The sequence below is a fragment of the Streptomyces sp. NPDC001415 genome, from assembly GCF_053597395.1.
Map to the genome: position 1 here is coordinate 336,598 of NZ_JBSFIE010000004.1, position 55,015 is coordinate 391,612.

The following is a 55,015-nucleotide window of genomic DNA, read 5'->3' on the forward strand; positions in this document are numbered from 1 at the left end:
GACGACCGACGCGATCACCATCGAGCCGAACCCGGCCGGGTTCACGGCGTACAGATAAGCCCTCTTGAACTCGATGTACTTCGGGCTCCAGCCCACCCGTTTGTTGATGACGAGGTCCGCGGCGACGGCCGTGATCCAGGCGATGCCCACGTTCGAGTAGAAGCCGAGCAGCTTGTTGAGGGCCGCGAACATGTTCATCTCCATCAGCGTGAGCGCGATGGCGAGGTTGAGGAAGATGTACCAGACCCGGCCCGGGTGGCGGTGGGTGAGCCGGGAGAAGAAGTTCGACCAGGACAGTGAACCGCTGTACGCGTTGGTCACGTTGATCTTCACCTGCGAGACGATCACGAACAGCGCGGCGGCCGGCAGCGCGAACGATCCGAGCCAGGGGCGCAGTGCCTCGATCTGCGGGGCGATCGGCTCCAGGGCGTGGGTCTTGCCGACCGCCTCCAGGGCCACGAAGGCGAGGAAGGCGCCGCCGAGCTGCTTGGCGGCCCCGATGATCACCCAGCCGGGTCCGGCGGCAAGCACGGCGAGATTCCAACGGCGCCTGTTCGTCTCGGTCTTGGCGGGCATGAACCGCAGGTAGTCGGCCTGTTCTCCGATCTGCGCGATGAGCGAGAGCGCCACGCCCGTGCCGAGCCCGAAGCCGATCCAGGAGAAGCCGGAGCCCGCCCCCTCGGTGCCGCCGAACGAGCCGAACGCGCCCCAGGCGTCCGGGGCTTCGAAGGCCAGCACCAGGAACGGCAGGACCATGCCGATGATCCAGAGCGGCTGGGTCCAGGCCTGCACCTTGGCCAGCGCCCCCATTCCGCGGAACACGATCGGGATCACGATCAGGGTCGTCACCAAGTATCCGACCTGGACCGGGAGTCCAATGGCCTGGTGCATGGCCTGAGCCATGATCGAGCCTTCGAGGGCGAAGAAGATGAAGGTGAACGAGGCGTAGATGAGGCTGGTGAGGGTGGACCCGAAGTACCCGAAGCCGGCCCCGCGCGTGATCAGGTCCATGTCCAGGCCGTACTTGGCGCAGGCTCGCGCGATCGGGATACCGGTCACGAAGATGATGGTGGCGGCGGTCAGGATCGAGGCGAATCCGCTGGTGAAGCCGTAGGTGAAGACGATGGACGCGCCGATCGCGAAGTCGGCGAGGTAGGCGATGCCGCCGAGCGCGGTGGAGGCCACCATCGTGGGTGACCAGCGCCGGAAGGAGTGCGGGGCATAGCGCAGCGAATAGTCCTCGCGGCTCTCGTCGGCGGCCATCCTGGCGTAGCTGCGCCGAGGCCCGTCCTGCGGCGGCGGCTGCGTGCTGGTCCTGGCGGATGGTGCGGCGGCGGTGTCCGTCATCGCGGCTCCCTGTTCGTCGGTCCGTGTGCGGTACGGACCGGAAGGTAGGAGCCGGACATGACGGCACGCCGTCACTCAGGATTTCCTGCGCGTTAAGGGAGCCCGCGGCGAGTTAACTCCGGGTCACGCGGAACGGACCCGGCCCCTGGAACCCCGGCAGCTGATACGGGCGCCGGCACCCGCCGTAGTACCCCGTCGCGGGCCACTGGGCACCGTTCGCGCCGGGCAGCGGGCGGACCTCGATGGCGTCGAAGTCCGGTGTCCAGGCAGCGGAGTTGGAGAACGTCAGCGAGTTCGACGAGCCCCTCGCCAGGGAAACCTCGACCGACACGGTGCCGGGCGCGGTCCACGAGCCGGTCGGCGGGAAGGACACCGTGGTGGCCTGCTGTCCATTGACCTGGAGCACGGCCGTACGGGCGGCGTTGGCGCCGTTGGTGTAGGCGATGTCGACGACGTTGGTGCCCGTGGCGTCGGCCCTGACGTTCAGGAGCGGGGCGCCCGGGATGGCCCACAGGTTCATGTGGCTGCGGTTCTGGGCGGCGGTGAACCCGTCCAGGCCGACCATGAGCATGTCCGGGTCGTTGTAGTAGCCGGTGTGCTGGGCCGAGGGGTGCGCGTTCGTGTCGAAGTTGGCGAGCATGCTGTCCCACGACGGCGAGTTGCCGTGGAAGATGATGTCGGTGTTGGTACGCCACAGGGCGGCCATGCCGGCGCCCCAGTTCCAGGGGTCCTGCTTGCCCCAGTCGCAGACCGACAGGGTCAGCGGGCGGCCTGTGGCGGCCGCCGCTTTCGCGGCCGCGTCGATGATGGCCCGGTAGGTGGACTTGGCGTCGAGGCCCTCCTTGTCGCCGCCGCACCAGTCGACCTTGACGTAGTCGAATCCCCGCTTCGAGAACTGGAGCATGTCCTGCTCATAGTGGCCTTCGCTGACCGCGGTCCACGGCGAGCGCCTCGGGGCGGGCCAGGCTGGCGCCGCCCACCCCCGACGAAGCCCGTGCCGCCGTCCAGCCCGCCTTGGCCGCAGCAAGCTCCAACTCCTCCGGATGGCCTACGAAGTCCGCGGAAGTGGAGGTGCTCGGAGCGGCCGCCAGAAGCTCGATGGCGTGGGACGCCGTTGGGGGCAGCCCCTCAGCGAACGCCCCCGTCAGGTCGTCGCCGGGACGGACCACGAGGACGCCCCGGTTGGTGACCCCTACCGCGGGCCTGACGACGAAGTCCTCGGGATGTCGGGGTGGTCGCGCGTGAAATCCCTCAGCTGGTCTGGCTTGGCCCTCGGATCCAGGACGCTCTGCGGGCCGGCGACACGAGGTGCCGCCAGCCGACTACGTGAGGCATGCCGGTGGCAGCGAACCCCGTAACCGTGTCCTGTATCAGACCAAGATCGTTCACTCGGCATGAAGACCACTAGGCGCGCAGTCGCCGTTCTCGCCCTCGCCGCTCCCATCCTGGCCTTCGCCGGGATCGCACACGCTGCCCCGCAGACCGGGACTGACACGCCACCACCGGCCGCCAGCGGGCCCCGCAGCGGCGTGCCGGTCCCTGGGGACGCGGCCAAAGGTGGCCTGCCGACGTACACCGTTGCCAACGCCGTGCCCGGCGGGCTGCCGGGCGAACTGCTCGGCAGGCTGCTCGGTGGGGCTCCGGAGGTGGACTGAGCGGAGGGCGCAGCCACCCGAAGGAAGATCGCTCCGGTTCTTCCCGAGGGGCGGCAACGGCAGTGCCGCCAGGCCACGTACGCACTGACACTTTCCCGTCGCCCAACAGGGACTACTCCGGGTCGGTGCAGTTCCGGAACACGGCGTGATAGCGGCCCGTGGCTCCGACGCGGTCCTTGCCGCGCTGCGCGTACGCGACGATTTCGGCGGGGTGCCGAAGCGGGGCGCGCTGGGTGAGGGCCGCGGGCGGGCCAGTCCTGCCTTGCCGCGCAGGGTGCCCACCCGGGGACTGTAGCGAGCAGCATGAGAGCCAGAGCCCGCGTCTGAACCGACCGACATCCGTCGGCTACTGGTCTGCCCTGGCGGATGGAAGCTGATGACGCCGTGTTTGGCGAGAGCATGCCTGTGGCCCCCGCCGGGGCGGGGGCCACAAGACACAGTCGAACTACAACAGCCCGTCACCCATTGAGTCGGAGCGGTCCGGCGCGGAGTCACCCATTGCGTCGGGGCGGTTCTGAGCGGAGTCACCCCGTCCGTCGGGGCGGTTCGGCCCGAAGTCGCCCATTGTGTCGGGGCGTTCCTGAGCGGAGTCACCCCGCCCATCGGGGCGGTCCTGGGCGGAGTCGAGCTGACTGACATCGTCAGTCATCCCGTTGGCGGCGTGCTGGCCGGTACCGGTGGCATTGCCGTCGTCGTCGGCGGCTGCGACGCCCGCCCCGCCCAGGATGGTGACAGCGGTCAGGGTGGCGGCGGCTAGGACGGTACGGATACGCATGGGAGCCCTTTCGGCATGGTCTGATCGGACAGGAGAGGAGTGCCCCCCTGCCCTCCGGTGCACAACTTCGTACGTAGCGCTCCCACCCGAATGAGTGAGCGACTCTGTTGGGGATCTCGCAACTTCGAGGTCATTCCTCCTGGCGCCCCCAGAGGGCCGCGCCGGGGTAGTTCACGGGCCTCGAAGATGGCACAAGACAGGAACAGGGGGCCTGGCCTTACCGCATGGCAGCCCTGTCGGATGGGTGCGGATCGGCCCGTAAGGCCATCATCGCGCCGACCGTGCCGACCCGCGAGCGACCTCGGAACCGTCCTGCCGGTCCCGGCGCGGGCCCGGCGCCTCGCGTCCAAGCACTGTGCCTGATGAAGGGATGGCCCCGCTGCTCCGTGCGAAGCAACCGCGTCCGTCCGCCCGGCCGGGGTCGGGCCAGTCGTTCGTACGGCCCTTGAGGCGCGGTACGTCGAAGGGGGCGGATGTCGCGGCCGTGCGTGGCAGCTTAGAGGTACTAGAGGTAGTGGTCCGGGCCGGGACTCAACTGTATGACCGCCGCCGCGGGCAGGCCTTTGCCGGGTACCTGCCAGTCAGCGCCCGGCCGAGCGGTAGAACTTCCACTTCGCGCCCGAGCGGACCTCGAACCGAACCCCTTGTTCTGCACCCACACGTGCCGTCAGCCGGCCACCCAGGTGCTGATGTCCTTGGCGTCGGAGGTGAGCGGCGCGGTGAATCGGGTGCCAGCGCCACCGAGTTGTCCGGCGGGGTGACCTCGCACTCGGCCACCTGGGCTGGGGCGGTAGTCCAACTGCCGCTATTCACAGGGCAGTTGCGGAATAGCCCGCCTGTCGCCGTGTCGATCGTCGTGCCGGCTTGAGCCGCCGAGGACCACGGTGCCGGTCGACGGGGTGGGCAGCTTCTCGGCGATGGGCTGCCAGTTGCGGCCCCGGCCCTGGAGCGGAATACGCCACCGTTGGCGCCTGCCGCGTGGACGTGGCCCTGGTCGCGCGGTCGGCCCGTCGCCCGCTCAACGGCAGGTCGGCGCCCGGCAGCGCGGAGTCCCGGGGGCCGTGTGTGGTGACCGTTCCCCGGGACTCCTGTGCACTTCCACTTCCTTGACCGGCCGGTTCAACGACCGGCCGCGGCCGAGGTCACCCTGACCACCTACACCCAGTCCGCGCCGAGCTCGGCGAGCTGCGAGCCGCTGTTCGTTCAGCTTGTCGCGGCGGCCCTTCTGGGTGAGAGCCGCACCCCTGGCCGCACCTCATGGTTCTGGCCGTCGGTGACGGTCCATTGGGTGTGCCGACGCGGGATGGATCACGATGGCTGTTCCCCGCCGAACGCCAAAGGCTGCACAAGGGCCTGTACTTCTGTGAGCCGGGCTCGGCGGCCGAGGGGTCAGAGCAGCTTCTGCGGGCCCTGATACTGGTTGACGGGTGCGACGTTGCACGCCGCCTTGGGGCCGCCGAGGAGGTGGCCGCCGATACCCTCGCCCTCAGGCATCGGTACGGCGCAGCGAAGGTCGGCGCTGATGAGCGGGGCACCGTAGGTGTTGAGGATGCCGCCCGCACCACCCGCGATGACGGTGTCACCGTTACGGGTACCGAAGTCGCGGGTGTCTGCTGAGGCGGGCACGGCGACGGCCATCGTTGCGGCAATGGCGAGGGCCGTCCCGGCGAGAACCTGCTTGATCACGTTGTGCTCCCATTCGGTGGATCAGAGAGAGTGGCAGGCCTGCCCCGTGGGGAGACTTGCCGCCCCTGGAGGGCCACGGCCGGGGCGCGGCGTGTGACACGACGCCTCGCCGCGTTGCCGCAACGTCCCGATAGCTCCGCTGTCAAGACGCTCCGGCGCCTTGCGGTGCACCGCACCAGACGCCGTACCCCTGGCCGACCCTGAGCCACCGGACACCTCCTCGGCCCGGGAACACGCAGAACACGCCACAAAGTGCGCCCGTTAAGACCAAACCGGACACCTAGGAGGTGAGGGCTGATGTGTCCACATTCCGTCGGTGACCCACGGGGTCACGGGCGCAGCCTCACCCTGAAGCGAACGTTCTTGGCCGCCGTTGCCACCGGCCCGGACGTGCGTTTCCGGCACCCCGGATCGCAGGGCGGGGCTCTTGAACGCACAGGGTCCCGGGGCCGTGTCCGGACCCCGGGACCCTTGTGCACTCTCCAATGCCCCAGGCTCAACGGCTCTCCGCAGCCCCGGTCACCCTGGTTCCCCCACCCAGCCCATTGCGGGTTCCATGGGCTGCGCGGGCCGCTGTCAGTTCAGATTGCGGTGTGGGGTTTCCTGGCTGGGTCCTGGTGGGCCCTGATGGGAGGCTCGTACGCCGAGTGGTGTCAGAGGAGCTTCTGGGGAGCCTGGTACTGGTCGACGGGCGCGATGTTGCACGCGGCCTTGGGGCCGCCGAGGGCGTGTCCGCCGATGCCCTCGCCCTCGGGCAGCGGCACCGCGCAGCGAAGGTCGGCGTTGATGAACGGGGCGCCGTAGGTGTTGCCGATGCCGCCCGCCTCACCCGCGATCGTGGTGTTTCCGTTGCGGGTCGCGAAGTCCGAGGCACCCACGCCGCTCATGGCACCGGTGCTGCTGGCGGTCGGGCCCGCAGCTGCGGCGAGGAGGGTCTGGAGTGCGCTGGTGGGGATCTGGACGGGGGTGGTGTTGGCCTGGGGCTTCGGGGTCTGTGCGGAGGCGGGCGCGGCGACGGCCATCGTTGCGGCGGTGGCGAAGGCTGCCCCGGCGAGGATCTTCTTGATCACGGTGGTGCTCCCGTTCGGTGGGTCAGAGAGGGGTGCCAGGCCCGTCATGGGAGCCTGTCGTCCCTGGAACGAGGGACCTGCGTAAAACGTCACGAATTGTGCCCATTTGGGCCAACGCCCAACTCACTTGCGCAGCAGTCACAGGCCCCGGGCGCTCCTCGACATCCCTGCCGGTCCCACCGGGCCGGGCGGGAGGACGGGCTTTCGGTGGTGGGCCCGCTGTACGTCACGGCCTGTGCCACGACTGTCGGACCGCAGAAGCCATCGCGGTGGCCGTCGGCACCAGCGGCACGGACACACATCCGGTACTCCGCCCGACCAGGGGTACGCCGGGGGACTGATCAGACCCCGGGCCCCTCGGTGCACTCCCCACCGTGATCTTGCCCCGGGTCCAACGAACCCCGCAGCCTGGTCACCCCGCTTCCCCCGCCCGGCTCATACCGAGCCGTGCGAGCCGTGAAGGCACCCCCAACCCGTCACCCTCGTCTGAGCCGGGGACTCGCTTTTCAGCGCGGCCACCTCGCCGAACGCCCCGAAGCTCACGCAGCCTGAACTCCCCCACCATCCACAGGATTTGAATGTCCCTCGGCTTTCACCGCGCCAGGCACACCGAACAGCGGAGGTAGGCATTTCTGCGGTGATCGCCCCCTACCGCCAACCGCTTCGCAGACCAGGGAGACCCGCCGTCCCTCGCCGTCCCGACACGGCTCAAGCGGGCCCGCGGCGATAGCGGCAGCGTCCGGCGTGATGTTCACGGTTGTTCCGCGCGGTGCTGAACGAGCCCTGGGCCGAATCGACTTGGCCGCCGCAGCCGGACGCGGGCCCCGATCCTCGGCCGCGGCACCCGCGGTTCGCCTTCCTCGCGCCCCGGAAAGGCGGCGCCGGACGCGCGCCGCGCGGTAGAGCGGACGCGTGCCACTTCGTATACACGACCATCAGGTCGGCGCCACCGTCGCGCGGGCGGATGCCGGCGTTCTCCAATCCATGAGGGCGGCGCCGCTCCCGGCAGACAACTGCCGTGCTACAGACCGGAGTTGAGCCAGGCGGCTCACGGTGATCAGGATACGGCTGCGTCGGCCGACGGGTCCGGTCGAAGCCGGGGCTCAAGGAAAGTGGCCGGCGGAGCGCCGGCCGCGGAGCGAGGCTCGGTCCAACCCGGACGTGTCGGCTCGGGAGAACTGAAGCAAGGGGTGTCGCTGTCCAGGGGACTGCGTGGGTCTGTGGTCACCCGCCCAGTCTCCCCTATGCACAGACCCCAACCAGCAGGCGGCCGGCTTCGGTGGCCGCCTGCCCGCCCCCGCCCGGGACCAAGCGCCACAATCCGCCCGCACCTGCGGCTCCCCTCGTAGTGCGCGGGCCGCCGCGCGCTCGGACTTCGGTGCGGACTACTGCGACGGGGGATCTCCGGTTACCCGTACGCGTGCAGCTTCTGCAGGGCGGTCAACGCCAAGTGCCGGGAGCGCGCTTGCCCTGGGTACGGCCCTCTGTGAGCTGCCGCAGCACTTCCGTGCCCTTGCCCGACGCGCCAAGCCGAGACAAACAGCAGATCGCGGGGCCTGGAATGGGCTGGGCGGGGGAAGCGGGGTGACAGGTGCCGCGGAGCGTCGTTTAGCCGGGCGGAGATGCACAAGGGTCCCGGGGTCTGAACCATTCCAGCCCCCGGGGCCCCGCACGTTCACGACGTCGTCGACCGGTCCGGGGCAGCTGACATGCGCGTCCTCACCGGTGGCATCGGCGACGAGGACGTTCGCTTCTGAGGACGTTCGCTTTTGCGGATGCGCTGCGGCCCGGGAAGGCGCAGCCTGGTCCCGTCAGAGGTCGGTCGCATCTCCTTGCGACGCCGACGACTGGTTTCACCGAACGGCCACCCACGGCTGGAGCAACAGCCGCCGACGGCAACGGTTTAGACACTGCACTTACGTGCGGATGCCTCCGCATCAGGCTCTGAACCGTCAGGCGGACAGAGGCCGGGGCGGACGGCCAGCCACCATCAGGGCTGCGAGGCGCGCATTGGCCCAAATGGGCATCATTTGTGACGTGTTGTGCAGGTTCCTCGTTTAAGGGGTGCCTGGTGGATCAGGGTTGGACAGGCGCGGAGTCTGGTGCGGTGCATCGCAAAGCGTCGGAGCGCCATCGACGGCGGAGCTGTCGGGGCGGTTCGGCAACGCGGAGAGGTGCGTGCCAGACTCCGCGCCCCCGCCCGTGGTCCACCTCCCCCTCGGGGCGGCAGGTGTCCCCCATGGCGGGCCTGTCAGCCCTAGCTGATTCACCGAATGGGAGCACAACCGTGATCAAGCAGGTTCTCACCGGGGCGGTTTTCGCCACTGCCGCAACGATGGCCGTGGCCGCGCCCGCCTCGGCAGCCACCATGGGGCCCGAGGCCAAGAGCACCCCCACCAACGCTCACGAGGCCATCCGCGCCGCCCGTGTCGCGTCGGGCACGACCGTGAGCGGCACCGGTGCCACGGACTTCGGGACCCGCAACGGTGACACCGCCATCGCGGGCGACGCGGGCGGCATCCTCAACACCTACGGCGCCCCGCTCATCAACATCGACGGCCGCTGCCTGGTGCCGCTGCCCGAGGGCGAGGGCATCGGCGGACACCTGCTCGGCGGCCCCAAGGCCGCCTGCAACATCGCGCCCGTCGACCAGTACCAGGCCCCCCAGAAGCTCCTCTGACCCCTCGACCGTCGACCCCGCATCCACAACACCACAGGCCCTCGCCCAGCCCGTAACGTCCAGCCCGAGCAGCAGACTGCGATCCCGTGCGAGCAGCTCGCAACGGGCTGGGCGGTGGAAGCGGGGACGGGGCCTACGGAGCGTCAATTGCGCCCGGGGCCCGGGGGTCAGGACCGAGAGTGCCCCACGGGTCCCGCGGGCCGGACACGGCCACGGGACCCGGCACACTCAGCACCCCGCCGGCCGGGCCGGGGCCCCGGACATGTGCACATACGCATCCAGGCTCCGGTGGCACCGGCTGCCCAGAACGTTCACTCTCGGGCGCGGCCCTGCTTGAGTGCCCATGATCAGGATGCGCGATCACGGGCACTCGGCAAGAGCCGCGCCCTTCGCGTTCGCGGGTGCGCCCGTAGCCCGGGACAAGCCACCGACGGACAGCGGACGCACCAGCCCCACCCACGCGTTGGTGTACGCGTTGGTCCGAATGAGCGCACTTTGTGACGTCGTCTGCACGTTCCTCGTTCCAAAGGGCGGCAGGTTTCACAAGGCGGGCCTGCCATCCTCACCGATCCACCGAATGGGAGCACAACCGTGATCAAGCAGGTTCTCGCCGGGGCAGCCTTCGCCACCGCCGCAACGATGGCCATCGCCGCGCCCGCCTCGGCCACGGCACACACCACCGGTCCCCAGCCCCACAAGACCGCCGCCAACGCGATTCAGAACCTCCTTGCCACTCCTCTTGGCCAGAGCCCGACCACGAGCGGCACCGGCACCGGCTGCGGCTGCATCGGTGACGCCGTCAGCGGCATCACCGGCACTGGGACTGGCACCGGCACTGGCACCGGGACCGGCACTGGGACTGGGACGGGGACGGGGACCGGTACTGGCACCACCACCGGGGCCGGTGGCAGTGGTGGCGCCAGCGCCGGCACCGGTGCCACGGACTTCTCGACCCGCAATGGTGACACCGTCATCGGTGGCGAAGAGGGAGCGGGCGGCATCCTCAACACCTACGGCGCCTCGCTGATCAACGTCGACGGCCGCTGCCTGGTGCCGCTGCCCGAGGGCGAGGGCATCGGCGGACACGGCCTCGGTGGCCCCAAGGCCGCCTGCAACATCGCGCCCGTCGACCAGTACCAGGCCCCCCAGAAGCTCCTCTGAGCCCTGCCCCACCGTCGCTCGCCCCGTGCTGCTGCCCGCACGCCCTCAGTTGTGGGCAGCAGCACGGGGCGTTGGCGCGTTTTCAGGCTGACAGCACGGCTACGAGTACGGCGAAGGAGAGGCGCCAGGCCCCAGCCGGCAGAGGCGGCGCCTGTGCCACGTCCCCGCAATGGCCCCCGGACCATCACGTCCAGAGGAATCCCCGCCACCCTCGCGCCGCTGTCGCCGTTTGCCGCACTCGGGCCAACCGCGCTGGTGCACACCGGACCACCTCGGTTCAGCCACGGACCACAACGGACCACACAGGACGCGTCGCGAGGCATTGCTGTGGCGGGGGATGGCTCTCCGGTCGGCGGTGTCCATTAGAATTGAAGAGTTCTTCAATTCCTTAGTTGCCGTGGTGATCAAGTCACGGGGGAAGCGGTCGGGTAGTGGGCGGGTTCGCCGAGGCACTGCAAGAGCGCGTGCGCAACGCGCAGGAGGCGCTGAAAGCAGCCCTGGAGGCGGAGGACGCCTACGAGGTGTCGCTGGCCCAGGGCGAACTGGAGGATGCGCTGCGGCTGGCCCGGAAACACGGGATCGACGTCGGGGCGGAGGAAGGGTGATGGGGGTGCCGGTTCCGCTGTATCAGGCGAAGGCGGAGTTCTTCCGGATGCTGGGGCACCCGGTGCGTATTCGGGTGTTGGAGCTACTCCAGGACGGGCCGCTGCCGGTACGTGATCTGCTGGCGGCGATCGAGATCGAGGCGTCGAACCTGTCCCAGCAGCTGGCCGTGCTGCGCCGCTCGGGCATCGTAACGGCGACCCGGGAGGGCTCAACCGTGGTGTACGAGCTGGCCGGCGGCGATGTCGCGGAGCTGCTGGCGGCGGCGCGGCGGATCCTGTCGACGCTGCTGGCCGGGCAGCAAGACCTGCTCGCCCAGCTGCACGAGGCAGAGAAGGCGGTCACCCCGTGACGGGTACGGGCTGGCTGAGGTCCTCGCAGGGGGAAGCCGGGGGCGGCGGTGGAGCACGTCCCGCCCCGGACACTGCGGCATGTCTCGTCGGTACCGGTGGGGCCGCAGGCGGTGGCGCGGGCCCGGGAGGCTGAGGCCGGGCGATTCGCGCAGGCGGGGGTCGCGCCCAGATCCGCGTTCGCCGATGCGGTGCTGCTAGCTGTCAGTGAACTGGTCACCCATGTGGTGCGGCACGCGCCGCGTTCACCCTCCGCCTGTGTGGGGGTGACGGTCGGCTCGGGACAGCTGGTGCTCCGGGGAACTCAGCTGTGAACCGGCCTCAAATGACCGAGGGGAAGATCTTTCTTATGCGGTTCGAGGTCCTCTGGTGAGGCTTGTGATGTTCGTGACGACTGTGGAGGTGACGCGATGAGCGACGAGACCACCGATGCGCGGCCGATGCGCGGCAAGAAGGCCGCGAAGGACGAAGAGAAGCAGAAGGAGAACGGCGTCGCGCTGCGCGCCTTCTTCTACATCTTCGGCACGCACCTGTTCGCCGGGTTCGTGTGGCTGCTCTTCTATGTCGGCGAGCACGCACACAAGTAACGAACGGCACGAACGGACGACCGTCACGATCGCGATCGAGGGCGGTCGCCTCCAGCCGTCCAGAGCTGTCCATCAGACAAGAGGCGACCGCCGGTCCAAGGCCCTCGTTATGAGGGCGCTTTGCGGTCCGGCTGCGCGGCACGCAGGTCGGCCAGCAGCTCGGCCTGTCCGGCCAGGACGCCGGAGAGGATCGAGCGGGCCACTTTGAGGAGGTCGGCCAGTTCCGGGCTGACCAGCGCGTAGGAGACGGTCGAGCCTTCCCGGCGGCTGACCACCAGGTTGGCCCGGCGCAGCACGGCCAGCTGCTGGGAGAGGTGGGCGGCCTCGACGCCGACCTCGGGCAGCATCTCGGACACCGTGTGGTCGCGCTGGCTGAGCAGCTCCAGCACCCGGATCCGCACCGGGTGGCCCAGGGTTTTGAAGAACTCGGCCTTCAGTTGATACAGCGGCGCGCTCACCGTGCCGTCCCCTCTCCGGTGCAGCACTGCGGCCGCTCCAGCCGGTCCTTGGCGCATCGTATCCACCCACACATCACGAACATGCGGCCCATCTTCGCGCGCGAAACCGGCCAGGCCGAACCCGCGCACCGAGGCGGAACCGTGGAATTTACTTGGTGACGACCTCAGGAGTTGCTAATATTAGCAACTCCATAGGTATGGTGAGGGAGGCTTGCGTGAGAATCACCCCGCTGCGTGGCCAGGGCGTCGCCTGGCTCAAGTGCCCCTCCTGCCACCTCAAGTGCCGGCCCACCGCCGTCGGAGCGGACGGACTGTGCCCGCGCTGCGGCAAGGCCCGCATGCTCAAGCTTGCCTTCGGCGGCCGCACCGACCCTCAGCCACCCGCCGCCGATGAGTCGCACGGCCGCTGACCGGCCCCATGCGGGAACACATCTGGTGGGGGGAACAGCCGGGCAAGGGCGTTCGCTTCGAATGGGGCATGCACGGCGCGGTCCGGCTCGCCGACCCGGACGGCTGCCTGGTGGTCGTGGACGTGCTGTCGTTCTGCACCACGGTGAGCGTCGCCGCCCAGCTGGGCACCCGTGTCTACCCCTGCGCACCCGGCGATGAGATCGCCGCGGCCTACGCACGCCGCGAAGGCGCGAAGCTCGGGGTCGCCCGCCACGACGTGACCCCCAAGGCCCCGTGGTCGCTCTCCCCGGCCGGCCTGCGCATCGCGCCTCCCGCCGCGCGACTGGTGCTTCCCTGCCCGGACGGCTCGGCCATCGCCGCCCTGGCCGCCACGACGGGGGCCACCGTCGTGGCGGCCTGCCTGCGCAACGTGGAAGCGGTCGGCAGCTGGCTCATCGCCCAGGGGTACGGAACCTCGGCCCGCCCCGTCACCGTGATCGCCGCAGGCGAGCAGTGGCCAGGTGGCAGCCTGCGTCCCGCGACCGAGGATCTGCTCGGGGCGGGAGCCCTCATCGCCGAACTGGCCGCCCAGGGAGCCGGTCCCCTGTCCATAGAGGCGGCCACCGCCAAGGCCGCCTGCGAGGGCACCGCCGACCTCGGCATGGCCATCGCCGCCTGCGGCACCAGCAGGCGGCTGGCCGCGCTCGGATACGTCGAGGACGTCGTGATCGCCGCGGGCGTGGACTCGTGCAGCGTGGTGCCCGTCCTGGACTACGAGGGAACGTTCGTCTCCGCCCGCTGACCCTCACGCCGACGAGGGCAGCGGCCCGCCCGTCGTCCGCGGCGGGACCTTCTTCCTGCCGCTCGCCTACCGCGGGCTCTGGTTCGCCGCGTTCCGCTCCTCGGGCCAGTCCGCGGTACGCCACTGACGCTGTTCCTCGGAGACCTGGTGTGCGGTGAGCGCGGCGGGCAGGTCGCAGTGGACGAGGATCGGCGGGCACGTACCGTCGGGGACGATGGAACCATCGGCCGGGATCGCCGCCAGTTCCAGGGAACGCCCCTGTACGGCGAGTAGTTGGGCGGCCTGGGCGATGGCGAGCTGACCGCCGGCGGACCAGCCGCGCAGCTCGGTCAGGTCGAGCACGACGGGTCCGGTGCCGCGCGCCGTCACCCAGCCGACCGCGCCGGTGAACCGGTCGACCGCGTCGCCGCCGAGGTGCCCGGCGACGGACAGGATGCCTAGGTTGTCGTGGGTTGTGTAGCGCCACTGGATGGTCATGCTCGCTGCCTCATTCGTGCCGGGACCCGCGGGAGTTGACGATGTTCACAGAGGGAGGGTGATCCAGATGCTTTTGCCCTTGCCGTCCGCGTCACCGCGTACGACGGCGGTGCCGCCCAGGCCGAGGGTGAGTTCCATGACCATGCTCAGCCCGCCGCCACCGGTGCCGCTGAACGCGGCGAACAGGGCGGGCTGGTAGGGGTGGCGGTCGTGGACGGCGAACGCGAAGGCGTCCTCGCCCGCCGCGTAGATCACGGTGAGGGTCGGGGAGAGGTCGGCGGCGTGCCGGATGCTGTTGGTGACCAGCTCGCCGAGGATCAGCAGCGCGGGGTCGACGACGGGGTGACGCCGGGCGATGCCCCATTCGGCCAGGACCTGTTCGGTGGTCTCGCGGGCGATGCGGACGGCGGAGCCCATGGCGGGCAGGGTCAGCACGTGCCGGTGGGGCAGGGTTTCGAGCGGGATGGTCATCGGACGTGCTCCTGGGCGCTGGTGCGGGCCGCGTGGGCGGGAGGGGCGGGCATGACTCCGGCGCCCTCCAGGTAGGTGCGGGCTCCGGCGATGGCTTCGGGGGTGGTGGTGTACTCGCGCCCCTTCAGGCGCAGCAGCTCCAGCGCGCCGACGGAGTCGAGGACCTGGCGCTGGCCGGGCCGTATGCCGGAGGTCATCACCGCGATGCCGCGCCGGTGCAGCTTCTGCACCGCGTCCTTGAGGACCAGGGCGCCGGTGGCGTCCATCGTGGTGATCCGCGACATGCGCAGGATGACGACCCGGACGTCGGCGACCTCGCTCAGTTCGAGGAGGAAGCGGTGCGCGCCTGCGAAGAACAGCGGGCCGTCGAGCCGGTAGGCCACGATGTGCTCGGCGAGCAGCGCGTGCTCCTCCGCGCTGTGCTCGCCGGGCAGGTCGGGGATGAAGTCGACCTGGTCCAGGCGGGCCTGTTCGGCCACCGCCCGCAGGGCGAGGGCCCCGGCCACCACCAGGCCGATGATCACCGCGTACACCAGGTCGAGGGCGAGCGTGGCGGCGGCGGTCAGGGCGAGTATCAGCGCGTCCGAGCGCGTCGCCTTCGCCATCGCCCGCAGCGAGCCGACCTCGACCATCCGGACAGCGGTCGCGATCAGCACCCCGGCCAACGCGGCCAGCGGGATCTTCGAGACCAGGGGTGCGGCGGCAAAGACGATCACGGCGAGGACAGCGGCGTGGGTGAGCGCCGCGAGCCGGGAGGAGGCGCCGGTCCGGACGTTCACCGCGGTCCGCGCGATGGCACCGGTCGCGGGGACGCCGCCGAACAGCGTGGCGGCGATGTTGGCCAGGCCCTGCCCGAACAGTTCCTTGTCCGGATTGTGCTTCTGACCCACCGTCATACCGTCCGCCACCTGCGCGGAGAGCAGTGACTCCAGCGCGGCCAGAGCGGCCACCGCCACGGCCGGGGCCAGCAGCGAGCCCACGGCGGACAGGTCGAGGAAGCCGAGGGAGGGGGCCGGGAGGCCGGACGGCAGATCACCGATCGGCTTCGCGGCATCCAGGTGGAACACCTGGGCGGCCATCGTCGCGGCGATCACCGCGACGATCGAGAACGGGACGGTGGGCCGCAGCCGCGCCCCGACCGTCATCAGCACCGCCACGCCCAGGGCCAGGGCGACGGCGGTCCAGTTCGGCGTCCGGACGAATTCCTCGATGGCCCGCCAGGTCACCACCAGCACCTTGTCGCCCTCGGGCTTGGCCACCCCCAGCGCGTTCGGCACCTGCTGCAGTCCGATCACGCCGGCGATTCCGAGGGTGAAGCCCTCCACCACCGGCGCGGGCAGGTACCGCATGTACTGGCCCGCCTTGAGCACCGCGAGCGCGACCAGCATCAGCCCCGCGATCAGCCCGACCGTGAGGACGCCTGTCGGCCCGTGCTTGGCGACGATCGGGACCAGGACGACGGTCATCGCCCCGGTCGGCCCGGACACCTGGAGGTTGGACCCGCCGAAGACCGCCGCGAGCGCGCCCGCGACCACGGCGGTCGCGAGCCCGGCCTCCGCGCCGAGCCCGGAGGAGACGCCGAAGCCGAGAGCGAGGGGCAGCGCGACGATCGCCACGGTCAGACCGGCCAGCAGGTCACGGCGCGGGCTATGGCCCATCTCGGCGAGTTCGGCGCGGGTGGGCAGCAGGGCGCGCACCGGGTTCCCTACCCGGACCCGCAGCATCCGGGTCAGCGAGGTGTTCACGTCGCGGCGACCTCGGCGTCCCGCAGCTCGGTCAGGAGCTGATGCTGCCCGGCCAGCATCTCGGTCAGGATCCGCCGCGCGGCCCGCATCAGGTCGGCGACGTCCCCACCGGCCAGCTCGTACACCACCGTCGAGCCCTCCCGGACGGAGGTGACGATCCCGGAACGGCGCAGCACGGCCAACTGCTGTGACAGGGCGGACGGTTCGACCTCGATCGCGGCGAGCAGATCCCGTACCGGCATCGGCCCGTCCTGGAGCAGCTCCAACACCCGGATGCGCACCGGGTGCCCGAGCATCCGGAAGAACTCTGCCTTGGCCTGATACAGCGGAACCGACACGAGCACCTCTCCTCACATGCAGCACCGCGTCCCCGGCTGTCCAGGGCGCAGCGCATCACAGCATCTATTGAATTGCATAATTTTGCAATTCATGGATCGTGATGTGACACTTTCGTCGTGACCGAGAACCTGCCCCCCTGCCCCACCTGCTCCAGCGCCTACACCTACGAGATGGGCGCGCTTCTGGTGTGCCCCGAGTGCGGCCACGAGTGGTCGCCCGCGGCCGCCGAGGCCGCCGAGCCCGCAGCCGCCCAGGACGGGGTGATCAGGGATGCGGTCGGCAACGTGCTGGCCGACGGCGACACGGTCACCGTCGTCAAGGCCTTGAAGGTCAAGGGCAGCCCGAGCGGAATCAAGGCCGGCACCAAAGTCCGCAACATCCGTCTCGTGGACGGCGTTGACGGCCACGACATCGACTGCAAGATCGACGGATTCGGCCCCATGCAGCTCAAGTCCAGCGTGGTCAAGAAAGCCTGACCCGGCGCGCCGGCCCCTCGCGGACCGAACCCGGACACAGGTGGTCCCGTCCTCAGCGGAGGACGGGACCACCTATTTGTCGGACCGTTACACGGCGAACGAGGGCCACGGCCAGCGGTGTACCCGGTACGGCAGCCACCAGGCGAGGTTGCCGGCCCGTCCGGCGAGGCTTTCGCCGACCAGGTCGTCGAGCACCTGAGCCGGTACGTCCTCGGCCGGGCAGCCTGCCGACAGTTGCTCCACGGCGTGGAGGTAGGCGAGGTCGTGGAGGGTGAAGCGGAGCAGCGAGCCGCCGGTGCGCCGGTCGCGCACCTGGATGAAGCCGGGGCCTTTGCGGTAGACGCACTTGCAGAGGTAGAACGTCTCCTTCCACTGCTGCCGGATGTCGTCCGCGTCCGGGGTGTCCAGGACGGCGCGTGGCGGATACAGGTGGTTGAGCGAGCGCCAGATCTCGGGGTCCGCGCCGAGCGAGATCTCCCAGTCGACCACCAGGCCCCAGCTCGTCAGCTCGGCGACGAGCAGCATGGTGGTGACGATGGGGCGGGCGCCGGTCCCACCGGACAGGTCGGCGGGCCGGTCGAGCGCGACCCGCCGGGCCCCACTCCGGTAGAGCTCGGCTGCGAGCTCGGCCGGACCCGGGCCCGTGGGACCGGCCGCGATCCGGGTGGCGGATCCCATCCAGGGCAGTTGCAGTACTTCCTCGTCGTGGTCGCGCCAGGTGGTCAGGGAGAGCGGAGTGCTGGTGGTCGTGGGCATGAACGGTGCTCCTTGGGTCCGCTGCGGGCGTCCGGGTCAGGCGGCCGGCACCGGTGCCGTGCCGGTGGTCCCCTCCGGGACCTCCTCGTGTGCCTCGGCGGCTGTTTCATCGGGGTCCTGACCGTCGGAGGTGCCCTTGCGCCGGGTGTCGAAGATGCGCTCGAAGCGCAGCAGCTCCTGGTTGTTGGCGTAGGGCGCGATGTGCACCCACTGCCCGTCGTCGGTGAAGACGACGCCGAGCCGCAGCCACTCCGCCAGGACGGCGTCCACCTTGGCCTCGGTGGCCTCGCCGCCGAGCTTGTGCAGCAGGCCCGGCACGCTGTGCGGCTGGTCGAGCAGTCGGAACACGGCGACCTCGAACGGGTCGTGCAGGGTCAGCGTGGTCCAGTCGAAGTCCTTGCGGCGGCTGATCAGGACGATGCGGTCGTCGAGGTCGATCATGCTGAGCCGGCTCTGCACGTGCTCCTGCTGCCAGCGCGCGCCGCCCGCCTTGAGCGCGTCGCTCGTCTCCTCGTCGATGCCCTGGTGCGGCGCGGTGAACAGATAGCCGAAGTCGAGCATCTCCGACTCGGGCAGGTCGTAGTTGCGCCGGTACTGCGCATCGGGCTTGAGCGGGTGGAAGCCCAGCGCGGGGTTGTTGAAGTTGGGGCTGAACCGCTCGGTGACGATCCTGGCCACGCCCTCCATCGGCGCCAGGTGGTGCAGCGCGGGGAACTGCGCGATGACCGGCAGGTAGTCCTCGGGCTGCTCGCCGGGGAAGCCGTGGAGGTAGTTCCACGACACCGACAGGCCGACCGTCTCGGCGTCGCGCAGCATCCGGATGTTCAGACAGCCGGAGACGCCCTTGTCCATCAGTTTCAGGACCCGGCTGTTGAGGCTCTCGATGCCGGGCTGCACGTTGACGAGCCCCGCCTGGTAGAGGGTTTCGAGCTGCTCGCGGCGGAGGTTCGACTTGATCTCGTACTGCAGCCGCAGGTCGTATCCGGACTCGCGCAGCCTCGGCAGCACCGAGGACAGGTACCGCATGTCGAGGATGTTGTCGACGACGTACATGTCGAGCACCTGGTGCCGTTCGACCTGCCGTACCACCTCGGCGTAGAAGTCGTCGGGGCTCTTGCTGCGGAACTCCATGAACGAGCCGTTCAGGCCGCAGAACGTGCAGTGGTGCTTCTCGCCCCACCAGCAGCCGCGCGAGCCCTCGACCACCAGTTTCGGCTCGACCCAGTCGCGCGCCGAGGACGCTTCGAGGCGGGCGAAGTAGCCGTCGTAGTCCGGCGAGACGATCTCGGCGGGCCTCAGCGGCTTGGTGCTCATGGCGTTGACGACGATGCCGTCCCCACCGCGCCAGCAGAGCCCGGGTATCTCGGCGAGGACCGCCGGATCGGGCCGCTCCTTGTCGAGTTCGCGCAGCAGCGCAGGGAAGGAGTGCTCGCCCTCTCCGCGCACCACGGAGTCCACGAAGGCGAAGTTGCGGTGCATCGCCTCCCCTTGGGGACCGTCGCAGTTGGCTCCGCCGAAGACGATGTGTGTTCCGGGCGCCGCGCGCTTGATCGCGCGGGCGGTGGCCAGGGCGGCGGTGTTCTGCTGGAAGGTGGAGGTGAAACCGACCACGTCGGGTTCGAGGGCGAGGATGCGTGAGGTCAGCTCGGCGATGAACTCCGGTGCCTCCCGGTGCAGTTCGATGCTGAGCTCGCGGTCCGCGTCCTCCAGCGGGATCTCCTCCGTCATCTCGGCGATCCGCCACTCGGGATCGTCGTAGAGCGCCGAGGAGAACACCCAGTCGCCGAGACCGCTGAAATAGCTGTCCAGGGCGAGCAGGTTGAACTGGGCGAGGCTGAACTCCCGGCGTTCGGTGAGCCAGTCGACGTAGTCGAGATTGCCGTGCACGACGGTGACCTGCGCGTCCGGAAGGGCGTTCGCGGCCGTGCGGCGCAGGATGCCGGTCGCGAGGGACGGCACATCGAGGAGGGCCCAGGGCATGTTGACGATGACGATGTTCACGTGGACTCCCGGCCTTTCGAGGCGTACGGGGCTTGCCGTGTTCGGGTTCGATGGCGGACGGAACGGCCGGGACGGCCGGCAAGTGGCTGTCCCGGCGTTCCTCCCCCGGACGTCAGGCGCTGACGATGATGATGATGATCGGACGGTTGGCCCGTGCCTGATTCTTCAGGTCGAGCGGGTCGTTGTGGACGATGGTCTTCCGCATGTCGTTCACCCCCTTCCCCTGGCTGGAACGGTGGGCCGCCGGGCCGTGCCGGGCACAGGTCGGCGGAGTCGGTGGGTGCTCACAGGCCTTCGCGGCGGCTTGTCCCCCTGGGGCGTCAGCCGTTGATCATGACGACGATGATGATGCGCGGCACGTAGGCCCGTTCGTGCGCGGTGGTGCTGCGAGGGTCGTTGTGGACGATGGTCTTCCGCATGTCGTTCACCCCCTTCCCCCGTTGGAACGGTCCGCCGCCGGGCACGGGTCACTCGCGGGTCGGCGGAGTGGGTTGCCGCTCACAGCGCCTCCGCCGCCACCCGGCCGCCGAGAGCGGCGCCGAGGAAGGTCACGACCCTGATCAGGGCGGTCGCCTGCGACTGGACGGCCCGGCTGTCGTGCCCGGTGTCCAGTTCGAGCAGCTCCGGCTCGGCGCCGTGCGCGCGGAGCGCGTCCGCGTAGGCCACGATCTGCTCCGGCGGGCACTTCACGTCGTTCCGACCCGCGATGAGCAGGACCGGGGCGCGCACCCGGCCGGCGTACGTCATGGGCGACGACTCGGCGTAGCGGTGCGGCACTTCGTCGGGCGTGCCGCCGAACAGCCGGGTGTCCAGGGACCGCAGTGCCGAGGTGCCCGCGCGGAACGCGGCGACGCTGTCGGCGACCGGGTGGACCGCCGCCCCGGCCCGCCACAGCTCGGGCTGGGTGCCGAGGGCGAGCAGGGTCAGATAGCCGCCCCACGACCAGCCGGCCAGCGCGGTGCGCTCCGGGTCCGCGAGGCCCGCCCGCACCAGGTCGGCGCGGACCGCGGCCAGGTCGGCGACCTGTGTCAGGCCCACCCCTTCGTCGAACGCGTTGCGCCAGGCGGGCCCGTAGCCCGTGGAGCCGCGGTAGTTGACCCGCGCGACGGCGTACCCGGCGGCGGTCAGCAAAGTGACCGTCGGGTCGTACGCGTCACGGTCCTGCTCGAAGGGGCCGCCGTGCACCAGGAAGACGGTCGGCCACGGCCGCGACCGGTGGGCCGGGGCGGAGAACAGCGTGTGGACCGGGCCGCCGGAGCCGGGCGTCCACCGGTCGGTGACCTCCACCGGGGGGCCCGCCGCCACCGCCTGCTCCCCCGGCGGCCTGCGCCCCGAGGACGTGCGGAGCACCGGAGGCGTCGCGGTGTCCGTCCAGATGTAGTGGAGATCGGCGCCCGGTCCGGTACGTCCCCGGGCAGCGTCGGCGACCGGCTGCATCCGTGCGTCGAGCACCGTTCCCGGCGGTGTCGCCAGCGGGATCCGGCGCCGCCGCGGCAGGTCCACGACGGTCAGCGTGGAGCGGCCGTGCCGGTCCTGGCGCACCAGCACCCGGCCGTCGGGGCACCAGCTCGCCGAGATCTCGGTGTCGCACCGGCACCACCCGGCGATGCGGACACCGCCCGCGAGCGACCAGGTCCCCAACTGGTAGCCGCCGTTCCGCTCCGCCACCAGGAGCAGCCGGGGCGACCCCGGATCCGGGCTGAACCCCAGCGCCCACAGCGGGTGCCGGGTCCCCGACAGCGTGGTGATGGGACGGCCGGAGCGGTCGAGCACGCGTACCGCGGCCGGGCCCGTCGGCTCACCGCAGACCGCGAGCAGGGTGCCGTCGGTGGACAGGTCGGCCAGCTCGCCGTGGCCGGCACCGGCCAGGAGCGTGCGTACCTCTCCCTCGGGCGTCCGCAGGTGGAGCGACAGGCCGTCCGGGCCGAGCAGGCCCACGGCGGCGGTGCCGTCGGCGGCCATCGCGAGCCCGCCGTGCGCACCCGGCGCGACCCCGGGCAGCGCGGGCGTGTCCGCGCCGCCCTCCCACGGCTGCAGCAGCCACCGGCCGCTGCCCGTCGGGCCGTCCTCGAACCACCAGACGGTCCGGCCGCGCGGGTCCACGTCGGCGGTGTCGGTGCCGAGCCCGGGGCGGTCGGTGACCTGCCGTACCGTGCCCTGCGCCAGATCCCAGGCGAAGACCTCGCAGTGGTCGTCCGCCTCGCCGACGAAGCAGCCCCGTTCCGGGGCGAGTTCGGCGATCGTGGGCAACAGGGCAGGGGCGACGCGCAACTGCATCTCCACCTCAGTCTCCTCGGCTCGGGGCGGTCGGCGCGGGTTCGGCGGACGCTTCGGCGGGCGGCCCCGCTTGGTCCAGATGGCGGCGGCCGGTGCGGGTGTAGAGAGCCAGAGCGGAGAGGCAGCCGGCCAGCACCCAACCGACCGCCGCCGGTTCGAGGAGGCCCGTCAACAGGCCCGCGGTCGCCGGCGCTGCGAGCTGCAGCGCATTGGCCGCGCCGGTCATGACAGCCCCGGCGCGGCCCTGGAGTCCGGGCGGGATGATCGCGATCGCACGGGTCTGGAACAGCACGCTGAGGACCGGACCGATGAACAGGGACATCCCGAACAGAGCCCCGTACATCCACAGCGACCCCGTCGTCCCCAGCGGGGCGACCAGCGCCACCATCGCCCAGGAACAGCCCGCGATCAGCGTGCCCGGGGACACCCGGCGCAGTATCCACGGCGTCACCAGCGCGCCGACGAGACCGCAGCCGCTGGCCAGGCTCAGCATCAGACCGACGGACGAGGCCGAGGACCCGTGGAGACGGGACGCGATGAGCACGAAGTAGTAGACGGCGGTGAACACCGCGTTCACCCCGGCCCCCCAGACCAGGGCGAACCGCAGGAACGGCTGACGCCACAGGAAGCGCAGCCCCTCCATGGCCGACTCGCGGAACGACTCCACGGGGCCGGGCCGCACGGGAGCCGACAGTTCGGTCCTGATCGACCGCACGCACAGCGCCGCCCCGACGTAGGACAGCGCGTTGGCGGCGAACGGCGCCCACCGGGCGAGCTGGTAGAGCACCCCGCCGAGGAGCGGGCCGAGCAGCGCCGCCCCCTGGTCCCTTGCCTGCAGCGCCGCGATCGCCCCGCTCGGGTCCTGCAGCGGCAGGATGGCGCGGATCGCCCCGCGCGCGGCGGCGGCGTACGTCGCCGCCGCGCCGCTCTCCAGGACTGTCACGGCGAACAGCAGGGGCAGCGTCACCGAATCGGCGACCACGGCCACGGTGAGCGCGCCGAACGCGACGAACGACACGGCGGCCGAGACCAGCATGATCCGCCCCCGCGACCGGCGGTCCGCGACCACCCCGGCGACCGGGCCGAGCACGGTCTCCACGGCGACCGCGACCGTGCCGAGCAGCCCCGCCACCGCGGGACTCCCGCCGACCGTCAACACCAGGAGCACCAGGACGAGTTCGGCCGCGTGCGAGCCGAGCCGGTCCGTGGCACCCGCCAGCCAGTACAGCCGGAAGTCGTGCCGCCGTATGGCTGCCGCATCCGTTTTCGGCTTGCTCAACGCAGCCCCCGTCCTCGGCGCGGTCGCCGCACACCCCGTGCGGCGAGGGCCCGTCCGGACGACGTCTGCGCCCCGGTGGTGACCCGGCGTACGCCTTCCGGCTCGTGCCGCGCATCACTGTGTCCGGGACGACGAGGGGAAACCTTGGGGAATCCTTGAATCGGCTGTGAGGAGCCTGTACGACGGGAGGGCGGCGGTGTCCGCGGGCTCCGGGGGGAGCGGTCGGGATGACGGTGGAATTCGGTCTGCTGGGCAGCATCGAGGCACGCATCGACGGAAGGCCCGCCCCGCTGGGTCACGCCCGGCAGCGAGGCGTCCTCGCCGCCCTCCTCGTCGACATCAACCAGCCGGTGACCGTGGGCCAGTTGGCCGAGAGGGTGTGGGGGGATCGGCTGCCCCGACAGGCCCGCGCCACCCTGCACGGATACGTCTCGCGGCTCCGCCGGGCCCTGGCCTGCACCAGCGAGGCGGGTATCAGCCGCGGCAGCGGCGGCTACGTCCTCACCGCGGCCGACACGGTCACCGTGGATCTGCACCTCTTCCGCGGGCTGCTCGTCCGGGCCCGTGCCGCCGAGGACGACCGGCGCGTCGTCGCCCTGTACGAACAGGCCCTGCGGCTGTGGCGCGCGGAGGCCTTCGCCACCATCGACACCCCGTGGGTCAACGCTCTGCGCGAGACCCTGGAGCAGGAGCGGTTCGCCGCCCAACTCGACCTGGATGACATCGAGTTGAGGCTCGGAAACCACGCGGCACTGCTGCCCCGGCTGGCGACAAGGGCCGCCGCTCACCCGCTGGACGAACGGCTCGCCGGGCAGGTGATGATCGCCCTGCACCGCTGCGGCCGACCGGCCGACGCGCTGGACCACTACCAGTGCATGCGGCGCCGATTACGCGGGGAGCTGGGCATCGAACCGGCTCCGGCCCTCCGTGAGATCCAGGCCTCCATCCTCCGCCAGGACGCCCCTCCCCGGCCCCCGCCCGCCGTCAGAGTGCACACGCCACCGGCCCAACTCCCGCTCTCGGTGGCCGCGTTCACCGGGCGTGATCTCGAAATCGCCCGCCTCGACCACCTGTTGAGCGACGGCGCCGCACGGGCCCCGGCCCCGTCCTCGGTGGTCATCTCGGCGGTGGAGGGCACTGCCGGAGTCGGCAAGACCGCACTCGCCGTGCACTGGGCCCACCGGGTCCGCGACGCCTTCCCCGACGGGCAGCTCTACGTCAACCTGCGTGGCTTCGACCCAGGGGGCGCGGCGGTCAGCCCGGAGGAGGCCGTGCGCGGGTTCATCAGCGCTCTCGGGGTGCCGCCGGGCCACGTGCCGGCCGGACTCGATGCGCAGACCGGTCTCTTCCGCAGCCTGATGGCGGACCGCCGCGTCCTGGTCCTCCTCGACAACGCCCGCGATGCCGACCAGGTGCGCCCCTTGCTGCCCGGCGCCCCCGGCTGCCTCACCCTCGTCACCAGCCGCAACAGACTCACCAGCCTCGCCGTGGCCGAGGGCGCCCAGCTCCTCACCGTCGACCTGCTCACCCCCGGCCAGGCCCAGCGCCTGCTCACCGGCCGCCTCGGTATGCGCCGGGTCGCGGCCGAACCCGCAGCCGTAGAGGAGATCGTCGCCCGTTGCGCGGGGCTGCCGCTGGCCCTCGCCGTGGTGGCCGCCCGTGCCGCCGCCCAGCCCGGCTTCCCGCTCGCCCTGCTCGCCGAGGAACTGCGCCGGGACGGCAGCCGCCTCGACGCCCTGGACGGCGGCGACCCCGCCTCGCAGGTACGCGCGGTGTTCTCGTGGTCGTATCGCACGCTCGGTCCCGACGCCGCCCGGATGTTCAGGCTGCTCGGCCTGCACCCCGGACCAGACGTGGCAGCACCCGCCGCCGCGGCCGTCGCCCATGTCACCCAGCCGCACGCCCGCGCCCTGCTCGCCGACCTGACCCGGGCCCACCTGCTCACCGAACACATCCCCGGCAGGCACGCCTTCCACGACCTGCTGCGCGCCTACGCCATCGAGCTGGCCCACGCCCACGACCGGGACCGGCGCGAGGCCACCCACAGGATGCTCGACCACTACCTGCACACCGCGCGCACCGCCGACGCCCTGCTCACGCCCCAGCCCAACCCGATCGCGCTGCCGCCCGCCCGGCCGGGCGCCGCACCCCAGGAGCACGCCGACCACCAGCAGTCCCTGGCCTGGTTCACCGCCGAACACCGGGTGCTGATCGCCGCCGTGGAGCAGGCGCGCGACGCCGGATTCGAGCCGCACGCCTGGCGGCTCGCCTCGACGCTCACCACGTTCCTGGACCGGCAGGGGTACTGGCAGACGCTCGCCGCCGTCCAGACCACCGCCCTCGACGCCGCCCGGCGCCAGGGCGACCCGGCGGGGCAGGCCGACGCGCACCGCGGCCTCGGCCTCGCCCATGACCGCCTGGACCGCCCCGAGGACGCCCGCGCCCACTACCTGCTCGCCCTGGACCTGTTCGGCGGGCTCGGCAACCGCACCGGACAGGCCCGCACTCACCAGCACCTTGCCCGGATGTCCGAGTCCCGGGGCCGCCGCCGGCAGGCCCTCGAACACGCCCACCACAGCCTGGGGCACTACCGGGCCGTCGGGGACCTGGCCGGGCAGTCCGCCGCCCTCAACCACATCGGCTGGATCCTCGCCCATCTCGGCGACCACCAACAGGCCCTGGAACACTGCCGCCACGCCCTCGCCCTGGCCCAGCGGGTCGACGACCTCAACGGGCAGGCCCACATCTGGGACAGCCTCGGCTACATCCACCGAAGGCTCGGCCAGTACGACCAGGCGATCGGCCACTACCGGCAGGCCCTCGCCCTGTTCCACCGGACCGGCGACCGCCGCAGCGAGGCCACCGGACTGGCCTGCCTCGGCGAGACCCACCGCGCCGCCGCCCACGCCGACGCCGCCCGCGAGGCTTGGACGCGGGCGCTGGAGATCACCCACGAGCTGGGCCTGCCCGACGCCGACCCGCTGCGCACCCGCATCCTCCACCTCCTCGGCCGGCCGAGGAGCCCGGATCAGGGGCGGTCGTTGTTCAGCCCGTACACCTCCCAGGTCCCGTCGTCGACGTAGGGCAAGAGGACTCGTGCGGCACCACCGCCACCGGACACAGGCTGTGGTGGATCACCGAGTGGGCAACCGGCCCCAGGCGTCCGCCACTTGGGATGCGCCGGCCGATGACCAGCAGGCTCGCCTGGGTGGAGGCCATGAGCAGGTGGTGGGCCGCACGGCCGTGGACCGTCCGTTCCGTCACGTCCGTGTCGGGGAACTTGTTCCGCCAGGGCGTCAGTGCGGCGGCCAGGGCGTGCGTCTTCTCCTCTTCCGGGTCGATGGCCGATCCGGACGGGGCCAGGGGCACCGTCCAGGTGTGCAGGGCGTGCAGGGGTGCCCGGCGTGTCGCCGCGGCGTAGAAGGCGTACTCGATGAGCTCGTCGCACGGGTGGTCCACGTCGATGCCGAGGACGACCGGGCGGTACGGTCCGGCCGCCGAGCCCCCGTGCTCGTCCTCGGCCCGCTCCCCCGCCCTCACCAGGACGACCGGGCGGGTGGCACGGGCGGTGACCGCCAACGCGACCGACCCGACGAGGAATCCGGCGAAACCGGTGAAGCCGCGGGATCCCAGGACCAGGGTCTCGGAGGACTCGGCCGCGGCCAGGAGGGCCTCGACCGGCGGTCCGGGCACCTGGCGGCGGACGATCTCAAGGGTGGGGTGGGCGAAGGCCAGCACCCGAGCCGCCCGGTCCACAGCGTGTGCCACCCGGTCGGCCGGGACGTCGAGTTCGGGCAGCCCGGTGCGGGCTTCGGGCCCGTCGCCGGCGTGGAGGAGCTGGAGGGACAGTCCGCGGCGGAGGGCTTCGCGGGCGGCCCAGTCGGCGGCGTCCAGGCTCTCGACGGAGCCGTCGACACCTGCGGTGATGATGCGCTGCATGACGCACCTCCTTGGTGCGATGGGTTGAGACACAGGCACTTATCCGGTCCAGGTCCAGTCGGCGATCTCGGGCAGGTCGGTGCCGTGTTCGCGGATCCAGGCGTGGTGGCGGGCGCGGGTGTCGGCCATGGTCTGACGGACGCCCGCCGCACGGGTGGCCAGGCCCGGGACGCGGTCGATGACGTCCATGACCAGGCGGTACCGGTCGAGGTCGTTGCGCACGACCATGTCGAAGGGCGTGGTCGTGGTGCCGGATTCCTTGTAGCCGCGTACGTGCAGGTTCGCGTGACCGGCCCGGCGGTAGGCGAGGCGGTGGATCAGCCAGGGGTAGCCGTGGTAGGCGAAGATCACCGGCTTGTCGCGGGTGAACAGCGCGTCGTACTCCAAGTCGCCCATTCCGTGCGGGTGTTCCTCGTGAGGCAGCAGTTTCGCCAGGTCGACGACGTTGATCACCCGCACCGCGAGGTCGGGCAGATGGCGTCGGAGCAGCGCCGCCGCGGCAAGCACTTCCTGGGTCGGCACGTCGCCCGCGCAGGCGAGGACCACATCGGGCTCCCGGGTGCCGTCCTCCGTACCGGCCCATTCCCAGATCCCGGCGCCTCGTGCGCAGTGAACACGGGCCTCGTCCAGACAGAGCCAGTCGAAGCAGGGCTGTTTTCCGGCGACGACCACGTTGACGTAGTCGCGGGAGCGCAGGACGTGGTCGGCCACGGAAAGCAGCGTGTTGGCGTCCGGCGGCAGATAGACGCGTACGACGTCCGGGCTCTTGTTGAGCACGTGGTCGACGAAGCCGGGGTCCTGGTGCGAGAACCCGTTGTGGTCCTGGCGCCAGACGTGCGAGGTCAGCAGGTAGTTCAGGGACGGGATGGGGGCGCGCCAGGGCAGCTGCCGCGAGGTCTTCAGCCACTTGATGTGCTGGTTGACCATGGAGTCGACGATGTGGACGAACGCCTCGTAGCAGGAGAACAGGCCGTGGCGTCCCGTGAGGTTGTAGCCCTCCAGCCAGCCCTGGCAGGTGTGCTCGGAGAGGATCTCCATCACCCGGCCGTCCGAGCTGAGGTGTTCGTCGGTGTCCAGGGTCTCGGCCTGCCACGCCTTGCCGGTGACCTCGAACAGCGCACCCAAGCGGTTGGATTCGGTCTCGTCCGGGCCCACCACCCGGAAGTCCCGGCGTCCGGCCGTGTCGGCCATCACCTGGGCGAGCAGGCCGCCCAGGACGCGGGTCGGCTCGTGCAGGGTCGCGCCCGGCTTGTCGACGGGCACGGCGAAGTGCTCAAGGGGCGGGACGGGTAGGGCGCGGGTGAGCAGGCCGCCGTTGGCGTGCGGGTTCGCGCCGAGGCGCAGATCTCCGTCGGGTACGCAGGCCAGGACCTGCTCGGTGGGACGGCCCTCGGCGTCGAACAGCTCCTCCGGCCGGTACGAACGCAGCCACGCCTCCAACTGCCGCAGGTGGTCCGGGTTCTCGCGCACGTTCGCCAGCGGCACCTGGTGCGAGCGCCAGGTCCCCTCGACCGGCACGCCGTCGACCACCGCCGGCCCCGTCCAGCCCTTGGGGGTGCGCAGCACGATCATCGGCCGGCGCGAGCGGCCGCTCCCCTGCCTGCACTCGGCGATCCGCTCCAGGGCGTGGTCCATCGCGCGCGCCATGCTCAGGTGCACCTGGTCCGGGTCGGACCCGGTCACGTGCAGGGGTTCGTAGCCGTATCCCGTGAGGAGGGAGTCGAGCTCGTCCTCCGGGATGCGGGACAGGACCGTCGGGTTGGCGATCTTGTATCCGTTGAGGTGGAGGATCGGCAGGACCGCGCCGTCATGGACGGGGTCGAGGAACTTGTTGGAGTGCCAGGACGCGGCGAGCGGTCCGGTCTCCGCCTCGCCGTCGCCGATCACGCAGGCGACCAGCAGGCCGGGGTTGTCGAAGGCGGCGCCGTAGGCGTGGGCGAGGGAGTAGCCGAGTTCACCGCCCTCGTGGATCGAGCCCGGCGTCTCGGGCGCCACGTGGCTGGGCACGCCCCCGGGGAAGGAGAACTGGCGGAACAACTTGGCCATGCCCGTCGCGTCCCGGCTCACATCCGGGTACGTCTGCGCATAGGAGCCGTCCAGCCAGGAGTTGGCCAGCACAGCCGGACCTCCGTGACCCGGCCCCCAGACGCAGACCGCGTCCAGCCCACGGTCCTTGATCACCCTGTTGAGGTGGGTGTGGACCAGGTTGAGACCGGGCGAGGTGCCCCAGTGACCGAGCAGCCGCGGCTTGATGTGCTCGGGCCCGAGCGGCTCCGTCAGCAGCGGGTTGCCCATCAGATAGATCTGCCCGGCGGCGAGGTAGTTCGCGGCCCGCCAGTGGGCGTCCAGAGCGGCCAGGTTCACCGGTCGGCCTTTCGTCATGATCTGTCCTCTGCCTCGACGGTCCTTCCGGGTTCGCCCACGTCCGGGGGCGCCACAGGGGACGTTTCCACGGCCGGGCGCTGATGGGGAGGGGCGAACCGGCCCCAGCGGGGGACGTTCGGCCCCTGCCGGTCGGCGCGACTCGATCACCTTGCCGTTGGCCGCCACCGGCCCCACCCGTCCTCGCCCGTAGTGCCCGCCCGAGACACCCAGAAACACGCTGAGCTGATGGGGTTACCCCCACCGCGAAGTGGTGGTCAGCCGGATGGGCAGCGGCGTCCGCGTACGGCGATCGTGTCGTGACAGGGGTTCCGCTCACCGGGCGGCAGCGGCACGGCAGGAAGCCGGCTTCGCTCGATGGTGCTCCGGATGCCCGGGTGAAGGTCCACGAGGGGGAACAGTGAAACATCCTGAGAAGCACGTTCTCGCGCGCCGTACGGTGCTGGCCGGTGCGGCGTTGGCCGGGGCGGGCATGGTGTGGGGTACCGCGGGCAGTGCCGCCGCCGACGGGCCGGCGGAGCACCTGGCGCAGGGATCGGTGGACGCCGAGGTGGCTCGCCTTGAGCGAGGTCTGATCGCGCTACGGCGGAACATTCATCGGCACCCCGAGATGCCGGGCAAGGAGCGGCGCACCGCCGGTGCGGTGGCCCGCGAGCTGCGGGCGGCCGGGCTGACGGTCACCACCGGAGTGGGTGGTCACGGCGTCGTCGGCGTTCTGCGCGGCTCGCGTCCGGGCCGGACCGTCGCGTATCGGGCGGACATGGATGCGGTGCCGCCCCAGGACATCGTCGGGGGTGGCCCGGCAGCGGCCCACCTCTGCGGGCACGACATTCACACCACGGTGGCCGTAGGCGTCGCGCAGGTCCTGGCGCGGCTGCGGCGGCAACTGAGCGGAACGGTGGTGTTCGTCTTCCAGCCTGCCGAGGAGAACCTGACCGGGGCGCACGCGATGCTCGACGCGGGCGTGCTGGAGCGCACTCGCGTCGAGGAGATCCACGCGTTGCACTGCGGACCGTTCCCCGTCGGCCGGTTCGCTGTGGCTCCGGGTTACGGATTGCCGGGCCTGGACAAGGCCGAGGTGACTCTCGCAGGGCAGGACGCGCCCGATGCCGCGCGGCGGTTGGCCGCCGACCTCGGCGCGCTCTCGACGGTGACACCGCCCCGGACGCCCGGGGACATCGAGCAACTCATCACCGACGCTCAGACGCCCGACGGGCCGCTGGCGAGGTTCGTGACCGTCCGGGCCAGGGCGGAGGGGAGCAAGGTGAGCGTGTCCTACCGCTGCTGGCCGCAGGAGCGGTACACGGAGGTGCGCGAGGACATTCGCCGACTGGCCTCGCCCTACGCGGGCGCCGGGGTGAGGTTCCCCGTCGAGCCGTTCCCCGCCATGGTCTGCCCGGAACGCGAGACCCGTCTGCTCGCCCGCCACCTGCACCGCGCACTGGGCCGGGACGCGGTCACCGAACTCCATGCCGCCTTCCCGCCGTTCAGCGGCGAGGACTTCGCCCTCTATCTGAATCGTGTCCCCGGTACGTTCGCCTTCCTCGGCGTCCGTGCCCCCGGCGCCCCCGTCACAGCCTCCTACCCGCACTACCCCGACTTCGCCCCGGACGAGCGTGCCATCGGCATCGGCGTACGCGCGATGACCGGCTGGATCGCGGAGCGAACCGCAGGGCGCGGAGCCTGACGGGAGCGCCTGCCCCGTTCCGGCGCACACCTGCTGTGCGCCGGAACGGGGCAGGCGTAAGGAAACCGGGCGCGAGCGAGAGGTGCTCCTCCAGGAACACGGCCGCGCCCGTGGGAGGGCGTTGCCACCGCTCAGCCGACGTGACCCTCATGCCCGCCGTGACCGGACCCGTGCTCGAACTTCATCGCCTCCTTGGGCATGACGACGAACGGTCGCATCATTCCCATGTCCTCGTGCTCCAGCAGATGGCAGTGGTACATGAACCGTCCGTACGCCCCTTCGAACCGGCCCATCACGCGCAGAGCCTGGCCCCCGGGCACCCGGAAGACATCCTTGTGCCCGTGCTCGTTCGGCGCGAGGGGTATCTGCCGGTTCGGGTCGAACGCCACGGGAGTGCGCGTACCGCCCACCGTCGGGTCGAACCCCGACACGTCGTACGGATCGCGGCCGAGCATCTGGAAATCGGCCAGGTGGATGTGCATCGGGTGGGTCACGGGCGGGTTCACCGCGAGGTTGAGGAAGCTCCACTGCTCGTAGGCGCCTTCGGCGATCGTGAAGCCCAGGCCGTCGTTGAAGGTGCGTGCGATGCGACGGTACGTCTTCGTCGTGCCGTCCGCGCCGCGCACCTGGATGACGCCGTCGACCGGGAACCGCAGGTTCCCGGCGTCCTGGAGCTCGGCCATCTCCCAGATCTCCGGGTGCCCGCCGCCACCCTTCGTGCCGGGCGGGGTCAGTACGACGAGGCGGTGGCCGTGCGAGATGTCGTGCGTGAGCCTGCGGAACGAACCGGACAGGACGCTCGGCAGCTCGAAGCCGTCGCCCTCGCCCGGCTCCCCCGGGTCCTCGCACGTACCGACGCGGAACTCCATGACCTGCGGATAGCGCACGTCGCCCTCGGCGTCGGGGACGCCCGGTGCCGCGTTCGGCCCCTTGTTGACGAAGCGGACGGACCGGCCCGCGAGCGCCCGGAAGTCGATGAGGAGGTCCATCCGCTCCGCGGGGGCGACGGTGAGAGTGGGCAGAGCCTCGTCGAAGTCGACGGCCACGGGGCTCGGCATGAGGCCCCCGTCGCTGCCGATCTGGTGGAGGACGCCCTGCAGCGGCCGGTTGTCCTCGTCGACGAGGACCAGGTCGTAGATGCGGGCGTTGGACGCGTTGACCAGGCGGAAGCGGTACCAGGCGGGGTCCACGTCGGCGTACGGCCAGATGCGGCCGTTGACCGTCGTGTACGGACCCGTGAAGGGAAGCGACACCGGCTTGCCCGTCTCGGCGTTCTTCGGGTCGACGATGACCGTCTTGTGCAGCAGGCGGCCGTTGAGCCGTCCGTCGTCGTCCGTGTCCAGGTTGCGGTCGGCCAGCAGAAGCGGCAACTCCCGCCTTCCGGAGGGGAGTTGGAGTGCGTCCTCCTCGTCGTCCCTGACCAGGTAGGTGCCGTACAGGCCGGTGTGGACGTTCCACCGGGTGATGTTCATGGCGTGGTCGTGGTACCACCACTGCACCGCCCGGTGGTCGTTCGGGTACTCCGAGAGCTGGGCGTCGCCGTACCCCACGGCGTTGTCCGCCCAGCCGTCGTTGCCGCCGCCGGTACGGGCGCCGTGCAGGTGCGTCACCGTCCAGGCCGGCAGCGCCGCGACGTCCTTGCCGGGCTCCGCTCCGCCGCGCCCCGGCTCGGTGGACGGCGAGGGCGTGGCCCGCGGAACCTCCACGGACGTGACGGGATATTCACTGCCCTTCGGGACGCGGTTGGTCCACGCGACGCGCACCCTCTGGCCGCGCCGCACTTCAATGGTGGGTCCCGGTACGAGCCCCGCGTAGCCCCACATCAGGGTGGGCGGCAGCTGGGGGTGCAGCCTCACCCATGTCGGCCGTACGGCGATCTCGGTCTCCTCGCGTACGTCGCCGGAGGCGGGGCGCAGTACCGGCGGGACGGGCAACGGCGCGATGTACGGCGTCAGTTCACCGTCCTTCGGGGTCGGTGAGACCTCGCCGGTCAGCCGGTCCGCGACGCGTTCGATGATGTCGGTCACGATGGAACACCCCCGTGTTCTCGTCTTGTGCACCGCGGCGCAGGTCAACACGTGCGGTGCTCCCCGTCGGGCGGCCCGGTCAACGGCCACCCACACCACCAGACGCCCGATGCACCACGAAAGTTCACTGAATTCCTCATTCCGGACGAAAGTCCCGCGAAGTCGTCCGGTGCCGGCTCCGGGACGCCGCAGTGCATCCGCGCGGCCACCCCAGCCGAAAGGTGACCCAGGTCATAGTCGACCGGTGTCACGGTCTCGGGGTCGGGCGGTGTCCTATGGACGTCCGAATCGACCCGGCACGCGGGGAGTCCGGCCCGGCCGCCTGACCTGGCCGGCACCGCACTGGAATTGTGGAAGCGAAAGGAGCATCGCCATGAAGGCCATGATCGTGTGTGTTTCCGTGTCGCACGGCAACACGAAGAGGATCGCCGACGTCATGGGAAACGTCCTCGACGCCCCTGTCGTCACCCCTGAACAGGTCGATCCCGAAGAACTCTCTGCCTGCGACCTCGTGGGATTCGGCTCGGGGATCTTCTTGATGGCCTTCCATCCGCGACTGCGCGAGTTCATCCTGGCCCTCCCGGAGGAGCAACGGGGCAAGGCATTCGTCTTCTCCACCAGCGGGCTCCCCGAGACCCCGCTCCGGCCCTTCACCCGCCCTCTTCTGCAGCTGCTCGCGGAGAAGGGTTTCGAGGCGGTCGACGCCTTCTCGTGCCGCGCGTTGGACACCTGGTTCCCGTTCAAGCCCATCGGCGGTATCAGGAAGCAGCGCCCCAACGGAGATGACTTGGAGGCGGCGCGGACGTTCGCCGAGGGGCTGCGAGCGCGGTTTCACACCTCGTCCCGGCCGGTCTGACAGGCCCGTCCGCCCGGACCCTCCTGCCGTGGGTCCGGGCGGTCCTGCACGGTGTGGTCAGCCTCGTGCCTGGGCGTCGAGCCAGTCTCGGACCAGTTCGTCGTTGGGCGATTCCAGCAGGGCGAAATGGTCGATCGGCAGCTTGTCCACGGCGTCGTCCGACAGGACGTCCCGCCACTGGCCGATCGCGCGTCCACCCGTCCACGGCCTGTCGCCGTCGGCCGTGACAGTGGTCGGTCCGCGGCGGGCGTAGTCGATCCGGCCACCGGTGTCGCCCTGCAGGATACGCACCCGCAGCCCGTCGGGGGCGCTCAACAGCAGGCCGTCGAGAACCCGCGCGTTGGATTCGTACACCGCCCAGGCATCCTCGATCTCCTGCCGGCCGGCGTCCCGCGCCAGGGTTCCCGCGTCCTTGGCGGCCGCGGTGACCGCGGCCAGGTCGAACCCGCCGTGTTCGTCGACGAACCGCTGGGCGGGGACAGTGATCGACCAGCCGACGCGAACGAAGATGTCGAACGCGTCCTCCACGCGGACGCGGTGGGCGCCGGGGTCCGGCGGGTCGATGAGCAGGGCCCGCACCGCGTCACCGCAGTGGTCGCGCAACCGGCGGGCGACCTCGTAGCCGAACACGCCGCCCAGCGAGAACCCGGACACACAGATGGTGCCGAACCGTTGGATGTCATGGGCGAGCAGGACCTCGGCGAGTCCGTCGGCGAGTGCCGCCATGCCCTTGCCGGACAGCTCGGGAGGGGTCTCCATGGCCCATACCGTGTCGTCGGCGGGCAGCAGTCTGGACAGGGACGCGTACCGGGTGACCGCGCCGGAGAGCGGCGGCAGGAAGACCCACAGCCGGTCCTGTCCCGCCGGACGCATCTGTACGAGGGTGGTGCCGGTGGTGTGGTGCGCGGTCGGTATCCCGTCGCGGCGATCGGTCAACAGGCGGGCCAGGGCGTCGAATTGGGGGGTCCGGTACAGCTCTGCGGCGCGCAGGCTCACGTTCAGCCGGCCGCGCACCTCGGTGATCAGCTCGATCGCCCGGACCGAGTTGCCGCCGGCCGCGAAGAAGCTCGTCGACGCGTCCTGGGGCGGGGCACCGAGGACCTGTCGCCAGGCCAGCCGCAGTTGCGCGGTCACGTCCCCCGGGTCGGCGTCCTCCGCGACGTCCGTGCTCGGCAGGGATTTCGCCCGGTCGAGCAGCGCCGCCCGGTCGACCTTGCCTCGCGACGTCAGCGGGAACTCGTCGAGGACGGTGACGCGCGAGGGCACCATGTAGTCGGGCAGGGCGGCGGCGAGCCGCCGCACGATCGCCGCCTCGGGGTCCGCCGGCCACGCAAGGCTCTTGTCGAGCCGGACGTAGGCGGCGAGGAGTCGGCCGCCGGCGCTCTCGAACGGCACGACCACCGCGTCGACGACGAAGTCGATGGACAGGAGCCGGGAGACGACTTCACCGGGTTCCACCCGGAAGCCGCCGTTCACCTTGACCTGTGCGTCGAAGCGGCCGTGCAGGTCGTAGCCGCCGTCACCCTTCGCGGTGGCCACGTCGCCGGTGCGGTAGGACCACGCTCCGTCGATCAGGCAGAAGGCCGAGGACGACGCCGCCTGTCCGAGATAGCCGCGGCCGACGGCGACGCCCTGGATGACGAGACCGGATGCGTCGCCCTCGTCGCCGAGGGGTTCGAGAAGGAACCGGACGCCCTCGATCGGCGCTCCGATCGCGATGGCGTCGCCGGGCAGCAGGTCCCGGTAGCAGACGACGACGGCCGTCTCGGTCGGGCCGTACCCGTTCACCACGCGGGTGCCTCCCGGCGCGACGGTCGCCCAGGCGGCCACCGCACCCTGGGTCGGCGCCTCGCCGCCGGCCATCACCAGCCGCAGGCCCGGTGCGGTGTGCGCAGCCGACTCGGCCAGCTCGGCGCCGAACCTGTTGAACACGCCCGTCGGCAGGCTGAGCACGGTGATGCCGAGCCGACGGCAGTGGTGCAGGAAGTCCTCGGCTCCGCCGTACACGAACGCCTCGTCCCGGAAGACGAGTTCACAGCCGGCGACCATCGACGTGCAGATCTGTTCGAGCGCGAGGTCGAAGGCGATCGAGGAGAAGAGCAGTCGGGTGTCGTCCGGGGTCAGGCCGTACCAGTCAATGGTGCGCAGGACGTGGTTGTCCAAGGCGGCCTGCTCGACGACGGCGCCCTTGGGGACGCCGGTCGACCCCGAGGTGTAGGCGACGTACGCGGCGGGAGAGGTGCGCCGGACCAGCCGTTCGTCGAGCGGCGGCCCCGGCCGCGGGCCGCGCGTGGGCCCCGCCTCGGTGATCAGCGCGGCCGGACCGCAGTCGTCGATGATCAACTGCTTGCGGCTGTCCGGCAGATCAGGTTCCAGCAGGGTGAACGCCGCGCCGACCCGGCCGACCGCGGCCATCGCGACGACGGTGTCGAAGCCGACCGGCAGGTCGATGACCACGACGTTCTCCGCCCCGACGCCGAGTTCGCGCAGGTGCGCGGCCAAGGTGTCCGCGGCTGCGGCGAGTTCGCGGTAGCTCAGTGTGCTCTCGCCACGGGACAACGCGGTCTTCTGGGGACGCTCGACCGCGTGAGCGGCGATCGCGGCATACAGCGTGCCGCCGGTTTCCGAAGTCATCAGGCGTTGGCCTTTCGCGTACTGGGGAGGGCAGAGGTACTCGTGGTGGCGGCGGTGGGCAGGATCGCCAGGCTTGCGATCACGGCGACGGACGCCACCGCCGCGCCGGTGATCCAGGCGGCGACCAGGCCGGAGCTCACGCTGTCGGCGAACCACGTCGCGGCCTGCCCGGATCCGTGGGCGAGCAGGTCGTAGCCCTCGTTCACCGATCGGGCGGCAGTGGGCAGTTCGGGTGCCGAGCCGATGCGGTTCCCGTAGCCCGTCGAGAACACCAGGCCCATCACCGCGACGCCTCCGGCGCCCCAGATCTGCTGGAACATGGCGTTCACGGAGGAACCGACACCCGCGTCGGCCGGTCGCAGACTGGTGACGATCAGCGTCAGCGCCGGCCCGACGGACAGCCCCATGCCGAGCCCGCAGCACAGCAGCCCCGCGGCGAGCAGCGGATAGCGCAGATCCGCGGCGGCCATCGCGCACAGGGCGCAGCCGAGCGCACCGAGGCCGAGCCCGGTGGCCACCGTGGCCCTGGCCCCGATCCGCTGGGTGACCGCGACGCAGGACAGGGAGGCGACGGTCAGTCCCACCGCGAGCGGAAGCAGGCCCGCGCCGGCCTGCAAGGGGCTCCAGCCCAGGCCGTACTGGGTGAACTGACCGGCCAGGAACACGGTGCCGAACAGGGCGAAGAACAGTCCGGACATGGCCACGACGGCGCCGGTGAACGTACGCGTGCGAAAGTAGCCGAGGTCGAACAGCGGCCGGTCGCTGCGCCGTTCATGGACGGTATACCCGATCAGCGTCAGCAGGCCGACGGCGCCGAGGCCGAACCGCAGCCAGCCGGGGAGCCGGTCGTCGACGGCGAAGATGATCGCCGAGGCGAACACCGCGACACCGATCAGGAGCAGTACCGCCCCGAGGGGGTCGGGGCGCCTTGTGACGGGCTCCGGTTCCCGGTGCCGGACGAGGGTGGCGGTGCCGAACAGGGCGATCACGCCGACCGGCACGTTGATCAGGAAGATCGATCCGTACCAGAACCGGGTGAGCAGCAAGCCGCCGAGTACCGGGCCGATGGCCACGCCGAGACCGACGACGGCCGGCCACAGGGCCAGCACGCGCCGCCTGCCGCTGTCGGTGAGTTCGCCGGCGAACAGCTTGAAGATGCTCGGCACGATGAACGCCGCACCGATGCCCATGCCCGCACGGGACAGCACCAGCATGGATACCGAGGGCACGAACGCCCCGAGGAGCGAGGCGGCCGTGAACACGCTGACGCCCACGGCGTAGGAGCGACGCGCGCCCACTCGGTCGACGACACTGCCCGCGATGATCAGCGACGAGGCGAAGACCAGCATGTACGCGTCGATCGCGAACTGCACGTCCGGCGTGCCCGCCCCCAATGAGGCAGATATTCTCGGCACCGCGGTATTGATGATGGAATTGTCCGCGGACACCATGAAAAGGCTCAGGTACGCGGTGCCGACGACACCCATGGTGCGTGGCATCATCTTCGGTCTGCTTGCGGTCAGGGACACGTGGTTCTCGATCTTCTCTAAGGCCTGCGGCCGGCCGTTGACCAGAAAATCGACGGCGCCCACAAAGTGCACATGCCGGGCAGCAGAATCGAGGATTGTCGCTGTTCTGCGCCACGGCGACGGGGAGGAAGATGCAGGGAGACTTTCCGGCTGATGGCCTGGCATGCCCCCGACGTGCGAGCCATTTTCGGCTCGCCGGTTTCCGACGCTATCAGCCGACCGCCGGGAAGATCAATCACAGGTGACCTGGATCACACCAGCACGCCGACAGGCCGCCCACCAGGGGCAATGGCACCTCTCCCGCACGGTTGAAACCGGCCATTCCGGTAATTCCCAGCCACTCTGCCAGTATTTCAATGATGATTTTGACTCTGCCTCAAATACATGGACGCGACGAAAATACGAGAGTTGACTGCCCTTGTCGCAGCGCCGGACTCGCAATCCGGCAACGCATCGAACGAAAGCGTCCCCTCCGTCACGGTGAGGGAATTCCACAAGGAGCGTTAATGACTGTTGAAGCTGCTATCGGGGCCAACTGGACCATCGCTCCAGAGTTCGTGTTCACGGATGCGGAGCGCGAAGCCCTTGAGTCTTCGCTCGACGCCATCACCGCCAACCCTTACCGCCTTTACGACGCGCACCGCTTCCAGGTGGGCCGGCTCATCGCCGAGGGCGTGGTACCTGAGCGCTTCCGCGCGTACGTCGATTCGCTGGCAACCCGTGACCGTGCCGCCGAGCCCGTCGTGGTCCTCAAGAACGTCCCGTACGACCGCGATGTCCCGGTCTTCGACTTCGACCAGCCGGTACGTTCCAAGTACGAGCTCAAGAAGACGTTCGTCGCCGAGGGGTTCCTCGCGCTGTTCGCCCAGCTCGCGAACACCCCGGCCATCGGGTACGTCAACGTCAACGACGGCGACGTCTTCCAGGACATCTACCCGCAGCGACATCTGCAGGGCAGCCAGTCGCAGAAGGCCCTCAAGCAGATCCACTTCCACAAGGACCTCGCCAACCACTTCGTGCGGCCCGACCAGGTGTACATGGTCGGCATGCGCAGCAACCCGGTGAACGAGGTCTACACCTCCTTCGTCCGGAACATCGACGTCATCGCTTCCTTCACCGAGGAGGAGCTGACGCTGCTGCGCTCCAGCGAGTTCTACACCCCCTTCGACGACCTGAGCACGATGGGCGGCGGCCGGGTTCAGCTCGGTGAAGCGGACCTGCACCCGATCATCGGTGGCCGGGGCCCGGAGGACCTGCGGTTCTTCGAGAACCGGACCGTGGGGGTCACCGAGGCCGCGAAGGCCATCGTCCCCAAGGTCGCCGAAACCCTGCATGCCCTCAAGCGGCGGGTGTTCATCGAGCCCGGCGACTTCGTGATCACGTACAACAACCACACGATCCACGCCAAGGAGGTCGTCAACGTCGGTGACCCCGAGGCGCTGCAGAGCCGCTGGATCATCAAGACGGTGAACGTCGATGACATGGCACCCCACGAGGCCCACCTGGTCCCCGGCACCGACCACCTGATCAACGGCTGACCCACCGTACGGCGAACCCTGAAGGGGGCCCGGCACGGCCCGTTGTGCCCGTCCCTTTCCGGGGCGTGCACAACGGTTGGTCCGCTTCCTCAGAGTGTCTGGGGGAGCATGACCGGCTCCGTGGTGAGCTGCGCCGTGATGAGGGCCGAACCGACCGGCGTCAGAACATGGTTGACCGCCTTGCCGACGCGATGGGTGGCGACCAGGCCGCCGTTGCGCAGGGCGGTGACGTGTACGGAGGCGGTGCCCGCGCTGACGCCGAGCCGGTCGGCCAGTTCGGTGGTACCGCAGCCCGCGCCGATGTTGAGGAGCGCCGCCGCTCGGCCGCGGCCGAGGAGCGCGCCGAGCCGGGTGGGTGCCACCGCCTCGCCGTCCTCCCAGAGCCTGCCGTGTCCGGACGCGGGGTAGGTGATGACCGTCCCCGACTCGCTGGTCAGCAGCACCCGGGTCTGTTGGAAGACCGAGGGCACCAGGATCAGCCCGCGCCCGGCGCATCCGGGCGCGTCCCGCACCTCGCGAACGGTGAGACCGGGCAGGTTGTCGACGACGTGGCGGACTCCGAGTGCCGCCAGGTTGTGGGCGCGCAGCGCTACGTCGGACTCCAGTGCGGTCCTGATGCGGGGCCAGTCGTCGGCGAGGCAGTCCCGGAAGAACTCCCGCGCCGGTTCCTCCAGCGGCCCCAGTGCCGAGAAATCGGCCTCCTGGCGGCCGGTCGCCACCCCTTGGCGGCGGAGCAACTGGCCTGCCGTCAAACGAATCCGGTGCTGAACCTCGGCTCGTCGGAAGGTGAGTGCGTCCCGCCTTCCGAACGTCGGACCGCGCCGGGACCGGCCGCGCAGGGCCGGGTGCTGTCTGCACAGGGCTTCGCCCGCCGCCAGTACTTCGAGGAGCGGCGAGACGAGGAAGCGGCAGTTGGAGAGGTCACTCGCTGAAACGGTCAGCACCACGCGGCCGTTGTGCTCCGGTTGAGCCGGGATCGGCAGGAGGGCTCGCTGTCGGGTCGGCGTCGGCGGAGGCTGAGTAATCGTGGTTGTAGACATCGGGTGTGGTTCCCTCACATCGACCTTCATGACTGTCGGTGGTATCCACGGGGGGGTGCGGGCGGTCACTGAGTCGTGTTCCGCGGCGCCGGGCCGGCGGACTCCCTCTGCGCGCCTCATCCCGAAGGCCCGTCGCAACGGGTCGGGGTATCTCAGGCAAGTGGGGTGGCCCGGCCCCGGCATGTCGGGGCCGGGACCGGGCGGTGTGCTCAGGCCGATCGGCGGGGGCCGGTCAGAACCCGCTCGCACCGAAAGCTGTACGAGCCGTTGCTCATACGCTCCGCTCTTGGATGGAGATGACGTTCACCAGCTTGTCGAGCTGCTGGATGACCTGCTCCAGCGGACGCTCGTCCACATCGACCACGATCGTCATCTGCGAGGTGGCGGATTCGTCCGTGGGACGCACCGACAGCGAGTCGATGTTGAACCCCCGGCGGGAGAAGAGTCCGGCGATCCGCGTGAGCGCGCCGGACTTGTTCTCGACCCGGACGAAGAGTGTGTGCTTGGGCATGGCGTTTCCTACTCCTCGTCGTCACCGAAGTCGGGACGGATGTCACGCGCGGCCATGATCTCGTCGTTGGAGGTGCCGGCGGCGACCATCGGCCAGACCATGGCGTCCTCGTGGACGATGAAGTCGATGACGACGGGGACGTCGTTGATCGCCATCGCCTTCTCGATGGTCACATCGAGCTGGTCGGGGGATTCGCAGCGCAGCGCGTAGCAGCCCATGGCCTCGGCGAGCTTCACGAAGTCCGGGACGCGGGTACCACGGTTGGGCTCGTTGTCCGGCGCCTCGCCGGTGTGCAGCACGGTGTTGGAGTACCGCTGCCCGTAGAAGAGGGTCTGCCACTGGCGGACCATGCCGAGGACCCCGTTGTTGATGATCGCGACCTTGATCGGGATGTTGTTCAGCGCGCAGGTGGCCAGTTCCTGATTGGTCATCTGGAAACAGCCGTCGCCGTCGATCGCCCAGACCGCCGTCTCCGGCCGGCCCGCCTTGGCGCCCATCGCGGCAGGGACGGCATAGCCCATCGTTCCCGCGCCGCCGGAGTTGAGCCAGGTGTGGGGCTTGTCGTACGTGATGAACTGCGAGGCCCACATCTGGTGTTGGCCCACACCCGCCGCGACGATCGCGTTCCCGTCGGTGAGTTGGCCGATGCGCCGGATCACCTGCTGGGGCGAGAGGGAGCCCTCCGGCGCCGGCTCGTGGCCCAGCGGGTAGGTGCTGCGCCACTGGTCGAGCTGCTCCCACCACGCCGAGTAGTCGCAGGTCTTCTCGGGGTTCTCCGCGTCCTTGAGTACGTTCTGGACGGCGGCGGTGAGGTCGGTCAGCACCTCACGGGCGTCTCCGACGATCGGGACGTCCGCGAACCGGTTCTTGCCGATCTCGGCGGGGTCGATGTCGGCGTGCACGATCGCGGCGTGCGGCGCGAAGCCGTCGAGCTTGCCGGTGACCCGGTCGTCGAACCGAGCGCCCAGGGCGACGATCAGGTCGGCCTTCTGGAGCGCCGTCACCGCGGCGACCGTGCCGTGCATGCCGGGCATGCCCAGGTGTTGCGGGTGGCTGTCGGGGAAGGCGCCGATGCCCATGAGTGTCGTGGTGACGGGGATCCGGGCCAGTTCCGCCAGGGCCTTCAGCTCGGCGGTCGCCCGCGCCTTGAGCACACCGCCACCGACGTAGAGCACCGGCCGCTCGGCCTCGCCGATCAGCCGGGCGGCTTCTTGGATCCGTTTGCCGTGCGGTTTGGTGACGGGCCGGTAGCCGGGCAGCCGGAGGTCCGTCGGCCACCGGAACACCGTGGTCTTCTGCAGCGCGTCCTTGGTGATGTCGACCAGGACGGGCCCCGGTCGGCCGGTGGAGGCGATGTGGAAGGCTTCGAAGATCGCGCGGGGAATGTCGTCCGGGTCCGTGACGAGGAAGCTGTGCTTGGTGATGGGCATGGTGATGCCACAGATGTCGGCTTCCTGGAAGGCATCCGTGCCGATCAGTGAACTCGCCACCTGGCCGGTGATGGCCACGATGGGCACGGAGTCCATATAGGCGTCGGCGATCGGGGTGACCAGATTGGTCGCTCCCGGACCGCTCGTCGCCATGCAGACCCCGACTTTTCCGGTGGCCTGGGCGTACCCGGTCGCGGCATGGCCCGCGCCCTGTTCGTGCCGCGCCAGAATGTGACGCACCTTGGTCGAATCCATGAGGGCGTCGTACGCCGGGGTAATCGCTCCGCCGGGGATGCCGAACGCGATGTCGACACCCACTTCTTCAAGGGAACGTACGAGGGACTGAGCCCCCGTCATGGTCTCGGAGGGGTTTGAGGGGACGGGTGTTCCTACGGTCTGGGTCATGGTTCTGTATTTCTGTTCTTGGCGCCGCTCCAGGCAGGGCGAGCTGCCCGAGGAACCCGAATACCGAAGCCGCCCAGCGAATTCGGCAGCGGATACATGCTCAGCGAGTACGACTCCGTACGGCGAAATTCCCGACCATACGGCCAGGTCGGGGGCTTGCCGGCGTTCCGGCATCGTCGTAGGTACGAGCGCTGGTGAAGATCCATCCAAATCCGCTCACGGAGGAGTCGGCCGGGCGCGATGGAGCACGGAAGTCACTACGGGACGGAGATCAGATGGGATGGCGGACGCCGAGGCGTCACACATTGATCACGTGAAGCGGCAGGATGTGCCGACACAGAAACCCGGAACTCGACGCATTGTCTGCGCCCACACCTCGGGCGCGAACGCGGGTCTGCGCTCACACCTCAGGCATGCGGTGTCCGACGGGCCGGGCCCATCGGTTTGTGATGCGTATCCGCTGGTGAGCGGATGTTGATCATAAGCACAGGTGATCGGCGGAGGGAAACGGGTTCTCAAATACTGGGAGCCTGTTGCTCTTTGGCCCTTGGCCGGTGTAACTGGGGGCCGTCATCCCGCGCGGGCGATCTTGAGAGGCTTCATCCCGGAAGACTGGTGCGGCTCCCTATCGGGAGGGCGTTGGCCCCGCGGATCCGTCCCGTCAGACACTACCGCCGCGCATCCGACCACAGGTGGTTTCATTCAACTCACCTATGGCGACGCAGAGTTGGGCTGCTTTCCAGCACCGAAAACCAGGATGAAGGATTGGAACCCCGGAGCCAGGTGAGCGACACGGTTCACCGCGCCGTGAACAATGGCGATGGTCAACTCATCAGCTCCTGACCCGAGTTGCCAGACATGCCACGTCCAGGCAGCGCCGCACTCCGGGCAGAAATGTCGCCGTCGACCGCGGTGGGACAGCGAGGTGATCGCCGAAGGGACAGACCCCGAGGGGATCGGCCGATGACATCCAGCCAGCCACCCTCCGTACATCCTTGGCCTGGATTTTTGAGTGCGGCTGCTCGTCAGCCAGAATGACAGGCGATGACCGCCGCACCTTCTGGGCCGGCTACCGCCGGTTACAGCCCCTTCGCCCACCTCACTGCCCCCAACGCTCCTCTCTACCGACAGGTGATGCGGGCCTTCCTGGCTGCCAAGGAGCGCTTCGCGGTCCATCTGCGTCCCGATGACGTGCTGGCCGCGCTGCCCACGCAGGACAGGTCGGTCGAGTTGGACGCCGTGGTCAAGGCGCTCGACAGCCTGGTGGAGTGGGGCAATCTGCGCGCCGACCCGGACACCGCACGGGTCACCGCCGTCGAGGACTTCTACCGCAAGCGGTTCATCTACCAGCTCACCCAGGCCGGGGAGGCCGCCGAGGAGGCGCTGTCCTCCTATGACGAGGCGCTGGGGCGGCGCGGCGCACTGCAGGCCGTCGCCCTGCACGACATCGTGACCCAGCTGCGCGCCCTGCTGGTCCTGGCCGCCGAGCAGGCGCCTGATCCAGCCAAAACGCATCTCGCGCTCGACGCGCTGGCCAGCCGGTTCGCTGCGCTCGCCGACAACGCACGGGCCTTCATGGGCTCCCTGCAACGCACCATCGACCTCCACGGCGTAGAGGAGGAGGCCTTCCTCGCGTACAAGGACCATCTGATCCAGTACCTGGAACGGTTCATCCAGGACCTGATCACCCTCGGCGGGCGCATCGCCCAGCTGGTCCTCGAACTCGACGACCGCATCCCGCCGTTGCTGCGCACGGCGGCGGCACGCGAGGCCACCGACGCCTCGCCCGAGCAGGCGGCGCACGCCGAACAGGAGGCCTTCGAGCGGTGGGCAGGGCGCTGGGCGGGGCTGGCCGGCTGGTTCGTGAGCCGGGACGGGCGTGAGTCGCAGGCGCGACTGCTGCGCGGCCGCGCACTCGGGGCCGTACCGCAACTCCTGGCCGTGGTCCGGGCTTTGAACGAGAGGCGCGCCGGGCGTTCGGACCGCTCCGCCGATTTCCGCACCCTGGCCCGCTGGTTCGCGGAGGCCCCCGACGACGCCGCGCGGCACCGGCTGTGGCGCACGGCCTTCGGCCTCTACCCCGCCCGCCACCTCAGCGTCGACGCCGAAACGCTCGCCGAGCGCATCGCCCGCCCCGTACCTGCCGCCACCCCGTGGGGCGCGGCCGAGCCACTGCGGATCAGCCCCCAACTGCGCCGCACCGGGAGTTATGAGCGGCGCGGCAGGGCTCGCAAGGTCGAGGACCGCTCGGCCGCCCGGCGCCATCTGGCCGAGCTCGCCGCCAAGCAGGCCTGTGAGGCGGTCGCCGCCCGCGCCCGCCTCGCCACCCATGGCGCGACCCGCCTGTCCGAGCTGGGCGAACTCGACCCGCTGGCGTTCGGGCTCTTCCTCCTGTTGCTCGGCGACGCGCTCGCCACCTGGCGTCCGGGCATGACCCGCACCAGCGCGACCAGCAACGACGGGTCCATGGAGATCCGGCTCACCGCACTCACGGATGGCCGGACCGCGGAGGTCCACACCCCGGGTGGCACCTTCCGCGGCCCCGACCACATCATCGAGATCATCGACCTGACGGGGAGAGAAGAGCGATGAATGCCCGCATCCACCTGTCCCTGGAAAAAGAGCCGGTGAGCATCGGCGTCGAGGCCACCGTGGGCGCCGAGAGCACCCGCGCCGCGCTGCCGTCGGGAGGGATGGGATGAGCACACCCCTCGCCCAGGTTCTGGAGGGCCAGCACGCCGCCGATGTGCGCAAGGCTGCCCGGGCGCTGCTCGCCGAGCCCCTGTTGCTCGCGCGCGGGCCCCACGCGGACGCCTTCCGCCTGGTGCGCCGGCATGCGACGGAGCTGCGCGAGTGGTTCGACCGCAACACCGGCTGGTCGCTCCAGGTGGACGCCGAGACCGCACGGCTGCGCAAGACTCCGGGGACCCTCACCGACCCCACCCACCCCGCGCGGGAGGCCAAGCGGAGCGCCGTGCCGTTCACCCGCCGCCGCTACGTCCTGCTCTGTCTCGCGCTCGCCGCCCTGGAGCGCGGCGAGGCACAGATCGCGCTCGGACGCCTCGCCGAACAGGTCGTGCTCGACGCGGCAGATCCCCAACTGACCGCGTCCGGAATCGAGTTCACTCTGGACCGTCGCGACGAACGCCTCGACCTGGCCGCCGTCGTTCGGCTCCTGCTGAGTCTCGGGGTGCTGCGGCGCGTGGCCGGGGACGAGGAGGCCTACGTCAGCGGGGCGGGAGACGTGCTGTACGACGTGGAGCGGCGGGTGCTCGCCGGACTGCTCGCGGCCCGCCGCGGCCCCTCCCTCATCCAGGCCGCCACATTCGAGGAGCGGCTGTCCGAACTCGTCGCCGAGACCGCCCTGGACAGCGACGACCTGCGATTCCGGGCGATGCGCCGCTCGCTGACCCGCCGCCTCCTCGACGACCCGGTGCTCTACTACGACGACCTCACCGATGCCGAACTCGCCTATCTCACCCGGCAGCGCGGATTCCTCACCGCCCGCATCGGCGAACTGACCGGCCTGGTCGCCGAGGTCCGCGCCGAGGGCATCGCCATGGTCGACCCCGATGACAGCCTCACCGATGTCCGCATGCCGGAGCAGGGCACCCACGGGCACATCACGCTGCTTCTCGCCGAGCACCTGGCGGCCTGCTCCGGCCCCGTCCTCATGGGTGAGCTGGAGCGACGGGTGCGTGAACTCGCCGCCGAGCACGGCGGGTTCTGGGCGAAATCCGCGCGCGAGCCGGGGGCCGAGGGCGAGTTGGTGGAGCAGGCCGTCTCCCGGCTCGCAGCCCTGGCACTCGTGAGCCGCACAGGGGACGCCGTCGTGCCCCGGCCGGCCCTGGCCCGGTACGCCGTCGGCGAGACCGTCGTCCTCGAACCAGGAAAGCCCGCACCAGGAAAGTCCGGGTCCCGAAGGTCCGGGGCGGGAACGCCTGCCGCAGGCCACCTTGCACCGGAACTGCCCGCCCAACGAAGGACCACCCGGCGATGACCGTCCTGCCCGCTCCGTGCCGCGCCCGCTGGCAGCCCCTGCGCATCGGGCTCGTCGACCTCTTCCACTACGACGTGGAGGAGTTCCACTTCCGCGACGGGCGCCTGCTGCTGCGCGGCAACAACGGCACCGGCAAGTCCAAGGTCCTCGCCCTCACCCTGCCCTTCCTCCTCGACGGCGACCTCACCCCGCGCCGGGTCGAACCCGACGGCGACCCCGGCAAGCGCATGGAGTGGAACCTGCTGCTCGGCGGCGAACACCCGCACCCGGAACGGCTCGGCTACACCTGGATCGAGTTCGGCCGACGGGACGAGATCACCGGCGAGGAGCACTTCCGTACCTTGGCCTGTGGACTCAAGGCTGTTGCCGGACGCGGTATCGCCCGTCACTGGTTCGCCGTCACCGACCAGCGCGTCGGAGCGGACCTCAGCTTCCTCGACGCGACCGGCACCGCGCTGTCCCGCGACCGGCTCGCCGAGGCGATGGCCGGACGCGGCATGGTGTACGACCAGGCCAAGGCCTACCGGCGGGCTGTCGACGAGGCACTGTTCGGGCTCGGCGAGCAACGCTACGGCGCCCTGGTCGACCTGCTCATCCAGCTCCGCCAGCCCCAGCTGTCCAAACGCCCCAACGAGGCCGCCCTCTCCCGCGCCCTGACCGAGGCGCTGCCGCCCATGGACCAGGCCGTCATCGCCGATGTCGCCGAGGCGTTCCGTTCCCTGGACGAGGAGAAGGACGAGCTGCGGGCCGCGACCGAGGCCGAACGCGCCGCCTCCGCGTTCCTCGACCACTACCGGCGCTACGCACGCATCGCCTCCCGCCGCCGGGCCCGTCTTCCGCGCACCGAGCACTCCCGCTACGAGCACCTGCAACGCGACCTCACCGAGGCGCAGACCGGCAAGGAGCAGGCCGAGACAGAGCGGACGGCGGCCCAGGAGCGCATCACCGCCCTTGAGCAGAGCGAGACCCGGCTCAAGGCACAGGACGCCGCCCTGCGCGAGGGCCCCGAGATGCGCAGCGCGCGCGAACTGGAACAAGCCGCCCTCCACGCCGAACGCACCGCCCGGTTCCAGGGGCGCGCGGAGGCCGACCACGTCCAGGCTGCCGCACTCCACACCCGGGCCCTCGCCCGCCTCGGCGCCGCCTCGAACCGGCTCGCCTCCGCGCGGGAACACGCCGAGGCTCTGCTTGCACGAGCTCGGGATACGGCCGGGCGGGCTCGCGTCGAAGTCGGCGAGGAGCCGGACCGCCAGACCTGCGAGGAAGCCCTGGACCGCAGGCGACGCACCCTCACTCATGTCGAGAACCTCCTGGACCAGGCCGACGAGGCCGCCCGCGAGCGCCACGCCTGTTCGCGGCGTCTCGACGAGGCGGAGGCCGACCTCGCCCTCAGCGCCGAGGCACACGGCCAGGCCGAAACAGCGGCCATGCAGGCGGGACGGGCTCTCCTGGATGCCGTACGCGAACACAGCGTCCAGTGCCGGGAGTTGAGGTACGGCGATCCGGTGGGACTGCTGGACGAGCTCCAGGACTGGACCGGGCACCTGACCGGGCCGTACCCGGCGCGTGTACACGCCGGGTACGCCCACCGCGCCCGATCGGCCGAACTCGCCGACCAGGCAGCCCGGCTGAGCAGGCTCCGCGAGGACCTGGCCGAACGTACGGCACACGCCCGTGCCGAACTCACCGGCCTGGAGGCCGGCGGCCAGCGCGGCCCCGACGCCCCGCACACCCGCACCCCCGGACGGCGTGAACAACTCCCCGGCGCGCCGCTGTGGCGACTCGTCGACTTCCACGACAGCCTCGACCCCACGGAACGCGCGCACATCGAGGCGGCCCTTGAGGCGTCCGGGCTCCTCGACGCCTGGGTACGGCCCGACGGCACCGCTCTCGCCGATGACGGCCACGACGTGCTGCTCGCCCCGCACACCGGTCGCGTCGCCGGGGCGTCCTTGGCCGACGTGCTGCGCCCGGCCGTGGACCACGGTGACCCACGGGCGGCGGCCGTCGACGAGGAGGCCGTAGGCCGTCTCCTGGCCGCGATCGGCCTGGTGCCGGGCCAGGCGCCTGGTGAGGGTCGCGCGCCCCTCGGAGCGTTCGCACCCCCGGAGCCCTCCTGCGACACATGGGTCGCCACCGACGGTCGTTTCCGCGTCGGAGCGCTCACCGGACGATGGGCCAAGCCCGCCCCCGAGTACGTCGGTGAGGGTGCTCGCGAGGAAGCCAGGCGGGCCCGCATCGAGACACTGCGCGCTGAACTGGCCGTCCTCCAGGCCGAGTCGGAAGCCGCCGCCGCCGAGGCTGAGGCTGTCGCCGGACACCGTCACGCCCTCGACTCGGAGCTGGCCTCCGTACCCGACGACGCCCCGCTGCGGCAGGCGCACTCCCACGTGAGCGCCGCCGCCGACACGGCGCGCCGGGCCCGCGCCCGCCGAGAGGAGCGAGCCGCCGACCTCACCGAAGCCGCCGAACGAGCCGAGCGCGCAGCAGTCGAACTGTCGGATACCGCCTCGGACTTGGGCGTCCCCGGCGACCGGACCGGTCTGGTCGCGGTACGCCAGTCCCTGGCGGATCTCGCCACCGTGCTGGCCGCCCTGTGGCCCGCGCTGCGGCAACGCGACGAGGCCGACCGTGCCGTCACGGAAGAGCATGCGGAGGCCGAACAGGCCGGGGAACGCACCGCGGAACTCGCCCTGCGTGCCGAGGAAGCGGGCCGCGAGGCGGCCGTCGCCGACGAGCGCCACCGCACCCTGCGCTCCACGGTCGGCACGGCTGTCGCCGAACTCGAACGGCGCCTCTCCGAGACTGCCGAAGCCCTGCGGGTCTGCACCGTCGATCAGCGCGAGGCCCGAGAACAGCACGGCGAGGCCGACCGGCGCGCCAGCCGCGCCGAAGGCCGCATCGAACAGTTGGAGAAGGACGTCACCGATGCGGCGGCCAACCGCGCGGACGCCATCGCCGCACTCCAGCGCTTCGCCACCACCGGCCTGATCGCCGTGGCTCTGCCCGATCTCGACGCCCCCGCACCGACCGAGGGACCCTGGGCGGCCACCCCCGCGGTCGCTCTGGCCCGCGCCATCGAGGCCGCCTTGGTCCAGACCGACGACTCCGACAGCGCGTGGGAACGCATCCAGCGGCGGCTGAGCGAAGAGCTCACGATCCTGCAGAACGCCCTGTCCCGGCACGGCCACTCCGCCTCGGCCCGCATGGTCGAGGACGGCATGGTGATCGACGTCGTCTACCAGGGCCGCCAGCGCGCCGTGCCCGACCTCGCCGACGCCCTCGCCGTCGAGGTCGGCGAACTCACCCGCATCCTGTCCGCACACGAACGCGAGGTCCTGCAAACCCACCTGATCACCGAAGTCGCCGGCACTCTCCAGGAGCTCATCGGGGCCGCAGAGCGCCAAGTGCACGCTATGAACCGTGAGTTGGAGGATCGGCCCACCTCCACCGGAATGCGCCTCCGCCTGGTGTGGCGCCCTTCCCGCAAGGCCCCCGCCGGACTGCCCCAGGCCCGCGAACGGCTGCGCCAGTCCGCCGATGCCTGGACCCTCGAAGACCGCACCGCGGTCGGTGAGTTCCTCCAGGCGCAGATCGCCCAGCAACAGAGCGATGACTCCTCGGGCAGCTGGCTGGAACACCTCACCGCCGCCCTCGACTACCGCTCGTGGCACGAGTTCGGCGTCGAACGCCAGCAGAGCGGCCGCTGGTTGCCAGCCACCGGACCCGCTTCCGGCGGGGAACGGGCCCTGGCCGTATCCGTCCCGCTGTTCGCCGCCGCGTCCTCCCATTACGCCAGCGCCGGCAGCCCGCACGCACCTCGCCTGGTCACCCTCGACGAGGCGTTCGCCGGCGTCGACGACGACTCCCGCGCCAAATGCCTGGGCCTGCTCCACGCCTTCGACCTCGACGTGGTGATGACGAGCGAACGCGAATGGGCCTGCTACCCACAGGTCCCGGGGATCGCCATCGCCCAGCTCTCGCGCATCGACGAGGTGGCCGCGGTCCTGGTCACCCGCTGGGAGTGGGACGGCACCGCACGCGTACCCGGCGAACATCCCGGGCACCGGCCGGAATCGCACACCACCGACGCGGGCGCCCAGGAATCGCTGTGGACATGAACACCGAACGGACCGGCCACGACGGCACTGACGCGCCCGCACCGGACAGCGCACACCTCGCAGCCCCCGGCAGCTATCCCGCCCCCGCCGCACGGGTCGACACCGTACGCCTGCGCCGACTGCTCGGCACCTCAGACCTCGCCTGGCTCATGGAACGCGTACGCCGCCGTCTGGAACGCGAACAGCCCCTGTCCGGCCCCGTATCACTGGCCGCGCCGACCGGTGCCCAGCGCGCGGCAGCCGAACGCCTCCTCGGCCGGGCACCGCGTGAAGGCCGGTCCCTGACCGTGCGTCTGGAGGCCGTGGACGCCGTTCTGCGCCGCTCCGGCATCAGCCCCGACGGCCTCGAAGCCGCCCATACCGCTCTCACCGGCCCCGTCACCCCACGAGCCCGAACCCGCGACGACGAGGCCCGCGCCTGGCAACAGGCACACGAACCCCTGGACACCCTCACCCACAGCCACCCCGAACTCGCCGACTGGGTAGACCGGATACGTAACGACGGTCTCGCACGGCGCCTCGCCCGCACGCCCGACGCCGCCCAGGCACTCCTTACCGACCTGGCGAGAGCGCTGCGTGAACTCCCCGCCGTCCCGCCCGTCTCCCTGCCCGCCTTCGCAGCCCGAGTCCTCGGCAGCGCTCACGCCCTCGACGACACCGCGCCCCTCGCCACCCTCACCCTGTCCGGCATCCGGGCCCTCACCGCCTTCCCCGACGGCAGCGGTACCGAATGGCGACGTGAGGCCTGGGCCTCGGCAGGACTGCTGCGCGACGCACTCTCCTCCACCGTCCTCACCCTCAACCTCCGGGGCACCCCAGCCCTCGACGCGCTGGCCGACGCAGGGGAACCGGCAGTGCTGACACTGCGTCAACTCACTCGCCAGAAACCACAGATGGACACTTCCATGGTCCACGTCTGCGAGAACCCCACCGTGCTCGCGGCAGCAGCGGACATGCACGGCTCCGACTGCCCACCCCTGATCTGCCTCCAGGGCCAGCCCTCCGCCGCCGCACTCACCCTCCTGCGCCATCTCCACAGCCAGGGCGCGGCCTTCCTGTACCACGGCGACTTCGACTGGGGCGGCCTGCGCATCGCCGCCACCCTGCTGCGTCACATTCCGTGGCAACCGTGGCGCTACACGGCTGCCGACTACCGCACGGCGGCCGCCACCGCCACCGCGCCCGCACTCTTGTCCGGTACGCCCGCCGACTCCCCGTGGGATCCAGGCCTCGCCCGCGCCCTCAACGACATCGGCTACCGCATCGAGGAGGAGGCGGTCCTGGACACCCTTCTGGCCGACCTGGCGTGACACACCGGAGTCCAGATGTCACAGACCATGCTGGTCCAGGGTCTTCATCAGGTTGCGCTTGCGCCTCTGGTCGCCGCGCAGCGTGGTGAGGTACGCGGTGAACTCCCCCTCCGTGCCCAGGTGTTGATGGCAGGAGCGGGCGGCGAGCAGCAGCCGGGCCACCTGTTGATAGGTGCGGTCCCCTGTCTTCTTCTTGAGCGGTTCGATCAGCCGCAGGTAGACAGCGAGAGCATCGGCCGGCCTCGTGTCCTTCGAGCGGTCTGCGAGGGTGAGCCACTGCCGCTCGTCGGCACAGCCCTGTGCCGCTTGCCAGGCGGCGTCCAGGTCCCCGTCGTCGAGCAGGGCGTCGACCAATACGGGGCCGTACCAGCTGCTGTGCCGCCCCCTCGCATCGGTACGCAGCGCCTCCACGGCGGCCTCGCGTTCCGCCTTCCAGCAGCCGGCCGCCTCGGCGGCGGTGCGCAGCAACTGGTAGGCGGCGAGCGAGCGGTGCGCGTGGAAGCGGTCCCGGCGCACCGCGACCACCTCGGCCGTGCGACCCGTCTGCGCGTAGCGGGTACAGACGTAGTCGGTGAGTCGATCGTCGGCGTTCTCGGTCTTCCGGGTGGCCCGCAGTCCGCGCTCGGCCCAGTCGAGAGCCTCGACCTCGCGTCCGGCCGCCTCCAGTTCCATGGCGATCCTGAGGTGGGTGGCGCCGGTGGGGGAAAGGTCGGCGGCGTACAGGGCGATCAGTGCGTCCACGTTTCCTTCCGCCTTGACCAGACGCTCCATCAGGTTCTTCTCCGCCCACCCGTTGGGGGCGCGGCGCCGGGCCGCGGCTGCCAGCTCCCGCGCCCGGGCCAGGCCCGTCGGGCCGAGGACTTTGCGGTAGTCGACCAGGTCGATGTCCGTGACGTAGTTGAGATCGCTGAGCAGGTGCCGGACGAGCCATTCGGCCGTCTCGGCCGGGTCCGGCCTCGCCGTTCCGCAGGCCAGGAGGTGAACTTCGGCGAGGTCGCGTCCGACGTCGCCGACCGCTCCGTCGGAGTCGTCGATCTCCCCGTACGTCTGGCTGAGCGTCTGGATCGCCTCCCGCGCCAGGAGCACCGCCTCTTGTGCCCGGTCGCCCGAGGCGAGTGCGCGGAGCGCGTCCACCGCCTCGGCCGCCTGTGCCGCGTACGCGCCCGCGTCCTGGTACTCGACGTATCCGTAGCGGGCGAAGGGACGCACATCGAGCAGGGTCATGACCCGCTCGCGCACCACGGCCATGTCCGAGCGAGCGCTCGCGGCACGCAGCTCAAGGCGGCGCCGTAGCCCCCGGTCGTGGGCGATCTGCTCGCGCAGCAGGGCCAGGAGCTCATCATGCGGCAGCGCCTGGAGCCAGGTCTCAAGACCTGCGGTCCATTTCACGGCGGCGGCCCGTTGACGGGGGATCGCGCTCGCCTGCCGCAGCACCGTCAAGCCCACGGCCACGCAGTGCTTGCAGAAGTGGCCCTCCTGCCCATAGGGACAGTCGCAGTCGCCGAGGATCCCGCCTTCCTCGTCCTCGGTGAGCTCGACCTCATAGGCCTCGGTGCCGTGGACGGTGGCCGTGATCCAGCCGTCGCCGATTTCCAGGCCGGACACCGCGTCCAGGTACCCGAGCCCCCGCTCGAAGGACCGCTCCCCGGCCAACGCCAGCAGATCGTCCTCGGCGAAACCCAACTCGCTTGCCATACCCCCATTCAACCGGAGCGGCGGCACCGTCGGGCGCGGGTTGCCCGCATGGGCGATGGCGCCGATGGCTACGGCGGTGTGCGGTCAGCGGGTGAGCGGGGTCCCGCCTGGAGGCGCCGGGCCGGGAACTGCCACCCCGCCGGGGCGTATGGGAGCGCATGGCAAGGGCGCACGACATTTGCCGACGGCTACCGAGTGTCACGACTTTCGAGGTGTCGGCGGCATTCACCCCACTCCGCGTGGGCATGTCGCGGTATGTGTACATGTGCACACAAGGAGCGATGATGGCTTCCGGTGAGTTACAGCCCCTGACTGATCATCGCGTGAGGGCCTTGCCCTTCGGGGCGGGCAGCGAAGGGCTCCTTCGGCGTGGGGATCACGCGCTGTTCGGAGTGAGAGCCTGTGTCTAAACCCCGTCCGGATCAAACCGCGGCGTCTGGTGCGTGCGATCGCAAGGCGCCGGAAGGCCCTCGATGGGGGTACCCCCTGGTCTTCAAGACCTTGGGGGAGGAGCTACTAGGGCGTT

Annotated in this window: 40 protein-coding genes and 1 pseudogene (1 of these 41 cut by a window edge); 17 read left to right on the forward strand and 24 right to left on the reverse strand. The window is 70.7% G+C overall.

Translation table 11 applies throughout. From position 1 onward, the window contains the following. The 3 genes from ACWC2B_RS07680 to ACWC2B_RS07690 form a co-directional block, all read right to left on the reverse strand. Positions 1–1,347, reverse strand: partial view of a purine-cytosine permease family protein gene (locus tag ACWC2B_RS07680; protein ID WP_450715528.1) — the 5' portion only. 366 nt of this gene lie to the left of the window's left edge; 1,347 of the gene's 1,713 nt are visible here — the first part of the coding sequence; the start codon lies at positions 1,345–1,347; its stop codon lies off the left edge, out of view. A gap of 112 nt (positions 1,348–1,459) precedes the next feature. Continuing rightward, entirely contained in the window at positions 1,460–2,251 is a 792-nt protein-coding gene (locus tag ACWC2B_RS07685; protein WP_450715529.1) for a hypothetical protein, read from the reverse strand. Positions 2,252–2,258: 7 nt separating this feature from the next. Then, positions 2,259–2,516, reverse strand: a complete 258-nt coding sequence (locus ACWC2B_RS07690; RefSeq protein ID WP_450715530.1) for a hypothetical protein — start codon at positions 2,514–2,516, stop codon at positions 2,259–2,261. 225 nt (positions 2,517–2,741) lie between these two features. Between ACWC2B_RS07690 and ACWC2B_RS07695 the strand changes: the two genes are divergently transcribed. Beyond that, complete coding sequence (locus tag ACWC2B_RS07695) at positions 2,742–3,002, forward strand: hypothetical protein (protein ID WP_450715531.1); 261 nt, start codon at positions 2,742–2,744, stop codon at positions 3,000–3,002. Positions 3,003–3,447: 445 nt separating this feature from the next. On the opposite strand, the gene ACWC2B_RS07700 is transcribed toward ACWC2B_RS07695, so the two are convergent. The 3 genes from ACWC2B_RS07700 to ACWC2B_RS07710 form a co-directional block, all read right to left on the reverse strand. Further along, complete coding sequence (locus ACWC2B_RS07700; RefSeq protein ID WP_450715532.1) at positions 3,448–3,777, reverse strand: hypothetical protein; 330 nt, start codon at positions 3,775–3,777, stop codon at positions 3,448–3,450. 1,389 nt (positions 3,778–5,166) lie between these two features. Next, positions 5,167–5,463 (reverse strand): hypothetical protein, encoded by a 297-nt coding sequence (locus tag ACWC2B_RS07705; protein WP_450715533.1) that lies wholly within the window; start codon positions 5,461–5,463, stop codon positions 5,167–5,169. Between the two features lie 653 nt (positions 5,464–6,116). Continuing rightward, positions 6,117–6,533 (reverse strand): hypothetical protein, encoded by a 417-nt coding sequence (locus tag ACWC2B_RS07710; protein ID WP_450715534.1) that lies wholly within the window; start codon positions 6,531–6,533, stop codon positions 6,117–6,119. 2,287 nt (positions 6,534–8,820) lie between these two features. Between ACWC2B_RS07710 and ACWC2B_RS07715 the strand changes: the two genes are divergently transcribed. The 5 genes from ACWC2B_RS07715 (at position 8,821) to ACWC2B_RS07735 (ending at position 11,914) form a co-directional block, all read left to right on the forward strand. After that, positions 8,821–9,213 carry a hypothetical protein gene (locus ACWC2B_RS07715; protein ID WP_450715535.1) on the forward strand — a complete coding sequence of 131 codons (393 nt, stop codon included), beginning with the start codon at positions 8,821–8,823 and terminating at the stop codon, positions 9,211–9,213. Positions 9,214–9,804: 591 nt separating this feature from the next. Continuing rightward, positions 9,805–10,374, forward strand: a complete 570-nt coding sequence (locus ACWC2B_RS07720; protein ID WP_450715536.1) for a hypothetical protein — start codon at positions 9,805–9,807, stop codon at positions 10,372–10,374. Positions 10,375–10,805: 431 nt separating this feature from the next. Further along, positions 10,806–10,979 carry a hypothetical protein gene (locus ACWC2B_RS07725; RefSeq protein ID WP_450715537.1) on the forward strand — a complete coding sequence of 58 codons (174 nt, stop codon included), beginning with the start codon at positions 10,806–10,808 and terminating at the stop codon, positions 10,977–10,979. Between the two features lie 5 nt (positions 10,980–10,984). Continuing rightward, positions 10,985–11,329 carry an ArsR/SmtB family transcription factor gene (locus ACWC2B_RS07730; protein WP_450715576.1) on the forward strand — a complete coding sequence of 115 codons (345 nt, stop codon included), beginning with the start codon at positions 10,985–10,987 and terminating at the stop codon, positions 11,327–11,329. 438 nt (positions 11,330–11,767) lie between these two features. Beyond that, positions 11,768–11,914: a DUF6126 family protein gene (locus tag ACWC2B_RS07735; protein ID WP_450715577.1), complete on the forward strand. Its 147-nt coding sequence runs from the start codon at positions 11,768–11,770 to the stop codon at positions 11,912–11,914. Between the two features lie 107 nt (positions 11,915–12,021). On the opposite strand, the gene ACWC2B_RS07740 is transcribed toward ACWC2B_RS07735, so the two are convergent. Then, a complete protein-coding gene (locus ACWC2B_RS07740) occupies positions 12,022–12,372 on the reverse strand; it encodes an ArsR/SmtB family transcription factor (RefSeq protein ID WP_450715538.1) in 351 nt (116 codons plus the stop codon). Between the two features lie 215 nt (positions 12,373–12,587). Here ACWC2B_RS07740 and ACWC2B_RS07745 point away from each other — a divergent pair, with 215 nt between their 5' ends. Together ACWC2B_RS07745 and ACWC2B_RS07750 are read left to right on the forward strand one after the other, a co-directional pair. Then, positions 12,588–12,782 (forward strand): hypothetical protein, encoded by a 195-nt coding sequence (locus ACWC2B_RS07745; RefSeq protein ID WP_450715539.1) that lies wholly within the window; start codon positions 12,588–12,590, stop codon positions 12,780–12,782. 8 nt (positions 12,783–12,790) lie between these two features. After that, entirely contained in the window at positions 12,791–13,564 is a 774-nt protein-coding gene (locus tag ACWC2B_RS07750) for a 2-phosphosulfolactate phosphatase (protein ID WP_450715540.1), read from the forward strand. A gap of 66 nt (positions 13,565–13,630) precedes the next feature. Here ACWC2B_RS07750 and ACWC2B_RS07755 read toward each other — a convergent pair whose 3' ends face one another. Genes ACWC2B_RS07755 through ACWC2B_RS07770 form a run of 4 tightly spaced genes read right to left on the reverse strand, consistent with a single transcriptional unit; the run spans position 13,631 to position 16,595 of the window. Next, positions 13,631–14,041, reverse strand: coding sequence for an anti-sigma factor antagonist (locus tag ACWC2B_RS07755; RefSeq protein ID WP_450715541.1), 411 nt, complete (start codon positions 14,039–14,041; stop codon positions 13,631–13,633). Positions 14,042–14,086: 45 nt separating this feature from the next. Then, positions 14,087–14,512, reverse strand: coding sequence for an ATP-binding protein (locus tag ACWC2B_RS07760; RefSeq protein WP_450715542.1), 426 nt, complete (start codon positions 14,510–14,512; stop codon positions 14,087–14,089). Then, positions 14,509–16,236, reverse strand: coding sequence for a SulP family inorganic anion transporter (locus tag ACWC2B_RS07765; RefSeq protein ID WP_450715578.1), 1,728 nt, complete (start codon positions 16,234–16,236; stop codon positions 14,509–14,511). Before ACWC2B_RS07765 ends, ACWC2B_RS07760 begins: the two co-directional genes overlap by 4 nt. 17 nt (positions 16,237–16,253) lie before the next feature. Next, positions 16,254–16,595 (reverse strand): ArsR/SmtB family transcription factor, encoded by a 342-nt coding sequence (locus tag ACWC2B_RS07770; protein ID WP_450715543.1) that lies wholly within the window; start codon positions 16,593–16,595, stop codon positions 16,254–16,256. Positions 16,596–16,712: 117 nt separating this feature from the next. On the opposite strand from ACWC2B_RS07770, the gene ACWC2B_RS07775 reads away from it, so the two are divergent. Next, positions 16,713–17,072: a zinc ribbon domain-containing protein YjdM gene (locus tag ACWC2B_RS07775; protein WP_450715544.1), complete on the forward strand. Its 360-nt coding sequence runs from the start codon at positions 16,713–16,715 to the stop codon at positions 17,070–17,072. Positions 17,073–17,159: 87 nt separating this feature from the next. Here the strand turns inward: ACWC2B_RS07775 and ACWC2B_RS07780 are convergent, their stop codons facing one another. The 4 genes from ACWC2B_RS07780 to ACWC2B_RS07795 form a co-directional block, all read right to left on the reverse strand. Beyond that, a complete protein-coding gene (locus ACWC2B_RS07780) occupies positions 17,160–17,828 on the reverse strand; it encodes a DUF5825 family protein (protein ID WP_450715545.1) in 669 nt (222 codons plus the stop codon). A 36-nt stretch (positions 17,829–17,864) separates the two neighbouring features. Then, positions 17,865–19,829, reverse strand: coding sequence for a RiPP maturation radical SAM C-methyltransferase (locus tag ACWC2B_RS07785; RefSeq protein WP_450715546.1), 1,965 nt, complete (start codon positions 19,827–19,829; stop codon positions 17,865–17,867). A 498-nt stretch (positions 19,830–20,327) separates the two neighbouring features. Beyond that, on the reverse strand, positions 20,328–22,106 hold the full coding sequence (locus ACWC2B_RS07790; protein ID WP_450715579.1) for a S9 family peptidase: 1,779 nt from the start codon (positions 22,104–22,106) through the stop codon (positions 20,328–20,330). A 7-nt stretch (positions 22,107–22,113) separates the two neighbouring features. Next, positions 22,114–23,385: an MFS transporter gene (locus ACWC2B_RS07795; RefSeq protein WP_450715547.1), complete on the reverse strand. Its 1,272-nt coding sequence runs from the start codon at positions 23,383–23,385 to the stop codon at positions 22,114–22,116. Between the two features lie 227 nt (positions 23,386–23,612). Here ACWC2B_RS07795 and ACWC2B_RS07800 point away from each other — a divergent pair, with 227 nt between their 5' ends. After that, complete coding sequence (locus ACWC2B_RS07800) at positions 23,613–26,468, forward strand: BTAD domain-containing putative transcriptional regulator (RefSeq protein ID WP_450715548.1); 2,856 nt, start codon at positions 23,613–23,615, stop codon at positions 26,466–26,468. On the opposite strand, the gene ACWC2B_RS07805 is transcribed toward ACWC2B_RS07800, so the two are convergent. Together ACWC2B_RS07805 and ACWC2B_RS07810 are read right to left on the reverse strand one after the other, a co-directional pair. Then, a complete protein-coding gene (locus ACWC2B_RS07805; protein ID WP_450715549.1) occupies positions 26,431–27,324 on the reverse strand; it encodes a universal stress protein in 894 nt (297 codons plus the stop codon). The genes ACWC2B_RS07800 and ACWC2B_RS07805 overlap by 38 nt on opposite strands. Positions 27,325–27,363: 39 nt before the next feature. Continuing rightward, entirely contained in the window at positions 27,364–29,706 is a 2,343-nt protein-coding gene (locus ACWC2B_RS07810; protein WP_450715550.1) for a phosphoketolase family protein, read from the reverse strand. A 472-nt stretch (positions 29,707–30,178) separates the two neighbouring features. On the opposite strand from ACWC2B_RS07810, the gene ACWC2B_RS07815 reads away from it, so the two are divergent. Continuing rightward, complete coding sequence (locus ACWC2B_RS07815) at positions 30,179–31,393, forward strand: M20 metallopeptidase family protein (protein ID WP_450715580.1); 1,215 nt, start codon at positions 30,179–30,181, stop codon at positions 31,391–31,393. A gap of 131 nt (positions 31,394–31,524) precedes the next feature. Here ACWC2B_RS07815 and phsA read toward each other — a convergent pair whose 3' ends face one another. Beyond that, entirely contained in the window at positions 31,525–33,420 is a 1,896-nt protein-coding gene (phsA, locus tag ACWC2B_RS07820; protein ID WP_450715551.1) for an O-aminophenol oxidase PhsA, read from the reverse strand. 373 nt (positions 33,421–33,793) lie between these two features. Between phsA and ACWC2B_RS07825 the strand changes: the two genes are divergently transcribed. Further along, entirely contained in the window at positions 33,794–34,276 is a 483-nt protein-coding gene (locus ACWC2B_RS07825; protein ID WP_450715552.1) for a flavodoxin family protein, read from the forward strand. Between the two features lie 57 nt (positions 34,277–34,333). Here the strand turns inward: ACWC2B_RS07825 and ACWC2B_RS07830 are convergent, their stop codons facing one another. Then, the gene (locus ACWC2B_RS07830) at positions 34,334–36,910 is read right to left on the reverse strand and encodes an AMP-binding protein (protein ID WP_450715553.1); all 2,577 of its coding nucleotides are present in this window, start codon (positions 36,908–36,910) and stop codon (positions 34,334–34,336) included. Next, positions 36,910–38,502: an MFS transporter gene (locus tag ACWC2B_RS07835; RefSeq protein WP_450715554.1), complete on the reverse strand. Its 1,593-nt coding sequence runs from the start codon at positions 38,500–38,502 to the stop codon at positions 36,910–36,912. The genes ACWC2B_RS07830 and ACWC2B_RS07835 overlap by 1 nt, the downstream gene beginning before the upstream one ends. 443 nt (positions 38,503–38,945) lie before the next feature. Between ACWC2B_RS07835 and ACWC2B_RS07840 the strand changes: the two genes are divergently transcribed. After that, positions 38,946–39,977 (forward strand): hypothetical protein, encoded by a 1,032-nt coding sequence (locus tag ACWC2B_RS07840; RefSeq protein ID WP_450715555.1) that lies wholly within the window; start codon positions 38,946–38,948, stop codon positions 39,975–39,977. Between the two features lie 89 nt (positions 39,978–40,066). Here ACWC2B_RS07840 and ACWC2B_RS07845 read toward each other — a convergent pair whose 3' ends face one another. The 3 genes and pseudogenes from ACWC2B_RS07845 to ACWC2B_RS07855 all read right to left on the reverse strand — a co-directional run bounded on the left by ACWC2B_RS07845 (position 40,067) and on the right by ACWC2B_RS07855 (position 43,537). After that, entirely contained in the window at positions 40,067–40,924 is an 858-nt protein-coding gene (locus ACWC2B_RS07845) for a hypothetical protein (protein ID WP_450715556.1), read from the reverse strand. Between the two features lie 376 nt (positions 40,925–41,300). Beyond that, positions 41,301–41,528: pseudogene (gene ilvN, locus ACWC2B_RS07850) on the reverse strand (acetolactate synthase small subunit); the annotation flags it as partial. Between the two features lie 8 nt (positions 41,529–41,536). Beyond that, positions 41,537–43,537 (reverse strand): acetolactate synthase large subunit, encoded by a 2,001-nt coding sequence (locus ACWC2B_RS07855; RefSeq protein WP_450715557.1) that lies wholly within the window; start codon positions 43,535–43,537, stop codon positions 41,537–41,539. An 870-nt stretch (positions 43,538–44,407) separates the two neighbouring features. Between ACWC2B_RS07855 and ACWC2B_RS07860 the strand changes: the two genes are divergently transcribed. The 4 genes from ACWC2B_RS07860 to ACWC2B_RS07875 all read left to right on the forward strand — a co-directional run bounded on the left by ACWC2B_RS07860 (position 44,408) and on the right by ACWC2B_RS07875 (position 52,794). Further along, entirely contained in the window at positions 44,408–45,955 is a 1,548-nt protein-coding gene (locus ACWC2B_RS07860; protein ID WP_450715558.1) for a TIGR02677 family protein, read from the forward strand. A 106-nt stretch (positions 45,956–46,061) separates the two neighbouring features. Next, positions 46,062–47,363 (forward strand): TIGR02678 family protein, encoded by a 1,302-nt coding sequence (locus ACWC2B_RS07865; RefSeq protein ID WP_450715559.1) that lies wholly within the window; start codon positions 46,062–46,064, stop codon positions 47,361–47,363. After that, a complete protein-coding gene (locus ACWC2B_RS07870) occupies positions 47,360–51,484 on the forward strand; it encodes a TIGR02680 family protein (RefSeq protein ID WP_450715560.1) in 4,125 nt (1,374 codons plus the stop codon). Before ACWC2B_RS07865 ends, ACWC2B_RS07870 begins: the two co-directional genes overlap by 4 nt. Next, positions 51,481–52,794, forward strand: a complete 1,314-nt coding sequence (locus ACWC2B_RS07875) for a TIGR02679 family protein (RefSeq protein ID WP_450715561.1) — start codon at positions 51,481–51,483, stop codon at positions 52,792–52,794. Before ACWC2B_RS07870 ends, ACWC2B_RS07875 begins: the two co-directional genes overlap by 4 nt. Before the next feature lie 18 nt (positions 52,795–52,812). On the opposite strand, the gene ACWC2B_RS07880 is transcribed toward ACWC2B_RS07875, so the two are convergent. After that, complete coding sequence (locus ACWC2B_RS07880; RefSeq protein ID WP_450715562.1) at positions 52,813–54,489, reverse strand: SWIM zinc finger family protein; 1,677 nt, start codon at positions 54,487–54,489, stop codon at positions 52,813–52,815. Between the last annotated feature and the right edge of the window lie 526 nt (positions 54,490–55,015).

Coding starts and splice junctions, on each gene's coding strand:
- ACWC2B_RS07685 (WP_450715529.1), bottom strand. CDS start 2,251: ATGCTCCAGTTCTCGAAGCGGGGATTCGACTACGTCAAGGTCGACTGG.
- ACWC2B_RS07695 (WP_450715531.1), top strand. CDS start 2,742: ATGAAGACCACTAGGCGCGCAGTCGCCGTTCTCGCCCTCGCCGCTCCC.
- ACWC2B_RS07700 (WP_450715532.1), bottom strand. CDS start 3,777: ATGCGTATCCGTACCGTCCTAGCCGCCGCCACCCTGACCGCTGTCACC.
- ACWC2B_RS07735 (WP_450715577.1), top strand. CDS start 11,768: ATGCGCGGCAAGAAGGCCGCGAAGGACGAAGAGAAGCAGAAGGAGAAC.
- ACWC2B_RS07750 (WP_450715540.1), top strand. CDS start 12,791: ATGCGGGAACACATCTGGTGGGGGGAACAGCCGGGCAAGGGCGTTCGC.
- ACWC2B_RS07755 (WP_450715541.1), bottom strand. CDS start 14,041: ATGACCATCCAGTGGCGCTACACAACCCACGACAACCTAGGCATCCTG.
- ACWC2B_RS07760 (WP_450715542.1), bottom strand. CDS start 14,512: ATGACCATCCCGCTCGAAACCCTGCCCCACCGGCACGTGCTGACCCTG.
- ACWC2B_RS07765 (WP_450715578.1), bottom strand. CDS start 16,236: ATGCTGCGGGTCCGGGTAGGGAACCCGGTGCGCGCCCTGCTGCCCACC.
- ACWC2B_RS07780 (WP_450715545.1), bottom strand. CDS start 17,828: ATGCCCACGACCACCAGCACTCCGCTCTCCCTGACCACCTGGCGCGAC.
- ACWC2B_RS07790 (WP_450715579.1), bottom strand. CDS start 22,106: ATGCAGTTGCGCGTCGCCCCTGCCCTGTTGCCCACGATCGCCGAACTC.
- ACWC2B_RS07800 (WP_450715548.1), top strand. CDS start 23,613: ATGACGGTGGAATTCGGTCTGCTGGGCAGCATCGAGGCACGCATCGAC.
- ACWC2B_RS07805 (WP_450715549.1), bottom strand. CDS start 27,324: ATGCAGCGCATCATCACCGCAGGTGTCGACGGCTCCGTCGAGAGCCTG.
- ACWC2B_RS07810 (WP_450715550.1), bottom strand. CDS start 29,706: ATGACGAAAGGCCGACCGGTGAACCTGGCCGCTCTGGACGCCCACTGG.
- ACWC2B_RS07815 (WP_450715580.1), top strand. CDS start 30,179: ATGGTGTGGGGTACCGCGGGCAGTGCCGCCGCCGACGGGCCGGCGGAG.
- ACWC2B_RS07825 (WP_450715552.1), top strand. CDS start 33,794: ATGAAGGCCATGATCGTGTGTGTTTCCGTGTCGCACGGCAACACGAAG.
- ACWC2B_RS07830 (WP_450715553.1), bottom strand. CDS start 36,910: ATGACTTCGGAAACCGGCGGCACGCTGTATGCCGCGATCGCCGCTCAC.
- ACWC2B_RS07840 (WP_450715555.1), top strand. CDS start 38,946: ATGACTGTTGAAGCTGCTATCGGGGCCAACTGGACCATCGCTCCAGAG.
- ACWC2B_RS07855 (WP_450715557.1), bottom strand. CDS start 43,537: ATGCCGGAACGCCGGCAAGCCCCCGACCTGGCCGTATGGTCGGGAATT.
- ACWC2B_RS07860 (WP_450715558.1), top strand. CDS start 44,408: ATGACCGCCGCACCTTCTGGGCCGGCTACCGCCGGTTACAGCCCCTTC.
- ACWC2B_RS07865 (WP_450715559.1), top strand. CDS start 46,062: ATGAGCACACCCCTCGCCCAGGTTCTGGAGGGCCAGCACGCCGCCGAT.
- ACWC2B_RS07870 (WP_450715560.1), top strand. CDS start 47,360: ATGACCGTCCTGCCCGCTCCGTGCCGCGCCCGCTGGCAGCCCCTGCGC.
- ACWC2B_RS07875 (WP_450715561.1), top strand. CDS start 51,481: ATGAACACCGAACGGACCGGCCACGACGGCACTGACGCGCCCGCACCG.
- ACWC2B_RS07880 (WP_450715562.1), bottom strand. CDS start 54,489: ATGGCAAGCGAGTTGGGTTTCGCCGAGGACGATCTGCTGGCGTTGGCC.